The organism is Chromobacterium haemolyticum (assembly GCF_002081825.1).
GTDB lineage: Bacteria > Pseudomonadota > Gammaproteobacteria > Burkholderiales > Chromobacteriaceae > Chromobacterium > Chromobacterium fluminis.
In genome coordinates, this window is record NZ_MUKU01000019.1 from 1 (window position 1) to 57,487 (window position 57,487).

Annotated in this window: 49 protein-coding genes (1 of these 49 cut by a window edge); 14 read left to right on the forward strand and 35 right to left on the reverse strand. The window is 63.9% G+C overall.

Going from position 1 to position 57,487, the window contains the following annotated elements:
- Positions 1-221: 221 nt before the first annotated feature.
- The 6 genes from B0T39_RS14870 to B0T39_RS14895 all read right to left on the reverse strand — a co-directional run bounded on the left by B0T39_RS14870 (position 222) and on the right by B0T39_RS14895 (position 11,479).
- Complete coding sequence (locus B0T39_RS14870; RefSeq protein ID WP_254894565.1) at positions 222-2,792, reverse strand: TonB-dependent receptor; 2,571 nt, start codon at positions 2,790-2,792, stop codon at positions 222-224.
- Between the two features lie 547 nt (positions 2,793-3,339).
- Positions 3,340-5,931 carry a TonB-dependent receptor gene (locus B0T39_RS14875; RefSeq protein WP_081547936.1) on the reverse strand — a complete coding sequence of 864 codons (2,592 nt, stop codon included), beginning with the start codon at positions 5,929-5,931 and terminating at the stop codon, positions 3,340-3,342.
- 400 nt (positions 5,932-6,331) lie between these two features.
- Positions 6,332-8,599: a glycoside hydrolase gene (locus B0T39_RS14880; RefSeq protein WP_081547938.1), complete on the reverse strand. Its 2,268-nt coding sequence runs from the start codon at positions 8,597-8,599 to the stop codon at positions 6,332-6,334.
- A gap of 83 nt (positions 8,600-8,682) precedes the next feature.
- Positions 8,683-9,459: a DUF2861 family protein gene (locus B0T39_RS14885; protein ID WP_081547940.1), complete on the reverse strand. Its 777-nt coding sequence runs from the start codon at positions 9,457-9,459 to the stop codon at positions 8,683-8,685.
- Positions 9,459-10,103 carry a response regulator transcription factor gene (locus tag B0T39_RS14890; protein WP_081547942.1) on the reverse strand — a complete coding sequence of 215 codons (645 nt, stop codon included), beginning with the start codon at positions 10,101-10,103 and terminating at the stop codon, positions 9,459-9,461. The genes B0T39_RS14885 and B0T39_RS14890 overlap by 1 nt, the downstream gene beginning before the upstream one ends.
- On the reverse strand, positions 10,100-11,479 hold the full coding sequence (locus B0T39_RS14895; protein ID WP_081548051.1) for an ATP-binding protein: 1,380 nt from the start codon (positions 11,477-11,479) through the stop codon (positions 10,100-10,102). Before B0T39_RS14895 ends, B0T39_RS14890 begins: the two co-directional genes overlap by 4 nt.
- Positions 11,480-11,578: 99 nt before the next feature.
- Here B0T39_RS14895 and B0T39_RS14900 point away from each other — a divergent pair, with 99 nt between their 5' ends.
- A complete protein-coding gene (locus tag B0T39_RS14900; RefSeq protein WP_081547944.1) occupies positions 11,579-12,886 on the forward strand; it encodes an MFS transporter in 1,308 nt (435 codons plus the stop codon).
- A gap of 440 nt (positions 12,887-13,326) precedes the next feature.
- Here B0T39_RS14900 and B0T39_RS14905 read toward each other — a convergent pair whose 3' ends face one another.
- Positions 13,327-14,721 carry a dihydrolipoyl dehydrogenase gene (locus tag B0T39_RS14905; RefSeq protein ID WP_081547946.1) on the reverse strand — a complete coding sequence of 465 codons (1,395 nt, stop codon included), beginning with the start codon at positions 14,719-14,721 and terminating at the stop codon, positions 13,327-13,329.
- Between the two features lie 148 nt (positions 14,722-14,869).
- Positions 14,870-15,601 carry a glutathione peroxidase gene (locus tag B0T39_RS14910; protein ID WP_081547948.1) on the reverse strand — a complete coding sequence of 244 codons (732 nt, stop codon included), beginning with the start codon at positions 15,599-15,601 and terminating at the stop codon, positions 14,870-14,872.
- Between the two features lie 183 nt (positions 15,602-15,784).
- On the opposite strand from B0T39_RS14910, the gene trkA reads away from it, so the two are divergent.
- The 7 genes from trkA (at position 15,785) to B0T39_RS14945 (ending at position 24,362) form a co-directional block, all read left to right on the forward strand.
- Positions 15,785-17,158 (forward strand): Trk system potassium transporter TrkA, encoded by a 1,374-nt coding sequence (gene trkA, locus B0T39_RS14915; RefSeq protein ID WP_081548053.1) that lies wholly within the window; start codon positions 15,785-15,787, stop codon positions 17,156-17,158.
- 2 nt (positions 17,159-17,160) lie between these two features.
- Positions 17,161-17,553, forward strand: a complete 393-nt coding sequence (gene gloA2, locus B0T39_RS14920) for an SMU1112c/YaeR family gloxylase I-like metalloprotein (protein ID WP_176219565.1) — start codon at positions 17,161-17,163, stop codon at positions 17,551-17,553.
- Positions 17,554-17,556: 3 nt separating this feature from the next.
- Entirely contained in the window at positions 17,557-19,011 is a 1,455-nt protein-coding gene (locus B0T39_RS14925) for a TrkH family potassium uptake protein (protein WP_176219559.1), read from the forward strand.
- A gap of 80 nt (positions 19,012-19,091) precedes the next feature.
- Positions 19,092-20,987, forward strand: coding sequence for a lytic transglycosylase domain-containing protein (locus B0T39_RS14930; RefSeq protein WP_254894566.1), 1,896 nt, complete (start codon positions 19,092-19,094; stop codon positions 20,985-20,987).
- 70 nt (positions 20,988-21,057) lie between these two features.
- Positions 21,058-22,005, forward strand: a complete 948-nt coding sequence (locus tag B0T39_RS14935) for a complex I NDUFA9 subunit family protein (RefSeq protein WP_081547953.1) — start codon at positions 21,058-21,060, stop codon at positions 22,003-22,005.
- Between the two features lie 13 nt (positions 22,006-22,018).
- Positions 22,019-23,242, forward strand: a complete 1,224-nt coding sequence (locus tag B0T39_RS14940; protein WP_081547954.1) for a multifunctional CCA addition/repair protein — start codon at positions 22,019-22,021, stop codon at positions 23,240-23,242.
- 1 nt (position 23,243) lies between these two features.
- Positions 23,244-24,362, forward strand: coding sequence for a 2-methylaconitate cis-trans isomerase PrpF family protein (locus B0T39_RS14945; protein ID WP_081547955.1), 1,119 nt, complete (start codon positions 23,244-23,246; stop codon positions 24,360-24,362).
- A gap of 12 nt (positions 24,363-24,374) precedes the next feature.
- Here B0T39_RS14945 and B0T39_RS14950 read toward each other — a convergent pair whose 3' ends face one another.
- The 12 genes from B0T39_RS14950 to ald all read right to left on the reverse strand — a co-directional run bounded on the left by B0T39_RS14950 (position 24,375) and on the right by ald (position 35,680).
- Positions 24,375-24,683, reverse strand: a complete 309-nt coding sequence (locus tag B0T39_RS14950; protein WP_081547956.1) for a hypothetical protein — start codon at positions 24,681-24,683, stop codon at positions 24,375-24,377.
- A complete protein-coding gene (locus B0T39_RS14955) occupies positions 24,638-25,180 on the reverse strand; it encodes a rhomboid family intramembrane serine protease (protein ID WP_176219560.1) in 543 nt (180 codons plus the stop codon). The genes B0T39_RS14950 and B0T39_RS14955 overlap by 46 nt, the downstream gene beginning before the upstream one ends.
- A gap of 110 nt (positions 25,181-25,290) precedes the next feature.
- Entirely contained in the window at positions 25,291-25,851 is a 561-nt protein-coding gene (locus B0T39_RS14960; protein ID WP_081547958.1) for a DUF2867 domain-containing protein, read from the reverse strand.
- Between the two features lie 36 nt (positions 25,852-25,887).
- Positions 25,888-26,688 (reverse strand): TrmH family RNA methyltransferase, encoded by an 801-nt coding sequence (locus tag B0T39_RS14965; protein ID WP_081547959.1) that lies wholly within the window; start codon positions 26,686-26,688, stop codon positions 25,888-25,890.
- Between the two features lie 5 nt (positions 26,689-26,693).
- The gene (locus B0T39_RS14970) at positions 26,694-28,019 is read right to left on the reverse strand and encodes an HDOD domain-containing protein (RefSeq protein ID WP_043638683.1); all 1,326 of its coding nucleotides are present in this window, start codon (positions 28,017-28,019) and stop codon (positions 26,694-26,696) included.
- The gene (locus B0T39_RS14975) at positions 28,006-28,749 is read right to left on the reverse strand and encodes a class I SAM-dependent methyltransferase (protein ID WP_231138213.1); all 744 of its coding nucleotides are present in this window, start codon (positions 28,747-28,749) and stop codon (positions 28,006-28,008) included. The genes B0T39_RS14970 and B0T39_RS14975 overlap by 14 nt, the downstream gene beginning before the upstream one ends.
- 19 nt (positions 28,750-28,768) lie before the next feature.
- On the reverse strand, positions 28,769-29,698 hold the full coding sequence (gene motB / locus B0T39_RS14980) for a flagellar motor protein MotB (RefSeq protein WP_043593929.1): 930 nt from the start codon (positions 29,696-29,698) through the stop codon (positions 28,769-28,771).
- Between the two features lie 15 nt (positions 29,699-29,713).
- Positions 29,714-30,571, reverse strand: a complete 858-nt coding sequence (motA, locus tag B0T39_RS14985; protein ID WP_039755446.1) for a flagellar motor stator protein MotA — start codon at positions 30,569-30,571, stop codon at positions 29,714-29,716.
- 293 nt (positions 30,572-30,864) lie between these two features.
- On the reverse strand, positions 30,865-32,247 hold the full coding sequence (locus B0T39_RS14990) for an aspartate aminotransferase family protein (RefSeq protein ID WP_019104435.1): 1,383 nt from the start codon (positions 32,245-32,247) through the stop codon (positions 30,865-30,867).
- 138 nt (positions 32,248-32,385) lie between these two features.
- Positions 32,386-33,720 (reverse strand): glutamine synthetase family protein, encoded by a 1,335-nt coding sequence (locus B0T39_RS14995; protein ID WP_081547960.1) that lies wholly within the window; start codon positions 33,718-33,720, stop codon positions 32,386-32,388.
- Between the two features lie 21 nt (positions 33,721-33,741).
- A complete protein-coding gene (locus B0T39_RS15000; protein WP_081547961.1) occupies positions 33,742-34,536 on the reverse strand; it encodes a gamma-glutamyl-gamma-aminobutyrate hydrolase family protein in 795 nt (264 codons plus the stop codon).
- Between the two features lie 19 nt (positions 34,537-34,555).
- Positions 34,556-35,680 carry an alanine dehydrogenase gene (gene ald / locus B0T39_RS15005; RefSeq protein WP_081547962.1) on the reverse strand — a complete coding sequence of 375 codons (1,125 nt, stop codon included), beginning with the start codon at positions 35,678-35,680 and terminating at the stop codon, positions 34,556-34,558.
- A gap of 212 nt (positions 35,681-35,892) precedes the next feature.
- Between ald and B0T39_RS15010 the strand changes: the two genes are divergently transcribed.
- The 5 genes from B0T39_RS15010 (at position 35,893) to B0T39_RS15035 (ending at position 40,666) form a co-directional block, all read left to right on the forward strand.
- Positions 35,893-36,438: a cupin domain-containing protein gene (locus B0T39_RS15010; RefSeq protein WP_081547963.1), complete on the forward strand. Its 546-nt coding sequence runs from the start codon at positions 35,893-35,895 to the stop codon at positions 36,436-36,438.
- A 326-nt stretch (positions 36,439-36,764) separates the two neighbouring features.
- Positions 36,765-38,252, forward strand: coding sequence for an aldehyde dehydrogenase (locus tag B0T39_RS15020; protein WP_081547965.1), 1,488 nt, complete (start codon positions 36,765-36,767; stop codon positions 38,250-38,252).
- Positions 38,253-38,331: 79 nt separating this feature from the next.
- Entirely contained in the window at positions 38,332-39,117 is a 786-nt protein-coding gene (locus B0T39_RS15025) for a substrate-binding periplasmic protein (RefSeq protein ID WP_081547966.1), read from the forward strand.
- A 70-nt stretch (positions 39,118-39,187) separates the two neighbouring features.
- Positions 39,188-39,970 (forward strand): substrate-binding periplasmic protein, encoded by a 783-nt coding sequence (locus B0T39_RS15030; RefSeq protein WP_081547967.1) that lies wholly within the window; start codon positions 39,188-39,190, stop codon positions 39,968-39,970.
- Between the two features lie 72 nt (positions 39,971-40,042).
- Entirely contained in the window at positions 40,043-40,666 is a 624-nt protein-coding gene (locus tag B0T39_RS15035; RefSeq protein ID WP_081547968.1) for a histidine phosphatase family protein, read from the forward strand.
- An 80-nt stretch (positions 40,667-40,746) separates the two neighbouring features.
- Here B0T39_RS15035 and B0T39_RS15040 read toward each other — a convergent pair whose 3' ends face one another.
- Positions 40,747-41,355 carry an FMN-dependent NADH-azoreductase gene (locus B0T39_RS15040; RefSeq protein ID WP_081547969.1) on the reverse strand — a complete coding sequence of 203 codons (609 nt, stop codon included), beginning with the start codon at positions 41,353-41,355 and terminating at the stop codon, positions 40,747-40,749.
- Positions 41,356-41,464: 109 nt separating this feature from the next.
- Between B0T39_RS15040 and B0T39_RS15045 the strand changes: the two genes are divergently transcribed.
- Complete coding sequence (locus tag B0T39_RS15045) at positions 41,465-42,391, forward strand: LysR substrate-binding domain-containing protein (protein WP_081547970.1); 927 nt, start codon at positions 41,465-41,467, stop codon at positions 42,389-42,391.
- A 47-nt stretch (positions 42,392-42,438) separates the two neighbouring features.
- On the opposite strand, the gene B0T39_RS26510 is transcribed toward B0T39_RS15045, so the two are convergent.
- The 14 genes from B0T39_RS26510 to B0T39_RS15110 form a co-directional block, all read right to left on the reverse strand.
- Positions 42,439-42,759, reverse strand: coding sequence for an FmdB family zinc ribbon protein (locus B0T39_RS26510; protein ID WP_081547972.1), 321 nt, complete (start codon positions 42,757-42,759; stop codon positions 42,439-42,441).
- Positions 42,722-43,945: a formamidase gene (gene fmdA, locus B0T39_RS15055; protein WP_081547974.1), complete on the reverse strand. Its 1,224-nt coding sequence runs from the start codon at positions 43,943-43,945 to the stop codon at positions 42,722-42,724. The genes B0T39_RS26510 and fmdA overlap by 38 nt, the downstream gene beginning before the upstream one ends.
- Positions 43,946-44,133: 188 nt before the next feature.
- On the reverse strand, positions 44,134-44,343 hold the full coding sequence (locus B0T39_RS15060) for a formate dehydrogenase subunit delta (protein WP_254894570.1): 210 nt from the start codon (positions 44,341-44,343) through the stop codon (positions 44,134-44,136).
- A 20-nt stretch (positions 44,344-44,363) separates the two neighbouring features.
- Positions 44,364-47,237 (reverse strand): formate dehydrogenase subunit alpha, encoded by a 2,874-nt coding sequence (gene fdhF / locus B0T39_RS15065; protein ID WP_081547978.1) that lies wholly within the window; start codon positions 47,235-47,237, stop codon positions 44,364-44,366.
- Positions 47,234-48,802 (reverse strand): NADH-ubiquinone oxidoreductase-F iron-sulfur binding region domain-containing protein, encoded by a 1,569-nt coding sequence (locus B0T39_RS15070; protein ID WP_081547980.1) that lies wholly within the window; start codon positions 48,800-48,802, stop codon positions 47,234-47,236. Before B0T39_RS15070 ends, fdhF begins: the two co-directional genes overlap by 4 nt.
- Positions 48,796-49,281, reverse strand: a complete 486-nt coding sequence (locus B0T39_RS15075; RefSeq protein WP_081547982.1) for a formate dehydrogenase subunit gamma — start codon at positions 49,279-49,281, stop codon at positions 48,796-48,798. The genes B0T39_RS15070 and B0T39_RS15075 overlap by 7 nt, the downstream gene beginning before the upstream one ends.
- A gap of 64 nt (positions 49,282-49,345) precedes the next feature.
- Positions 49,346-50,050, reverse strand: a complete 705-nt coding sequence (locus B0T39_RS25120) for a hypothetical protein (RefSeq protein ID WP_141111241.1) — start codon at positions 50,048-50,050, stop codon at positions 49,346-49,348.
- A 29-nt stretch (positions 50,051-50,079) separates the two neighbouring features.
- Complete coding sequence (locus B0T39_RS25125) at positions 50,080-50,472, reverse strand: hypothetical protein (protein WP_141111242.1); 393 nt, start codon at positions 50,470-50,472, stop codon at positions 50,080-50,082.
- 130 nt (positions 50,473-50,602) lie between these two features.
- Positions 50,603-51,796, reverse strand: a complete 1,194-nt coding sequence (fdhA, locus tag B0T39_RS15085) for a formaldehyde dehydrogenase, glutathione-independent (protein ID WP_081547986.1) — start codon at positions 51,794-51,796, stop codon at positions 50,603-50,605.
- Between the two features lie 269 nt (positions 51,797-52,065).
- Positions 52,066-53,004: a choline ABC transporter substrate-binding protein gene (locus B0T39_RS15090; RefSeq protein WP_081547988.1), complete on the reverse strand. Its 939-nt coding sequence runs from the start codon at positions 53,002-53,004 to the stop codon at positions 52,066-52,068.
- 134 nt (positions 53,005-53,138) lie between these two features.
- Entirely contained in the window at positions 53,139-54,125 is a 987-nt protein-coding gene (locus B0T39_RS15095; RefSeq protein ID WP_081547990.1) for a GlxA family transcriptional regulator, read from the reverse strand.
- A gap of 118 nt (positions 54,126-54,243) precedes the next feature.
- Positions 54,244-55,107, reverse strand: a complete 864-nt coding sequence (locus B0T39_RS15100; protein ID WP_081547992.1) for an ABC transporter permease — start codon at positions 55,105-55,107, stop codon at positions 54,244-54,246.
- A gap of 80 nt (positions 55,108-55,187) precedes the next feature.
- A complete protein-coding gene (locus B0T39_RS15105) occupies positions 55,188-56,234 on the reverse strand; it encodes a quaternary amine ABC transporter ATP-binding protein (RefSeq protein WP_081547994.1) in 1,047 nt (348 codons plus the stop codon).
- A gap of 444 nt (positions 56,235-56,678) precedes the next feature.
- Positions 56,679-57,487: the 3' portion of an FAD-binding oxidoreductase gene (locus B0T39_RS15110; RefSeq protein WP_081547996.1), read on the reverse strand. 307 nt of this gene lie beyond the right edge of the window; 809 of the gene's 1,116 nt are visible here — the last part of the coding sequence; the start codon falls outside the window, past its right edge — the gene reads right to left on this strand; its stop codon occupies positions 56,679-56,681.

Below are 57,487 nucleotides of genomic sequence, written 5' to 3' on the forward strand. Positions count from 1 at the left end.
CTGGGCCAGGCCCGACACCAGCGCGTAGATCAACAGTGCATGGAAGACGATCACGCCGACCAAGCCCGCGATGCGGCGCTTGGGCGGGGGACCGCCGATTCCTCTGGCTGTGATGCTCGTCATGTTTATATCCACTGTCTTCTGATTCGCCCGGCGGCGGCGCGCCGCCGGGCCCGAGAACGGGACGGACCCCAGTCCGCCCCATCCAGTTTCCCGCCGCCTTAGAGCTTGTAATTAGCCTTGAGGAAGAAGGAACGTCCCATCGGATCGGTAAAGCGCGGATCGTAGTTCTGTTGAGTCGAACGCGTTAACTGATTGGAGTAAGGCGGCTCTTGATCGAACAGATTCTTGATGCCGGCGGTTACCGTCAGCTTTTTGTTCCAGGTATAGGAACCAGACATATTCCAGGTGGAGTAAGGTCTGACGTTGTGATTCTGACCTGCCGGGTTGGCATCGGTGTAACCGGACTTGTAGTTCTGAGCCAGCATCGCGCCCCACGCGCCGTAGGCCCAGCCGAAAGTCAGATTGTGTTGCCAACGGAAAGTCGGCCCGCCATCGATATACGAGCCCAAGCTACTGTAATACGGGCCGTTTTTCTCGTTCTGGTAGGAGTACTTGGACAGATAAGTGCCGTCCAGCGTCGCAGTGAAAGTACCAGCGGCGGTCTTGGGCAATACCCAGTTCAGCTTGAGGTCGACGCCGGCGGCGCTCAGATTGCCCAGGTTGTCGTAGTCGTCGATGATGTAGGACAGGTTGCCGTTGGCATCGCGGACAAAGTTTTTAGAATACTTGACCGGATCCGCGAAGATGGCGGTTTCATCCAGAACGCTGATCTGGCCCTTAATCATGGTCCACCAGAAGTCGGCGCTGGCAGTGAAATCCTTGACCGGTTCGATCACCATGCCAAAGGACAAGGAGGACGACTTTTCCGGTTCCAGCTTCTTGTTGCCGGCAATACGTTTATTGCGCTGCATCTTGGTACAAGCGGTACCGTCTGCGCCCGGTGCCGGATTCACGCCGTCCGGACAAGCGCCGTAATCAACGTAGCTGCTACTGGTCAGCTGCAACTGGTTGGGACGATAGATGTTGTACAGCGACGGCGCGCGGAAGCCGGTACTGGCCGAGCCGCGGAACATGACTTGCGAACTGGGCTGGAACTTGAAGGCGACCTTTGGATTGATAGAGCTGTCGGTATCGCTGTAATGGTCGTAGCGCGCAGCCAGTTGTACGTCCAGGTTCTTCAACACCGGAATGTCCGCTTCGCCGTAGAAAGCGTAGGCGGAACGGCTGCCGCTGGAGTCTTCGGTCTTGTCCTGTCCCGTGCTCAAGGCCTCGCGAGTCACCGCCTTGTTATAGATGGTGCTCAAGGACTCGCGGCGCACTTCCGCGCCCAGTGCGATCGCCATCATGCCGGCCGGCAACTGGAGCACTTCGCGGCTGGCCTTGATGTCCGCCATGTCGATGGTGGACTTGGCTTCTTTGGTCTGGCCGGTCATGCCCACCGAGCGCCAGGCAGCCAGATTGTTGCCGGACAGATCGAACGGATCCAATGCGCCGCTATCGACCGCGGACTGCATCTTGCTCTTGCTGACGTAGCCGGAGGTCAGGTTTTCCTTGATCAGGTTTTCCGAACGGCCAATGCCGGCGCGGTAATCCCAACCGGCGATCAGGCCTTCCATATTCAGCATCAGGCGCTGGGTGACCGAGTTGGCCTCGGTCTCGCGATTGCCCAGCGGAATGGTGCGCACATACAGTTTGTCGCGCTTGCTCGGGTCCACCGCGTTGGCGCGGGTGATGTCGCCGGCGGTAGGCAGCGGCGCGTTCTGCGCAGTGGTGATGGTTTCGGTGCGGGTGTATTGCAGCGACAGCTCGTGGTTGTCGCCAATGCGCTTGGTGGCCTTGATCAGGCCGGAAATCTGCTCCACCTGCGGGATGATGCTGGGGTACAAAGAGAAATACTCAACGCAACGCCCGCCTACGTACTGCGAAAAGGGCGGCGCGCATTTCGGCGCGGAAGGCGTCACCCACTTGTTGGTTCTGCCGTCCAGATAGTTGCCGGGCCATGCATTGGGGCTGGTGCTGGTATAGGGAGTGATTTGCTTGGCGAAATCACGCTGCCCCGCCATCACCATATCCTGCTTCAGATAGTCGATGGCACCGTAAACGTTGAAACCATCCTGGTTCAGATCGCCAATGCCGTAGGAGGCGTTGACGCGCTTTTCATCGCCGCCGCCGTGCTGCGGATTGGCCAGGCTGCCGCCGATGCTGAAGCCCTTCAAGCTCTTCTTGGTGATGAAGTTCATCACGCCGCCGATGGCGTCGGTGCCGTAGATGGCGGAGGCGCCGTCCAGCAACACTTCCACGCGCTCGATGGCGGACAGCGGAATGGCGTTCAGGTCGGCGGAGGTGCCGTCGATCGCCTGATTGGCCATGCGGCGGCCGTCCAGTAGCACCAACGTGTATTGATTGCCCAGGCCGCGCAAGCTGGCGAAAGAGCCGCCGCCGGAGGACGCGCCAACCGAGGCGCTGGCGCCTTGCGACGATTGGTTGGCGGCGATGCTGTTGACCACCTGCTCCACCGTGGTCAGGCCCTGTTTGGCCAGATCTTCAGTCTTTAGAATGGTGACCGGCAGCGCCTTTTCCTGCTTGATGCTGCGCTTGATGTTGGAACCGGTGATCTCCACCCGGTCCAGTTGACCTGAGTTCGCCTCAGCGGCGAATGCGAACGGCGCATGGCTCGCCATGCCGGCCAAGGCCAGGGCAAGCACTAGCTGCTTCTTTTGACTTCTCAACTTGATTTCTCCTTAACTGCACACGGAAACCAGCAGCGCTTCTGTCGAACGTTTGCTGGATACTGCAGGTCGTCGACAATCGAACGTCATGACCGTGTTTCGAGTGTGTTAAGGATTGTTGCTTCTCGTCAATATTTGTTGAGGGACGATCCGTGGTGTCCGGCGGCTCTTTCCAACGCCCCGTTTGACGGAGAAATGCGTAAAAATCATGTTAGCGCTTGAAAATCAATAGACTATGCCCCTGATTTTTGCCAGCAGCTTTTACGAGACCCTGCTAATTCCATGTCATTTTTTATGGTGGACACAACTTGCCATTGTTGCTTTTTTGCATTTTCACGACAAATTTGTACAAGAATTTCAGACTAGGCAAATTTTGCAAAAACTTATGCATTCGTTTTTTTAATGGCTGGTATGAAAAAATTCGCCATCCCATAATCAAAGCCACGCCCGTCTACTCCCTTCCATACAAGCAAAATTATTCCAAAAACATAAAGCCCCGCCGCGCCAAACGGCGCGACGGGGCTTGATCAAACCGCTTTGGTGAGGCTTAGAACTTGTAGTTGGCTTTCAGGAAATAAGCGCGTCCCACCGGATCCGCCACCACCGGGTCAAAGCCGTACTGGAAGGTCTTGGTCTGGTTGCTGAACGGCGGCTCCTGGTCAAACAGGTTGCGAATGCCGGCGGTAATGGTGAGCTTCTTGTCCCACACATAGCTGCCGGACAGGTTCCAGTTGGAGTACGGGCGCACATTATGGCCTTCATCGTTGGGATTCAGGTCGGTGTAGCCGGACGAGTAGTTTTGCACTAACACTCCGCTCCACGGCCCCTGTGCCCAGTTGAACGCCAGGCTGTGCTTCCAGCGCAAGGTCGGCTGCAGAATATTCTGATACCAGCCGCCCAGCGAGCTCAGATACGGACCCTTGGGCTCCATCTGCTGCTGATATTTGGAGGTGTAGGTGCCGTCCAGGTTAACGCTGAAATTGCCCCAGGCCATCTTGGGCAGACGGAAGGCCAGGCTGATGTCCACGCCGGCCGCGCTCAGGGTACCCAGGTTCTGGGTGGTGGTGATCACGTGGTTGAGCGATCCGTCCGCGTTGCGCACGAACTTGTCTGCATACTTGCCCGGATCGGCGAAAATCACGCCCGGATCCAGCGCGCCTATGGTGTCCTTCACCGTGGTCCACCAGAAGTCCGCGCTGGCGGTGATTTCCTTGATCGGCTCGATCACGATGCCGAAGGTCAGCGAACTGGCCTTCTCCGGCGACAAGTTGTTATTGCCGCCCTGCAAGGCTTCGAACTGGGTGTTGCAATCGTCCACCTTGTTGCCGCCGTTGGCCGGCGTGCCGCCCGGGCAGCGCAAGGGGTCGTTGAACTTGTTGGCGGTGTAGGTCTTGCTGTTGGGCGTGAACACGTCGTACAGCGTCGGCGCGCGGAAGCCCTTGCTGGCCGAGGAGCGGAACAAGACCTGCGGGATAGGCTGGTACTTGACGGCGATCTTCGGGTTGAAGGAACTGCCGAAGTCGGTGTAGCGGTCGTAGCGCGCAGCCAATTGGGCGTCGAAGTTTTTGAAAATCGGAATATCCGCTTCGACATAGGCCGCGGTCACGCCGCGGCTGCCGCTGGTGGACTTGGAGTCGGCAATGCCGGAACCCAGCGCGAACTGGGCGATATCCTGGATCTGGCTGTCCAACTTCTCGCGCCGGGTTTCCACGCCGAAAGCCGTCGCCATCATGCCGGCCGGCAGCTGCAACACCTCCTTGCTGACTTTGAAGTCCGCCATCACCGTCTGATACTTGGCGATCCAGCCGTCGCCCTTCAGCTCGGTGCTCTGCCAGGCGCCGGGCGCCGAATCGCCGAAGGGGTTGATGGTGCCGTCCTGGAAGGCGGCGGCGATCTTGTCGCCGTGCACATAGCCGGACTTGTAATTGATGGTGGTCTTGTTCTCGGAGTAGGCCACCCCGCCACGGTAATCCCAGCCCGCCAGCAAGCCTTCGGCGTTGAAGGCCAGCCGCTGCGTGGTGGACAGGCTCTCGGTCACGCGCGGCCCCAACGGCACCGAGCGCGAGTTGATCACCACATCGCTGCCGTCGGTGGGCGTGCCGTCCGGCAAATGGGTCGGGTAATACTTGTCGCCCGCCTTCAGGGTGGCGATCTTGGCCAGCGGCGCCGGCGAGATATGGGTGGTGCTGAGGTTGCGCGCGCCCATGTACTGCAGCGACAGGGTGTGATCCCCAATCTGCTTGGTGCCCTTGACGAAGGCGGTCAGCTGCTCCACCTCCGGCGTCAAGTCCATGTAGAGGTTGGCGTTCTCGCCACAGGAGTTGGCGTCTATCGGCTTGGCGTACGGCGGTTTGCAATTCGGCGCCGCCGGGTTGTAGGCGTTGCCCTTGTAAGTGAAGTTGGACGGGAAGACCCGGCCGCTCAGGTTGTCCGCGGTCAGGTATTTATTGGCGAAGGAACGGTTCAGCGTGGTGATGGCGTCCAGCTTCTGATAACTCAGGGAGCCGTAAACGTTGTAACCGTCCTTGCTCAAATCGCCGATGCCGGCGGTGATGCTGGCGCTGCCGGTATTGCCGCCCTTGTGGTCGGTGGACACCAGTTCGCCCGCCACCGTCACGCCTTGGTAACTCTTCTTGGTGATGAAGTTGATCACGCCGCCGATGGCGTCGGTGCCGTAGATGGCGGAGGCGCCGTCGCGCAGCACCTCGATGCGCTCGATCGCCGACAGCGGGATGGCGTTCAAATCCGTGGCGTAGCCGCCAATCGCCTGGCTGGCGACACGGCGGCCGTCCAGCAGCACCAGCGTGTACTGCGAGCCCAGACCGCGCAGGCTGGCGTAGGAAGCGCCGCCCGACACCGTCTGCACCGACGAAGCGCCCACCATGCTGGACTGGTTGCTGGCCAGCGAATTCACCACCTGCTCCACCGTGGTGAAGCCCTGCTTGCTCATTTCCTCAGTGCGGACCACCGTCACCGGCAGCGCCTTTTCTTGCTTGATGCTGCGTTTGATGTTGGAGCCGGTGATTTCCACCCGATCCAGGGTGCCGCTGCTGGACTCCGCCGCCCAAACGCTGCCGGCTTGGCCGCCCAGGCCTGCCAGGGCCAAGGCTAGCACCAACTTCTTCTTGCTAGTTCTCATGATTTCTCCAGTCATGTGTCTAACCTGCTTAGCGCGCTTCTCTAGACACGCTTTCAGCAGATCATCCAGCCACAGACTATTTGTCATATGGCCTGACACGATGCTTGGAGCATTTATTACAGACGGTCAATCAACATCATGATTTGTCACATACGGCTCTTCCGCTCATGGCGGCTTCCAAAGCGGAAGCGAGGCGCCTACTCCCCACGAAAGGACCGCCGACAAAGGATTCCACTCCATGAGCAAGTACGGACCGTCGCGGTGGCCAGCGCGGCGGCGCGTTGCCTTTTTGCCAATGTGCTGCGCTGCGCAACATTTTCATGACATGTGTAAAAATCAGCAAGACGATTAAATCAATGCGTTTAACTCATGCCTGTGGAGCGCAGGGCCAAGCGCCGGCTCATAACGCAAGACCCTGTCCGCAAGCCTTTAAAGTAACCGTGCGTTCCGGCTGTCCGGCCAACTGCGCCCGCATCGCCTGGCCGGCCAACTCGCGCCCTTCAAGAACGCGCGGCTCCGCGCTGAAATTCACCGTCAGCCGGCTGCCGTCGGCAAAACGGGTTTGTTGAGATAGGCGATCCGGCGTCAGCCAGGCAAAGCCGGTCATGGCCTGGGTCGCCAGTTGCCGGTGCAGCGGTCGGAACACCTGATCGGCGCAACGCATCAGCGGCAGCCGCTTCTCCAGGCTCTCCGCGCTCACATGCCAAAGCGGCGGTGTGTTGTACAACCATTGCGCCAACAGATTATCGGCATAGGCGTTGCTGAACTTCAGGTTGTCGTACAGCCAGTGATTGGTGGTGACGATGGAGTCGTGGAACACCGCTTGGTAGAGCGGCAGCCGGTAACGCGGCTGGTAGTAAATATTCAGATAGGGTTGCTTCAAGGGTACCGAGCGGAAAAACACCTCGGGCTGATCCGCCGGAAACCAGCGACCCAGGAAGTACGGCGACTTGGGGTTTTTCTGCAGATCGGGATCGCCCCAGCCCAGCACCGGCACCTGCATGCCGTGCGCGAAGGCGATTCCTCGCGAGGTGGCCGCGTTGCCGTTCTCCGAACCCACCGGCACGCCGAAACGATCCCGCACCCAAGCCATGCTGCGTTCGTTGCCGGCCGCCACTCCGGCCTGGCTCATGCGCCGGCCCGGCGTGTAATCGTCAAACACCATGCCGGTGGCGTAAGCGTCAAGAAACCAGCTGTTAAAGCCCAACGCCCGATGCAGCGCCTGGCTGCGCTGACGCAACACAGGCCGCACGCACTCCGGATTGGTGTAATAACCGGACTGCTGGAAACCGCTCTTGCGCCGGCCGCTGGCCAAGGTAATGCCGCAGTCTCGATACGCGGCGGTGCCCTGCTGCGCCGTCAGCCAGTCTTCGCGCTTCCCTGGCGGCAAGGCGGTTTCGTAGGAGTCGTAGGACGCCATCAGATAGCCGGCGCGCACGCCTTCCTTCATCGCTTGCGGCTGCCACAAGCCCCCTTCCCAATTGTCCACGCCCAGCCACAGCCGCTCCAGACCGGCCGCGCGCAATGCCCGGAGCGTGCGGAGCGATAAGCCGCCGCCCCAATCATCCGGCTTGGCCAAGGCCGCGCCGAACACCGCTCTCACCTCGCGTCGCAAGCGGCGGTAAGGCGCGGCCAGCTTGCTCCACTCCGGCGCGGCGCTCAGCCAAGCGGCGCGCGCCTCCGCCGTGGCCGCCTGGTTGAAAGCCGCCAACAAGACCCGGCGCTGGTAGGCGTCCGGCTGGGGCGAAGCCGTCCGCAGCGTGGCGGCGGCTTCCGCGTCGAAGCGCCCTCTCAAGCGCCGCGCCAGCGCGCTGTCGCCTCGCAACAGGCTCACCCAGCGCCCCCAGTCGCGTACATCGGCCGCGCCCAGTAAATCATTGCCCCATAGATAGACATGGCTGGCGCCCACCAGCTTGGCGGTTTCCGGCTGCGCGCGCATCTTGTCCACCAGACTTTCGAAACGCCCCTCCCCGATCAACCATTGCCGATAACGTTTGGCTCCTGCCAAGGGGTCGCCGTCCGCCAGATGCAGCAGCAGCGTCATCGGCTCCTGTCGGTTCAAGACGTTGAAATCATGACTCAGCGCCAGCCCCAGACCGGCGCCGTCCCGGCTAACCTTCAAACGATTGTTAAAGGGATTCAACAGCAGCCAATGCAAGCTGCTTGCGCCGTAATCCATGCCCCACAGAGGCAGGCTGAGGTTTTCCGAAGTGTTTAGCCCGTCGCCGGCGAAGCGCGGCAGGAAATCCAGCCACAACGGATCGCCGGCCGGCGCATAGCTGCCTTCGGCCAAGGGCAGCAACAAGCCGCGCCCCATCGCCGCCGCCGGCTGCCTCAGCAGCGGCACGGTTTCCGCTGCGCCGGTCCCGGCTTGAACCGTCAACGTCAGGTCCGGCCCGTCCAAGCGCGCGTTCAAACGATAACGATCGCGCTCCCAGGACCAGACGGCGCCGGCCGCGTCCGCGCTCAGGTTCTCCACCGCCCGCGCAGGGCCGCCCGTTGACACCGCCAGCGGCGGCTGTCCGGCCGGCGTCGCGGTCACTGCCAGGGTGGCCGGGTCCAGCGCCACCCGCCACTGGGCGTTTTCCAAGCGGATCTGCGCCCAAGCGCTCAAGGGCAGGCTCATCGCCGCCAGCGCCAGAACAAGGGAACGAGGGGATATCGGCATCGCGGGCACTCTCCATATTCGAATCAAGATGAAGAGATTAGAAAGGCAAAGGCCCTCGCGATTGTCAGGCCAATGTCAGGATTTCAACGCGGCCCGACCTGACGGTGCGCCACCCTCAGCACCAATTGACCGCGCGCCTCGACGCGTACCAAGGCCACGCTCTGCCATAGCTCGCCCCGGCCGGGCGGCCAGCGCAGCGCCTCGCCCAGTTCGCGCCGCCGCCACCAGACAAAACCGTAATCGCTGCGCCGCAGTAGCGATTGCTCCAGCCACGGCTGCGCGCAGGCCGCGCGCGGCGGCGGCAAACGCGATACCGCCAGCGGGCTGCGCGACAGCCAGTCCAGATTGGCCACCTCCGGCAAAGCCAGCTCGGCCTGCCATTGCCGGCCGCCGGCGCTAAGCTGCAAGCGGTAGGCTCCCGCCGCCAGCGGCCGGCTCAAATCCGCGCTTTCCAATCGAAAACCTTGGCCGTCCTCCCGCTCCAGCAAACCACCGCGCAACAGATCATGCCCGCGCGCGTCCAATAGCCGCGCGTCCTCCAGCGCGCCGCGCCCGCTCAACACTACCCGGTAGGCGCGCGCCAGCGGCATGTCGCGCTGCGCCAGCTCCAGCGTCAAACGCGGCAGCCAAGCCGGCAGCGTCAACGGCGCGTCCTTGCCGCAATGCTCGGCGCTCAGCGCCGCCAAAGCCTGTGTCCAGGCTTGCCGCTGCGCCTGGCTGCGCAGCGCCGGCCAGCTCTCGGACAGCGCGCGCCAGGCGGCGTCATCGTCCGCCCCCAACAAGGCTCGGTTCAAAACCGCCAGCGGATCGGCGCAGGCCGGCGCGGCCAGCGCCAGCCACAAGCACAATGCGCGCCGCATCAGGACTTCTCCAACCGATAGCCGACGCCGCGCACGGTTTCGATGGCGAGGCCGGGCAGTTTCTGCCGCAGTTGCAGGATATGAGTGTCCACGGTGCGAGTGGATGGGAAGTGCTCATAGCCCCAAACCTGGTTCAGCAATTCGTCGCGGCTCATCACCCGCCCGGCCATGCGCGCCAACAGCGCCAGCAGTTCAAACTCGGTGCGCGTCAAGGCCACTTCCCTTCCCTGCCAGTTCGCCGACTGCCGGGCAGGTTGCAAACTCAATGCTCCCAGGCTCAGGCTGCCGTCGCCCAAAGGCCGCAACTGGGCGCGAATCCGCGCCAGCAATTCCGCATGAGCGAAGGGCTTGCTCAGATAGTCCCGCGCCCCCGCCTCCAGCCCGGCCACCCGGTCGCCCACCTCCACCCGCGCCGTCAGGACGATCACAGGCAAGGCTTTCTGCGCCAGCCAGCCGGGCAAATGCCGCAGGCTGTCGCCGTCCGGCAAGCTGCGGTCCAGAATAACCAGATCGGCGCGCAGCCACTGCGCGGCCACCTCTTCCGCCCGCCCCAGCCACAGGCAGCGATAGCCGGCGTCTTCCAAAAAACGGCTCAGGCCATCTCCCAGCGTGGCGTCGTCTTCAATCAGCAGCAAGGTGTTCATAGAGGGAAATCCTGTTGCGACGCCCGTTTGGCGGGCAGTTGCAAGCTAAACCTCGTGGGCGGCCCCGACAGGCGCAGCCGCCCGCCCAACCGCGCCAGCACCCGCCTGACAATGGCCAGACCCAAGCCCATGCCCTCGCCGCCGCTGCCCCGCCGCGTCAGCCGGCGCAGCCGGTAATCCGCCAAACGGCCGCCGTCGCACACCGTCAGCGTCAAGCTGCGGCCGTCCCAATCCGCCAGCAATCGCCAGGGCGGCCGGCCATGCCGACGCGCGTTGACCAACAAATTGTTCAGGCACAAACCCAGCCAATACGCCGGCAGCAGCAGCATCGCGTCCTCGTTCAGGCAAAAAGCGGCCTGATGCCGCTCCGCGATTGCGTCCAGCCATTCCGCCAGCCGCACCGCTTGCCGCCGTTCGTCCAGCCTGTCTGCGGACAGATAATGACGGCTGGCTTCGGCCAACTGGCGCAGGCGGCTGACGCCGCCGGCCAAATGTCCAAAATGGTCTTGAGCGGAATCCGGCAAACGGTCGAAGTCCCGGCGCAGTCCCTCCACCACGCCGGCCAGGCCGGCGATAGGCGTTCGCAGCTCATGGGTCAGCATCTGCAAGGCGAAACGCCGCTCCCGCTCCAGACGCCGCCGCTGCCAAGCCAGCCAGCCGGCGCCGGCCAGCGCCAGCCCGGCCAACCCCGCCCACAAAGCCCGCCAAGGCATGGCCGACGCCGGCGTAGGATTCAGACACAAGCCGTCCAGACGCTCCGCGCAGGCGCCCTCGCCCGCAGACACCCTCACCCCGGCCGCTTCCGCTCGCTCCCGCCAGACAGCGGCCGGGTAAACCCGCCAGTAGCCGTCGCGCAGCCGCCACAAGGCGCCGTCCTGCCACAGCCAACGCGAGCCGGCCAGCAAAGCGTCCAGGTTATCGTCGGACAAAGCGCCCAAGCGCCCCAGCTCGTCGTCGCGCTCGCGCACATGCAGCCAGTCCGCCACCTCCGCCCTCGACCGGCCCTGCCGCCAATGCCCGGCGCTGCTGCCGCCCAAAGGGTGGACCGGATGCAGACGCAGCCAATCATCAGGCAAACGCCCGCCCGTACAGCGTCTGCGTTCAAAATCACGCCATAGCGCCGGCACGGAAGACAAATCCCCCTCGCAACCGCGTTCATGCGCCGCCAACTGCCGCAAGGCGCGCAGGCCGTAGCGGGACCAAGCCGGCTGCAACGACGCCGGATCGATCAGGCCCTCGTCCAGCGACTGGATCCGAGCCAGCGCCAAAGACCGCGCCGGCCCGGACGCCGCCAAGACGGCGTCCAGCCGTGACGACAAGTCCCCGGCCCAAGCCGCGTGGCAGATCAGCAGACAACAACACAGACGTAGCATCATGCGCCGCATTATACGGAAAACCCGCCGCCGCTCGGCTGACAGCTCGCCGCGAATCCGCTAGCATGCGTTTCCGGCTCATGACACAAGATCGGCATCCCCGTGAAAGCAGGCTTTTCCTTCTTCGCCACCCGGCGCTTCTTTCCGCTGTTCGGCACCCAGTTCCTAGGCGCGTTCAACGACAACCTGCTGAAAACCGCCATCGTGGTGCTGATCAGCTTTCACGGCCTCAGCCTGGCCGGCCTGCCGCCGGAACAGCTGGTCAACTTAGCTGCCGGCGTGTTCATCCTGCCCTTCTTCCTGTTTTCCGCCACCGCCGGCAAGTTATCCGAACGCTACGACAAAGCCGTCATCGCCCGTTGGATCAAGCTGGCCGAAATCGCCATCATGCTGTTGGCCGGCGTCGGCTTCTTCCTGCACTCCGCCGGCCTGTTGCTCGGCGCGCTGTTCCTGATGGGCGCCCACTCCGCTTTTTTCGGCCCGCTCAAATATTCGGTGCTGCCGCAATATCTGAAAGAACACGAATTGGTGGGCGGCAACGGCCTGATCGAGATGGGCACTTTTCTCGCCATCCTGATCGGCCAGATCGGCGGCAGCATGCTCACCACCGGCGGACCCTACCTGATCACCGCCACCTTGCTGGCCACCGCCATGCTCGGTTACGGCGCCAGCCGCGCTATGCCGCCGGCCCAGCCCGGCGCGCCGAAGCTTAAGCTTTCCTTCAATTTCCTCAAGGATTCCGTGCTGCTGATGCGCGACGCCTGGCGCATCCGCGACGTGCGCTGCGCCATCCTCGGCATTTCCTGGTTCTGGTTGATGGGCGCGGTCTACACCACCCAGCTGCCCACCTTCACCCGCCTGCATCTGGGCGGGGACGCCGGCGTCTACACGCTGCTGCTGGCGCTGTTCTCCATCGGCATCGGCCTGGGCTCGGTGGTCTGCGCCAAGTTGTCGCAGGGCAAGCTGCAACTGGGCATAGTGCTAGTGGGCAGCGTCGGCATGACACTGTTCGGCGGCGATCTAGCGCTGTCGGCCTTGCCTCACTATCGGGGCGAGCTGATCGGCCTCGCCGATTTCCTGGCTCGCGCCGGCAGTTGGCGCAATATGGTCGACGTGGCGCTGCTGGGCTTCTTCGGCGGTTTCTTCACCGTGCCGCTGTACACCTGGCTGCAAACCGCCAGCCCTGACGATTTCCGCTCTCAGGCCGTGGCCGCCAACAATATCGCCAACGGCTTCTACATGGTGGCCGCCGCCATCGGCAGCGCGCTGGCGCTGAAGCTGTACGACAGCATCGCCATCCTGCTGCTGGCCACCGCCGCGCTCAACATCCTGGCCACGCTGCATCTGCTGAGCGCCGCCCCGGTGATTTGGCGGCAGCGGCTGGACTGGCTGCGGGCGCTGCGCGGCTGATTAGAGAAAACCACGCGCCTCTGCCCCCTCTCGCTCAGCCTCGTTGGTCCCATGAAAAAACCGCCCCGATGCCTCGGGGCGGTTTCACAATACGCTAGGCTTTCATTGCGGCGCACAGTAAGTCGGCTCCGCGGGACAATAAGAGCGAGGAAGACAACGCCCATCCCAGCACCATCAACCCGATTCCCGCCACGCACAGCGCCATACGTTCATGGTTCATGCATTTCTCCAAATAGTCACCGGCGATCTTGCCTGGCTTGGGGAGATGCAGAACAAGCAGAGATAATCCACTGACCGGCTTCGAAGCGCAGCGGACGTTGCCCCACCACTATAACGATGGCCCAATAAAAAACCCGCCATGGCGGGGACCATGAGCGGGCTCGCGATACTGGATGCGGACCAAAGCCGGAGCATCCAGCGCGGCAAGTTTTAAGCGGGCCTCAGTCCCGCGCCAGCTTCGCCGCGGCGTCGCGCAGCGCGGTGCGCAGCCCTTCCTCTATCACCGGGTGGTAGAACGGCATGTCCAGCATCTGAGCGATCGTCAAGCCTTGCTGATGACTCCAGGCCAGCAAATGGGCCAGGTTCTCGGCGCGCGGGCCTATCATTTCCGCCCCCAGGAAGCGGCCGCTGGCGCGATCGGCGTAAACATGCAGCAAGCCTTGGTTAACGCCCATTACCCGGCTGCGGCCCTGATCTTCGAAGCTGACTTCGCCCACCACGAATTCGCCCTCCGGCAAATCGGCGAAGCGGCTGCCCACCATCATCATTTGCGGGTCGGAAAACACCACGGCGATGCTGGAGCGGCGCAGGCCGGGCTGTACCGCCGGATACAGCCCGGCATTGTCGCCGGCAATCTTGCCTTCGTCGGCGGCCTCGTGCAGCAGCGGCAGGATATTGTTGGCGTCGCCGGCGATGAACACCGGCGAGTTCCCGCACTGCAGCGTCCGCGGATCGAACTTGGGCACGCCGCCGGCATCCAGCTCCAGGCCGGCGTTTTCCAAAGCCAGACCGCGCACATTGGGAGCGCGGCCGGTGGCGGCCAGCACATAATCGAAACGCTCGCAGACCTCCTCGCCGTCCAGATTGACATAGCGGATCTGCGCCTTGCCGTCGGCCAAGCCCATTTCCAGCACCTTGGCGTCCGGGTCCAGGTAGAACTCCCGGCCCAGCGCCTGGCTGGCGTAGTTGCGCACCGCCGGATCGGACAGCGGGCCGACGCCGCCGCCGCGGCCGAACACGCGCACTTTGACGCCCAGCCGGGACAGCGCCTGCCCCAGTTCCAGGCCAATGACGCCGGGGCCGAACACCGCCACGCTTTCCGGCAGCGTTTCCCAGTCGAACACATCGTCGTTGATGATCAGCTTGTCGCCAAAGACCTGAAACGGCGGCGGGATCAAGGGTGAAGAACCGGTGGCGATCACCACGCGGCGCGCTTGCACCAGCGTGTGCTCGTCTACCTGCAAAGTGGTGTTGTCGATGAAGCACGCGTAACCGCGCAAGCGGTCTTGCGGCAGAATGCTTTCCACGCCATTGAGCACGAAGCCGACGAAACGGTCGCGCTCCCGCTTGACGCGCTCCATCACCTCGCGGCCGTCGATGCGCACTTCGCCATCGATATGCACGCCGAAGGGCGCGCTGTGGCGCGGCTGGTGCGCGGCCTCGGCGGCGGCGATCAGCAGCTTGGACGGCATGCAGCCGACGCGGGCGCAAGTGGTGCCGTAAGGACCGCCTTCAATCACCACGGCGCTGGCGCCGCGAGCCTTGGCGGCGCGGTAGGCTGCGAGGCCGGCGGTGCCGGCGCCGATCACGGCGACATCGATGTTCAAGGTATGCATTTCATTCCTTTCGGTATCGGGATACGGCACGGCACGCTGCGCATGCCGTCTCGTATCCCGGTAAAAAAAGGGCCGGACGGAGCATCCGGCCCGCAACAACTCCGGTGGCGTCAGGGCCCGAGCCACCGGGGACGAACACGGTTGAGGCTTACTTGGAGAAGTACTTTTCCACTTCGTCGGCGGAGCCGATCAGTTGGCCGTTGATGAACACCTGCGGCGCGGTCATCTTGCCGGCCACGGCGCCCAGCACCTTGCCGCGCACCTTGTTGTCCAGCGGCACTTCGACGAAGTCGTAGCCGTTTTCGCTCAGCACCGCCTTGGCGCGCGCGCAGTGCGGGCAACCCGTCTTGGAGAACACCACCACTTGGTCCGGCTTCTTGGCGCTGGGATTGACGTAGCCCAGCAGGGTGTCGGCGTCGGACACCTTGAACGGATCGCCCGGCTCTTGCGGCTCGATGAACATTTTGTCCACCACGCCGTCCTTCACCAACATGGAGTAGCGCCAGCTGCGCTTGCCAAAACCCAGGTCCTGCTTGTCCACCAGCATGCCCATGCCCGCGGTGAAATCGCCGTTGCCGTCCGGGATCATCACTAGGTTCTGTGCTTCCTGATCCTTGGCCCATTCGTTCATCACGAAGGTGTCGTTGACCGATACGCAGAGGATGGCGTCCACGCCGTTGGCGAAGAAGGCCGGCGCCAGCTCGTTGAAGCGCGGCAGGTGGGTGGAAGAACATGTGGGGGTGAACGCGCCCGGCAGCGAGAACACCGCTACGGTTTTGCCATCGAACAGTTCGGCGGTGCTGACATCTTTCCACTCGTTATTGTCACGAACACGGAAAGTGACATTCGGTACGCGTTGGCCTTCACGGTTTTGCAACATGGCGAGACTCCTTGTTTGGATTGGCTGACAGGTTTAATAAATCGATGGGTGCATTTTGATAGCTGAGAGCAAATTCGTCTAATTGATTGTGGCAAGGCTGATGATTTGCTTTTTTAATCGACAAGCAAGCGGCCGCACTAACCGTTAAAATTGCATAAACAAACCAACAATCAGGCCAACGCGGTGAAGATTCTGATTCTCGGCGGCGGACAGGTCGGCGCCAATGTGGCGGAGAACCTGCTTTCGGAAAACAACGACATCACGGTAGTGGATCAAAATGCCGCGCGGCTCAAACAGCTGCAGGACAGGCTGGACATCCGCACCGTGACCGGCAACGCCGCACACCCTCAGGTGCTGGCCGAGGCCGGCGCGGCGGACAGCGACATGGTGCTGGCGCTGACCCGCGACGACGAAACCAATCTGGTGGCCTGCAAAATGGCCGAGGCCTGTTTCAACATCCCCACCCGCATCGCCCGCATCCGCTCCAGCGACTATCTGGCGTCCAAGCACGGCGATCCGCTCGCCCACTTCGGCATCGAATCCGCCATCTGTCCGGAACAGATCGTCACCGACCACATCTATCAGCTGTTCGCCTACCCCGGCGCGCTGCAAGTATTGGACTTCGCCGACGGCAAACTACAGCTGGTGGTGTCCCGCGCCCATTCCGGCGGCCAGCTGCTGGGCATGCCGCTGCGCCATATCCGCGAGCACATGCCGGACGCGGATTGCCGCGTTTGCGCCGTCCACCGCCGGGACAAGCTGCTGGTACCGGACGGCGACACCGTGCTGGAGGAAGGCGACGAGGTCTTCTTCGTCGCCGCGCGCGAGCACGTGCAAGCCATGCTGAAGGAACTGCGCTTCAGCGAGCGACCCTTGCGACGCATCATGATCGCCGGCGGCGGCAACATCGGCTACCGGCTGGCCAAGCTGCTGGAGAACGATTTCAGCGTCAAAGTGATAGAAGCGCGGCCGGAACGCGCGCAATGGCTGGCGGAACGGCTGGAACACGCGCTGGTGCTGCGCGGCGAGGCCACCGACGAAGAGCTGCTGGACGCCGAGAACGTGGACGAGATGGACGTGTTCTGCGCGCTGACCAACGACGACGAAGACAACATCATGTCCACCCTGCTGGCCAAGCGCATGGGCGCGCGCCGGGTGGTGGCCCTGGTCAACCGCACCAGCTATGTGGACCTGCTGGAAGGCCACCGCATCGACATCGTGATTTCGCCCCACCTGTCCACCATAGGCTCCATCCTGGCCCATATCCGCCAGGGCGACGTGGAGGCGGTGCACCCGCTGCGCCGCGGCGCGTCCGAGGCGATGGAGGTCATCATCCACGGCGACGCGCAACAATCAAGGCTGACCGGCCGCCGCATCGATCAAATCGACATGCCCCACGGCAGCCACATCGTCGCGGCCATCCGCGGCGAACAGGTGCTGATGGCGCATCACGATATGACGGTGGAAAACGGCGACCATCTGATCATCTTCCTGTCGCGCCGCCGGGTGATCCGCCAGGTGGAAAAACTCATTCAGGTCAAACTGGGCTTTCTGTGACCATGCACCTCACCGGCTTGCACCACGTGGCGATCATCGCCTCAGACTACGCCCGCTCGCGCGACTTCTACCACCGCATCCTGGGCCTGCCGGTGCTGGCCGAGCACTGGCGCGCGGAGCGCCAATCCTGGAAGCTGGACCTGGCGATCCCGGGCGGCGGCCAGCTGGAGCTTTTCAGCTTTCCGTCTCCGCCGCCGCGCCCCACGCGGCCCGAAGCCTGCGGCCTGCGCCACCTGGCCTTCGCCTGCTCCGACATCGCCTCCTGCCGCCAAAATCTCTTGGCCGAAGGGGTGGCGGTGGAGGACATCCGCGTGGACGAATACACCGGCGCTCGCTTTTTCTTCTGCGCCGATCCGGACGGCTTGCCGCTCGAGTTTTACCAGCCGCGGAACTGAGACATGCGCAAGATACTCGCCATCCTCTACGTGCTGTCCAAGCTGATCATGCTGTTTTCCTGCACCTTCCTCGCGCCGGCGCTAGTCTCCATCCTGTACCGCGACGGCGCGCTGGACACCTTCGTCACCGCGGCCATCGCCGGGCTGGCCATCGGCCTCTCGCTGTGGTCCGCCACCCGGCGCTACCAGCGCGAACTGAAGCCGCGTGACGGCTTCATCCTGGTCACCACTCTGTGGGTGGGCTTCGCCATCACCGCCTCCTTCCCCTTCATGCTGGCGCGGCCGGACATGCCCTTCAGCCACGCCTTCTTCGAGGCGATGTCCGGCCTCACCACCACCGGCTCCACGGTAATCAGCGGACTGGACACCCTGCCGGCCTCGCTCAACTTCTGGCGCCATTTCCTCAACTGGATGGGCGGCATGGGCATCATCGTGCTGGCGGTGGCGATACTGCCCATCCTCGGCATCGGCGGCATGCAGTTGTACAAGGCGGAAACGCCGGGGCCGATGAAGGACAGCAAGCTGGCGCCGCGCATCACCGAAACTGCCAAGAACCTGTGGCTGGTCTACAGCGGCTGGACGCTGGCGGTGGCGCTGGCGCTGAAGGCCGCCGGCCTGAGTTGGCTGGACGCGGTGTGCCACGCCTTCGCCGCGCTGTCCTTGGGCGGCTTTTCCACCCACGACAACAGCGTGGGCGCCTTCGATTCGCTGCCGGTGGAACTGATCCTGAGCTTCGGCATGATCGTCGGCGCGATGAACTTCGCCACCCACTTCCTGGCGCTGCGCCAGCGCTCGCTGCGCGCCTATCTGCGCGACCCGGAAGCTAAGGCCATGTTGTGGCTGCTGCTGGGCAGCATTCTGGCGATGAGCGCCTATCTGTGGGCCCACCACGTCTACGACTTCCCCACCGCGCTGCGCCACGTCAGCTTCAATCTGATCTCCATCGCCACTGATAGCGGCTTCGCCAGCGTGGACTACGCGCGCTGGCCCATCTTCGTACCCTTGTGGATGCTGTTCCTGTCTAGCATCACCGCCTGCTCCGGCTCCACCGGGGGCGGCATCAAGATGGTGCGCACCCTGATGCTGAGCAAGCAGAGCGTCAACGAGATGACGCGGCTACTGCACCCGGCGGCGGTGCGACCGGTGAAAATCGGCGGCAAAGTGGTGCCGCAAGACGTCATGCTGTCGGTAATGGGCTTCATATTTGTCTACTGCATGTGCATAGTGATATTAAGCTTCGCGCTGATCGCCAGCGGCCTGGATTTTCTCAGCGCCTTCACCGCGGTGATCGCCTCGATCAACAACGCCGGCCCCGGGCTCGGCGTGGTCGGCCCGGCGTCGAACTATGCGTCGCTGTCCGACTTTCAAATATGGATTTGCAGCCTGGCCATGCTCTTGGGCCGGCTGGAAGTATTTACCCTGCTGATCCTGTTCACGCCGGCCTTCTGGCGCAAATAGGACGCGAAGAATTTACCCGCCGCGCGCGGGTCTGAACCAAAGCGGCGCCCAGCGCCGGATAATAAAGACGAAACCGGATCATGAACCCTATGACATTCACCGCCCCAAGCCGCATGCTCGCCCTCAGCCTGGCGCTGACGGCCGCCCTGCCCGCCTTCGCCGGCGCAGACGATGAACTGATCGCCGCCCGCGACGCCTTTCGCGGCAACAAGCTGGGACAGCTGGCCAGCCTGGCGGGCGGCATGCCGTCCAACTACCCGCTGAAGGACTACCCGGCCTACTGGCTGGCGCTCAAGGCGCTGGACGGCGACGACGACGGCCCGGCCCAAAACTTTCTGGCCCGCGTGGACGAAGGCCTGATGCCAGAGCGCGTGCGCAACGAATGGCTGAAAAAACTGGCGGCACGCGAAAGCTGGAGCCGCTTCGCCGCGGAATGGAAAAAACTGCCGCCAGAAGGCCGCGACGAAGAATCCAGCTGTTACGGCCAGCTCAACGAACTCAATCAGGGCAAGGCGCCCGCCGATCTGGACCGCTTCCTGGAAAGCCGGCCGCTGCCGGAGGGCTGCAACCGCTTGATCGCCGAGGCCGCGCGGCGCGGCGTCCTGAAACACAACTGGCTGTGGCAACGCGCCCGCCTGCTCCTGGCCGGCAACTACCTGAGCCAGGCGCGCCAACTGGCCGCCAACACCGGCCTGCCGCTGGACAACGCCGCGCTCAGCAAGCCGGCCAACGCCGATCTGTCCACCCCGGGCGGCCAGGAAGCGGCCGTCTACGACATCGTGATCAAGGGCAAGACCAATATCAGCAACGGCCTGGGCAAGCTGCTCGAACACGAAAAAACCTTAAGCAAGGAGCGCGCCGGCTTCGCCTGGGGCCAGTTGGCGCTGCTGTCCGCACGCAAACAGCAGGCGACGCAAGCGCTGCAGTGGTTCGACAAGGCCGACGCCGACCAGCTGACCGCCGAGCAATGGGAATGGTGGGCGCGCTCGGCGCTGCGCCTGGAGCAATGGACCCAGCTGGAGAAAATCATCCGCACCATGCCTGTCACCGTCAGCGCCAAACCGGCCTGGCGCTACTGGCGCGGCCGCTCGCTGCAACAGCTGGGCCGGCAGAACGAGGCGACGCCGCTGTTCAGCCAGGCCAGCATCGGCCACAACTACTACGCGCTGTTGTCGCTGGAAGAACTGGGCAACAGCCTGTCCACCCCGGCCAGCAAGAGCGGCCCCAGCAAGGACGACATCAAACAGATGAGCGAGGAGCCGGCGGTCAAACGCGCGCTGGCGCTGCTGGAGCTGGCCGAACGCCACGTCAAGCCCGAGTTCCGCGCCGACGCGCAGCGCGAATGGCGCTGGGCGATGCGCAACCGCAGCGACATCGAACTGCTGGCCGCCGCCGAAGTGGGCCGCCGCGCCAGCTTCTACGACATGGCCATCTACAGCGCCGAACGCACCAAGGAAGAACACGATTACTCCTTGCGCTACCTGACGCCCTACCGCGACGTCACCCAGCGCTACGCCAAGCAACTGGACATCGACGACGCCTGGGTCTACGGCCTGATCCGCCAGGAAAGCCGCTTCATCACCATGGCGCGCTCCGGCGTCGGCGCTTCCGGCCTGATGCAGCTGATGCCGGCCACCGCCAAATGGGTGGCCAAGAAAATCGGCCTGGGCCAGTACGCCGTCAACGACATCGAGACCAATGTGCAGCTGGGCACCTGGTATCTGCGCTATGTGCTGGACAGCCTGTCCAGCAACGAAGTGATGGCCACCGCCGCCTACAACGCCGGCCCCGGCCGCGCGCGCACCTGGCAAGCCGACCGCACGCTGGACGGCACCATCTACGCGGAAACCATCCCCTTCACCGAGACCCGCGACTACGTGCAGAAAGTGATGGCCAACGCCGCTTACTACTCCAGCACCTTCGGCCACGCCAACATCTCCTTGAAGAACCGCATGGGCGTGGTGCCGGCGCGCTGAACCTCCGCTTGGTCCCCCTACGGCGGACCAAGCCCTCTCCCACAAGTACCATAAGAAAGGGACCTCACTCATGACTTATCAACGCATCTGCGTCATCGGCGGCAGCGGTTTCATCGGCAGCTACATCGCGGAACGCCTGACCGAACAAGGCTGCCAACTGACTATCGCCACCCGACGGCGCGAACGCGCCAAGGCCTCGCTGCTGGTGCTGCCCGGCGCGCAGCTGGTGGAAGCGGACATTCACCGCCCGGAGGCGCTGAAACAATTGATTTCCGGCCACGACGCGGTAATCAATATGGTGGGCATCCTGCACGGCAACGCCGCGCAGTTCGACAAGGCCCACGTGCAGTTGAGCGAAAAAGTCATCGCGGCCTGCCAAAGCCTGGGCGTGCGCCGGCTGATCCACATCAGCGCGCTGGGCGCCGACGAACGCGGCCCCAGCCTGTACCAGCAAAGCAAGGGCCGCGCCGAAGCGCGCGTGCGCGAGAGCGGCCTGGAATGGACCATACTGCGGCCGTCGGTGGTATTCGGCCACGGCGACAGCTTCCTCAATATGTTCGCCAGCCTGCTGCGCAAAGCCCCCTTGCTGCCGCTGGCCGGCGCGCATACGCGCTTCGCGCCGATCTGGGCCGGCGACGTGGCCCGCGCGGTGGCGGCCAGCCTGTCGCGCCGCGCCGCCATTGGCCAGAGCCTGGACTTGGCCGGCCCCGGCGTCTACACGCTGGCCGAACTGGTGAGCCTGGTGGGCCGCCGCATCGGCAAGCCGCGGCCGGTGATCGCGCTGCCGCAAAGCCTGGCCATGCTGCAGGCCGCGTTAATGGAATGCCTGCCCGGACCTACGCTGATCAGCCGCGACAATGTGCGTTCGCTAAGCGTGGACAACATCAGCGACCAACCCTTCCCCTCCGCGTTGCTGGGCTTCAGCCCCACCGCGCTGGAAGCTTTGGCGCCGGGCTTGCTGGGCAGCGACGAATTCAATCTGCAGATGTCCGCCTACCGCCGCCAGATTGCGCGCTGAACGGAAAGAATCGATGCAATGCTATATCGTCGGCGGCGCCGTGCGCGACCGCCTGCTGAAACTGCCGGTAAAAGACCGCGATTGGGTGGTGGTGGGCGCCAGTCCGCAAGAGATGCTGGCGCAGGGCTACAAACCGGTGGGCAAGGACTTCCCGGTGTTTCTGCACCCGGACACCCATGAGGAATACGCGTTGGCGCGCACCGAGCGCAAAACCGGCAAGGGCTACCACGGCTTCGCCGTCTACGCCGCGCCGGACGTGACGCTGGAGCAGGACCTGGCGCGGCGCGACCTGACCATCAACGCCATCGCCGAGGCGGCTGACGGCAGCCTGATCGACCCCTACCACGGCCGGCGCGACCTCGAGGCCGGCGTCCTGCGCCATGTCAGCCCCGCCTTCGCCGAAGACCCGGTGCGCATTTTACGGCTGGCGCGCTTCGCCGCCCGTTTCGGCTTCGCCGTGGCCGACGACACCATGGCGCTGATGCGGCAAATGGTAGCGGACGGCGAAGCCGATGCGCTGGTGGCGGAGCGGGTATGGCAGGAATTGGCTAAGGGTTTGATGGAGGAGCGGCCGTCGCGCATGTTCCTGACCCTGCGCGCCTGCGGCGCCCTCGCCCGCGTGCTGCCGGAGCTGGACGCGCTGTTCGGCGTGCCGCAGCGCGCCGACCATCACCCGGAAATCGACACCGGCGACCACGTGATGCGGGTGCTGGACTACGCCTCCGCCGAGGGCCTGCCGCTGGCGGCGCGCTTCGCGGCACTAACCCACGACCTGGGCAAGGCGCTGACGCCGACGGAGGTGCTGCCGCGCCACATCGGCCATGAAACCGCCGGCGAAGCGCCGCTGCTGGCCTTATGCCAGCGCTTGCGCGTACCGGCGGACTGCCGCGACCTGGCGCGCATCACGCTATTGAGCCATACCAAAGTACACTGTGCTTTCGAATTAAAGCCAAGCACAATATTGCGATTGTTCAAGCAAACCGACGCCTTGCGGCGGCCGGAGCGCTTCTTGCTGATGCTGGACGCCTGCCGCGCGGATGCGCGCGGTCGCTTGGGTTTTCACGACCGGCCCTATCCGCAGGCGGACTACCTGTCCGCGCTGCTGGACGCGGCGCTGGCGGTGGACGCCGGCGGCATTGCCAGCCAGTGGGAAGACAAGCGCACCCTTCCGGAAGCGATAGACCGCGCCCGGACCCGCGCCATCGCCGTCCGCAAGGAGCAACTGGAGACGCACTGACATGGCTGCGATCTATCGCCTGCCGTCCACGCTGATGCGCGGCGGCACCAGCAAGGGTCTGTTCATCCGCGCCGACGCGCTGCCCGAGGACACCTCCTCTTGGGAACGCATGTTGTTGCGCGCCATCGGCAGCCCGGACCCGCACGGCAAGCAGATAGACGGCCTGGGCACCGGACGGGCCAGCACCAGCAAGGTGATGATCCTCAGCCCGTCGCGGCGCGAAGACTGCGACGTCGATTGCCTGTTCGGCCATGTGTCGATAGAGCACGCCTTGATAGACTGGTCCGGCAACTGCGGCAACCTCAGCGCCGCGGTGCCGCTGTTCGCGGTGATGGAAAAACTGGTGGAGCCGCGCGACGGCGTGGCCTCCATCGGCATCTGGCAGGCCAATGTCGGCAAGCGCATCATCGCGGAACTGGAAATCATGCATGGTCAGCCCGTCTGGCAGGGCGACTACCGCATCGACGGCGTCGCCTTTCCCGGCGCGCCGATCCGGCTGCGCTTCCTGGACCCGGCCGGCGGCAGTTCCGGCGAACTCTACCCCACCGGCAAGCTGGTGGACGAACTGGCGCTGCCGGACGGCAGCCGAGTGGAAGCCACCCTGGTGGACGCCGGCAACCCCACAGTATTCGTCCGGGCCCGGGATTTCGGTCTCAAGGGCGACGAGGAAATGGCGGCCCTGCAGGAAACCGCGCGCCACCGGCTGGAATGGGCGCGGGAAATCGCCGCCGTGGTCATGGGCTTGGCGCCCGACATCTTCGCCGCCCGACGCGAACGGCCGGGCTCGCCCCGAATCAGCCTGCTGTCGGAAAGCCGGGACGAGGATTGCCAGATCAACGCCCGCATCCTGACCTCCGGCCGCTCGCTGCACCACGCCTTCACCGGCACCGGCGCCATCGCGCTGGCTTGCGCCTGCGCCACCGAGGGCACGCTGCCGCAGCAAGTGGCCGGCGCGCCGGTGCGCGGCATGCCGCTGACCTTCAGCCACGCCAGCGGCAAGCAAACCGTGGAAGCGGTGCTGGGCCATTCCGCCGAATACGGTTGGACCATCAGCGAAGTGGTGATGACCCGCACCGCCAGGCCGCTGATGCGCGGCGAAGTTTACATCCCAATAGACTAGCGGCTTGCGGCGTCAAGGCAACGTGGGCTGCGCGGCCTGCTGTTGACGCAACTGCGCCGCCAGCTCGTTCAAATCTTCGGAACCCAGCGCCTGGCTCGCCTGATGCACGCCCAGGGCCGCCGCGCCCGCCAGAGCGACGAACACCAACAACCGTTGCAGCGGACGCCGCTTCAAGCGCTCCGACCAGCCCAGCGCGCCCAGCGGCAGACCGGCCAGGAGGCCACCGACATGGCAAGCCTGGTCAACGCCGGACACCATGAAGCCCATGCCCAGGTTCAACAACACCACTTGCGCCAGGGCCTTGCCCTGCGAACCGCCCATGTCGGCGTCGCTGAGGCCGGCCACGCACAGCGCTCCGGCCCGGACGCGCCCACGCTGGCCACCAGGCGGATGCTGCTCTGCATCAGCAGATTGGTCACCGGATGCGTGCCGTACCACCAAGCGCTGACCAGGCCCGCCACCAGGCCGGCGGAGAGATAAATGGCCAGGAAACCGACGCCGCCAAAGCGCTTTTGCGCCAAGGGTCCGATCAGCAGCAACATATACATATTGAGCAGCAAATGCATGGCGCCGCCATGCACGAACATGCTGCTCAACAGCCGCCAGCTGTCGCCGCCCAGGGTGAACGGCGCCAGATTGGCGCCCCAACTCACCAGCTGCTCGGGATCGGGCTCGGTCCAAGAAACGCCCGAGGCGCCCATCCAGACATAAACAATCAGATTGGCGAGCACCAGACCGATGGTGGCCCACTGCTGCCACAGAAAAGAAGAAAGCCCGCCGAAGCGGGAGGAGGGAGAGTCGAGCGCGGCTTCATTCATATGGTCTGGCTTCCTTTGCTTCAATTTGCCGTCTAAATATCTCCGGCGCATGATAAAGCAAACCAGCCAAAATAAAAACCAATCGCTACTCAATATTCATACTCAAAGACTCAAGCCATTGCCTCGCCGCGCAGCAACTCCCGCTCTACCTGCCGCAGCATGCGTCGGCGGATCAGGCCGCTGACCGGACGAATCAGATACCAGTACGGGGCGAAACGCCAACGGGTTGCCGCATCGGGACAATGCACGCGGGTCTGAGTCGATAGGCGAACGCCCTCGGCGACGGTTTCGCAATGGAAACTCAACAGCAGCCGGGCCACGCCCGGCTCATGCAAAGCCATGAAATCCTCAAGGCCGCCGATCTCGCGCAGGCCGAAGTCCGCGCGCCAGAAAGCGCCCGCCAGGCCCAAGGTCAATTCGCTATCGCCGTCGCGCGCCAGCGGCGTGAAACTGTGCATGCCGAACGGCGGGCGATTGCCGGGCAAAGCGCCGCTCAGACGGCCGGGCAGTTCACGCAGCGCCATGAAACGCCGCGCCCAGGGATCGTCCGCCGGCGCGATGCGCTGCACCGCGTCCAGCGCCGAGGCCGCATCCGCGGCCAGAATGCGGGAATGCGTCTCGACAAACTGATAGCTGGGCAGAATACGTTCCGCCAACGCAAAGCGCTCCATTCGTTCCTCTCCGTCTCTGGCGGCGGGCGGCGCGACTCAACCGGCCGCCGCCTCCAGCTGCCTCACCCGCTCGAACAAACACACCGTCGCCGCCATCGCCACATTCAGCGATTCCGCATGGCCCGGCATCGGAATCCTCACCCGCGCATCGGCCAGGGCCAGCGCCTCGGCGCTGACGCCGGCGCCCTCGTTGCCAAACACGAAAGCCACCGGCCCGCGCAAATCCTGCGCGTACAGCGAGGTGGAGCCCTCCAGATGAGTCACTAGCTTGCGGCCGTCGTAGCTCGCCAGCTCCGCGCACAAATCGACTTGTTCATGGATGTTCAACACGAAGTGCGCGCCCATGCCGGCGCGAAGCACCTTGGGCGAATACACATCGACGCAGCCCTTGGAGAGCGCCACATCGCGGACCCCCGCCGCGGCCGCGCAGCGCAAGATGGTGCCCAGATTGCCCGGATCCTGTATATCCTCCAGCATCACCCGGGACGCGCCCGCCGGGCTGGGGCGCGGCTGCGGCCGTGGGCACAAGGCCAGCAATTCCCCGGCGCTAGCCAGTGCCGTGGCCTTGGCGAGCACGGTTTCCGGCACCGTGATCACGACAGTCGGCGCGCTCAGGCGCCGCAACAAGGCTTGCACCTCCGGATGCGCTGCCGCCGCCTCGTTGAGATACACCCGCTCGGGCACGATGCCGGCGTCCAGACAGGACTCGGTCAGATGAATGCCCTCCAGCAACATCGCTTGTTGCTTGCGGCGTTCGCGCGGGCTCTGCGCCAAGCGCGCCAATTGCTTGATTTCGTCGTTATGGGCGGAGGTGATGGTTTTGCTGATGTACGACATGTGTCCTATTGCGGCAGCAGGGTCAGGCGCGCCACTAAATCCTTGAATCGGTGATAACTGTCCTCGTCGATCGCTTGGCCGCTATGGCCGTTGTCGACATAGAACACGCCGGACAGCGCGTGCCCGACAAACAGGGTGATCAGGGCGAATTCATTGTCCCCGACATGCTCGAAAAACAGATCTTCGTAGCGCCGCTCCAACTGCTGGCGTACCGAGGCCGGCGCGTGAAAACTTTGCGGCTTGCTGGTCAACACCGCGAAGAAGGAGCCCGGCTCCAGCCCCAAGGACAGCTTGCGCAACGGGTGGCTATCGCCCAAGCCCAACTGATAACGCAGTTTCAACGCATGCGCGTCCTGATCATAGCGGTAATACAGTACCCGCTCGAACTTGAGGTCGTTGGCCAGGTGGCGGATGGATTCGCGTATCGCCTTCTCCATCTGCTCGACATCGCTCAAAGCGGCGGTTTTCTGCAAACTCGGGCGCTTATACTCGCCTTCCAGCATCAACAGGCTGCGCACCGGGTACGTATAACCCACCGCCCTGGGGTGGCGCGCCACCGACAAAGCCGCGTGCACCACCGCCTGATGCGCCAGATACGGCGCGCAGCCTATCAGCTTGGCCGCGGCCTCCACCCCCACCTGCCAGGTGCTGCGCCAAGTGCCCTGCTCCAAAGAGTTGGCGGTGGCCATCGCCAGGCGCAGCAACTGGCGGCGCTTGGTCGGGCTGCCCGGCCCCAGCAAGGCGTTCAGGCCGGTCGGCAAAGGCATCAGCTTGATGAATTGCTCCAGCACCTGAGCGTAATCGCAATCGAAGGCGTTGGACATTTCCTGCAGCAGCGGGCGGTCCGGCAACTGATTGCGCTGCATCATGAACAAGCAGGCGGGCAGATTGTACAGCAAGGCGGCCACGAAACAGTCCTCCACCTTGTGATCGCCCTGCAAAGAGAGCCACTCCTTGATCAGCAAGGCCGCCACCCGGGAGCGGCCCAGCCAATCCTCCACGGCCTCCAACACCTCCACGTCCAGCTTGTCCGGCACCGCTTCCAGCGCCGCGACACGGCCAAAGCGGTTGGTGACCGCCTCCAGCCCCATCAGCAGCAGCGTCTGCTCCACCGAGGGGATGCTCTCATTGCGTTGCAAGGCGCGCGAACCGCCCACCACCCGAACCAAGTCCAACAGCAGGAAGGGATCGGACAAACAGAGATTGGCGAGGTCGGTGAAATTGATCAGATCGCTGTGGCGAGCGCAGATGTCCTTCAGCTCGCCCAGCGTATTGGGCAGAATCGGCCAGCGCCGTTCGGCGATGGACTTGATCCAGTTAGCAAGCTCCATGAGGGTGGCGCCAGATCAGTAGTTCGGTTTGCAAAGCGCCTCCCAGCGGGATGCGTTCATCGGGTTCGACATCGGGAACGGCGAAAGTATTGCTGACCAGCAGGCTGCCGGGCCGTCCCTCAGCCACAAACTTGCGCCAGACGCGCGCCATCGGCTCCGGGGACAGAAACACATAGACCGCATCGTACTCTCCCCACGGCTCCCGCCAAAAACTGCGGCAGGAGAACTCCAACCGCCGCGGCCGCCGGGCCAACCACCAGCGCGCGCGGGCCAACAGCCAACTGCCCCAGGCGCTTTCCAGCGCCCTCACCCGGAGATCCGGCCGCAACCGGCACAGCCAGACCGCCAGCCTGCCATCGCCGCAGCCGGCTTCCAGCAAGGCGGCCCGCCCCGGCAGGAGCTCGGCCAGGCGCTCCGCCGCCTGGGCCGAGGAGCGATACAAGGGCACACGCTCCAGCACGGCGTTGCGGCCCAGCGCGAAAGTCAGCGCCAACCCCAGCAAATACACCCAGGACGGCAAGGCCGCCTGATGCATCAAGGCCAGCGCGGGCACAAACAAGCCGTGCAGCAAGCGCTGCCAGCCGGGCAAACGCATGAAAATGGCCAAGGCCGCCGCGCACAGGCCTTGCAGGATCGCCCAACCCAGGGGCTGGGCGGCGGGCGCGACAAAAAACATCGCCGCCAACGCAGCCAGCAGTTGCAGGCCAAGATGACGCAAGCGGCTCAACAAGGCAACGCTCGCATCAGGATTATTTGGCCGGCGTTTCCGCCGGCGCGGCGGCTGGCTCGGCCCCGCTTTCCGCGGGCCCGCCGATCACTTCCTGGTTCATCTGCGGCTTGTAGCCGTCGTTGAGGATATTGCTCTCCGCTTCCTTGTTCAGCACCACAATGGCGATGCGCCGGTTTTCCGGGCTGAACACATTGGTCTTGACCAGCGGGTTGGCCGAAGACAGGCCCACCACGCGCAACACTTTGTTGTCCTGCAGGCCGCCGGCCACCAGTTCGCGCCGCGCCGCGTTGGCCCGGTCCGCGGACAGCTCCCAGTTGCTGTAACCGCCCTGGCCGCTGCCAAAGGGCTTGGCGTCGGTATGGCCGGAGATGCTGATCTTGTTCGGCATCATGTTCAACTCTTTAGCCAGTTGCTGCAGCAACACGCGAGTATGCGGCAGCATGCGCGAGCTGCCAGAGTCGAACATCGAGCGGTTCTGCTCATCGACGATCTGGATCTTCAACCCGTCCGGTGTGATCTCCAGCTTGAGTTGATTCTTGTACTCCTTGAGCAGTTCGCTGTGATCCACCGTGCTCTGGATCTTGTTCTGCAACTGCTCCATCGCCACTTTTTCCTGCTGCTTGCGCATGATCTCGTCCTGCGGCGAGCCCGACTTGTTGACCTGGCCGGTCTGCTTGGTCAAATCGTTGCCGCCGCCCTTGATCACGGAGGTGGCGTCGCCGGCGCCTGCGCCGCCGGACAGCGCCACTTTCAGCGGCGTCTTGAAGTATTCGGCGATGCCGTTCAGCGTGCCCTGCGAGGCAGAACCCAGCAGCCACATCAGCAGGAAGAAGGCCATCATCGCGGTCACGAAGTCGGCGTAGGCAATCTTCCAGGCCCCGCCATGGTGGCCGTGGCCGCCCTTCTTGATGCGTTTGACGATAATGGGCCGTTGCGATTCGTCAGCCATGATCGCTCCCCCCGCTTATTTCTTCGCCTGTTTCACGTGATCTTCCAGTTCCTTGAAGGACGGACGATCATGCGAAGCCAAGACTTTGCGGCCAAACTCCACCGCCACTTGCGGCGCATAGCCGTTGAGGCTGGCCAGAATGGTGACCTTGATGGTCTGGTACACCCGGGTGCCGTCACCCAGCTTGTGCTCCAGAATGGTGGCCAGCGGGCCGACAAAGCCGTAAGCCAGCAAGATACCGAGGAAGGTGCCCACCAGCGCGTGGGCGATCAGCATCCCCAGTTCGGACGGCGGCGCGCCCACAGACTCCATAGTGTGCACCACCCCCATGACCGCCGCCACGATACCAAAGGCCGGCAGGCCGTCGGCCAGGCCTTTAACCGCGTTGACGGGCACTTCGCCTTCGTGATGGTGGGTTTCGATCTCCACATCCATCAGGTTCTCGATTTCGAAGGCGTTGAGGTTGCCGCCCACCATCAGGCGCAGGTAATCGCAGATGAACTCCACGACATGGTGGTCGTGCAGAACAGTGGTGTATTTGGAAAAGACAGGACTAGCTTCCGGATTCTCGACGTCGGCCTCGATGGACATCAGGCCTTCCTTGCGCACCTTGGTCAGAATCTCGAACAGCAGCGAGAACAGTTCCATGTAGAAGGCCTTGCCATAAGGCGTGCCCTTGAACACGGTGGGGAAGGCCTTCATCGTCGCCTTCAGCGGCGCGCCGCCGTTGGCCACCACGAAAGCGCCGAGCGCGGCGCCCGCGATCATCACCACCTCCAGCGGCTGCATCAACGCGGCGAGATGGCCCCCCGCAGCGACGAATCCCCCCAGCACGGAGCCAAGAATTATGAGGTACCCGATTCCGACGAACATGCGTCAAGTCCTGTCTTTGTGATTTTTCGGATCGCTGCGATTTCCATTACAGCACGACTTTTATTCTATTCATAATAGAAAAAGCGGATTGAATTGTATCAACCCGCTTTCCCAGCTGCAAAAAACATGGAAGGTGATATTCACTAGCGCTGAAAAATGACGAAACCAAGTCGAGACACCGCCTTTAAACCACTAAGACAAAGTCATTTTCAGGCAAGCGCCCGCCAAGCGCCGCAAGAAAAAAGCCGGAGCTTACCGCTCCGGCTTGATCCCAGCGCATGCGCGACCCCGGCTCAGACAAGGCCGCTGTCCTTCAATTTGCGCTCGAACGTCTCCATGCAACGCGCGGCCACGCCCAGCATTTCATCGATTTCAGCCTTGCTGATCACCAGCGGCGGCGCGGACACGATGTGGTCGCCGCAGGCGCGCATGATCAGGTTGTTGCTGAAGAAGATGTCGCGGCACATCAGGCCGACGTCGCCGAACTCCGGGAACAGCTCGCGCTTGCTCTTGTCCTTGACCAGGGTGAACGCCTGGATCAGGCCGACGCCGCGCACATCGTCCACGTGCTCGAACTGGCTGAAGGTCTCGCGCCAGCGCTTCTGCATATAGGGACCGGTTTCGTTCTTGACGCGGTCGATGATGCCTTCGTCGCGCAGGAGTTCGATATTGACGCGCGCCACCGCGCTGGCCACCGGGTGGCCGGAGTAGGTGAAGCCGTGGTTGAAATCGCCGCCGGCGATCAGGCCCTGGGCCACGCGTTCGCCCACAAAGACCGCGCCGATGGGCAGATAGCCGGAGGACAGGCCTTTGGCGGTGGTGAAGATGTCCGGACGGAAGCCGAAGTGCTCGAAGCCGAACCACTCGCCGGTGCGGCCAAAGCCGCAGATCACTTCATCGGCCACCAGCAGCACATCGTATTTGCGGCAGATGCGTTCCACTTCCGGCCAGTAAGTGGCCGGCGGGATAATCACGCCGCCGGCGCCCTGGATGGGTTCGCCCACGAAGGCCGCCACTTTTTCCGGGCCGATTTCCAGGATTTTCTCTTCCACCCAGCGCGCGGCCACCACGCCGAACTCGTCCGGGCTCAGATCCTTGCCGTATTTGTACCACCACGGCTGCTCAACGTGGGCCATGCCCGGAATCGGCAAGTCGCCCTGCTCGTGCATATACTTCATGCCGCCCAGGCTGGAGCCGCCGATGGTGGAGCCGTGATAGCCGTTCCAGCGGCCGATCAGGGTCTTCTTGTCCTTCTTGCCTTGCACGTCCCAGTAATGACGCACCATGCGTATCATGGTATCCACCGCCTCGGAGCCGGAGTTGGTGTAGAACACATGCTCGTAGCCGGCCGGCGTCACTTGCGCCAGCAGGTGGGACAGCTCCACCACGGCCGGGTGGGTGGTCTTGAAGAAGGTGTTGTAGAAGGGCAGTTCGTCCATCTGGCTCTTGGCCACGTCGGACAGTTCCTTGCGGCCGTAGCCGATATTGACGCACCACAGGCCGGCCATGCCGTCGATGATCTTATTGCCCTCGGAATCCCACAGGTAAATCCCCTCGCTGCGAGTCATCACCCGCGCGCCCTGCTGGTTCAACGATTGGGTATCGGTAAACGGATGCAGATGATGCGCGGCATCCAGTTGGCGCCATTGTTCGGTCGTGCGTTGTTGATTCTGCATAGGACTTCCTTCCAGTATTCTCCAACGGGGCGTAGATGTTCTCTGCCGCCCCTCCTTCGCCATTGGCGTATTTTCAGTGCTTATCCTGGCTGTCCGGGCTGATTCTAACGGACAAATCAGCCCAATGTCATAGCTAAATCACACGTGCAGCAGCAGGAACTTGCGCTCCCACGGGCTGATCACGCGGAAGTATTCGGAGAACTCCTTCTCCTTCATTCCCACGTACATGCTGACGAAGCGTTCGCCCAGCACCTCGGCCATTTCCTTGCAGGAAGCCAGTTGCTCCAGGGACTCCTCCGAGGAGTTGGGGAACTGGTAAGGCAGCTCATACGCGTCCGTCTGGCGCGGCTCGCTGGGTTGCAGCTTGTTGATGATGCCCAGGTAGCCGCAGGCCAGCGTCGCGGCCATGGCGATATAAGGGTTGACGTCCACGCCGGGCACGCGGTTTTCAATGCGGCGCGCCGCCGGCGAGGAGTGCGGCACGCGCAGCCCCACGGTACGGTTGTCGTAACCCCATTCGACGTTGGTCGGCGCCGCGGTATAGCGAGACAAACGGCGGAATGAGTTCACATACGGCGCAAACAACGGCATGGACTGGGGCACGTATTTCTGCAGGCCGGCGATGTAGTGGAAGAACAAATCGGACGGGCTGCCGTCTTCATTGGTGAACACATTGCGGCCGGTGTTCTTGTCCACCAAGCTCTGGTGCATGTGCATGGCGGAGCCCGGCTCGTTTTCCATCGGCTTGGCCATGAAGGTGGCGTACATATTGTGGCGGAACGCCGCCTCGCGCACGGTGCGCTTGAACAGGAACACCTGGTCCGCCAGTTCCAGCGGGTTGCCGTGCAGGAAGTTGATTTCCATCTGCGCGGTGCCCACTTCGTGAATCAGGGTGTCCACTTCCAGGTTCTGCGCGTGGCAATAATCGTAGATGTCCTCGAACAACGGATCGAACTCGTTGACCGCGTCGATGGAATAAGAGCGGCGGCCGAACTCGGCGCGGCCGGTTCTCCCCACCGGCGCGGACAGCGGAATGTCCGGGTCCGGGTTGGGGGACAGCAGGTAGAACTCCATTTCCGGAGCCAGCACCGGCTCCAGCCCCATCTCGTCAAACAGGCCGATCACGCGTTTGAGCACATTGCGCGGCGCCACGTCCACCGGGCTGCCATCGGCGCGCAGACAGTCATAGATCAATTGCGCGGTGGGATCGACGGCCCAGGGCACGAAGCGCAGGGTGTTCGGGTCCGGGGCCAGCACCATGTCCGGGTCGGTCAGGTCCAGCATGCTGTCGTCGGGGTAGTCCCCGGTCACGGTCTGGATCAGCACGACTTCGGGCAGGCGCATTTCCGGGTCGGACACGAACTTGTCCTTGGGCACGATCTTGCCGCGCGCCACGCCGGTCATGTCGGGGACGATACACTCGACTTCAGTGATCCGGTGCTCTCGCAGCCATTCATTGATCTGATGGGTCATGATGTTCTTCCTCTGTGTGTGTTATTCCGAGTGGTGACACAAGGTCTCGGTTAATTGCGGCCCGCGTTGCCGCTGGTTGCGGCGTTGGCGGCAGGCGTCGCCAAATGCTTTGAAGATGGCCATGGACAGCGGGTTCTCCCAATACTTCCATTCCGGATGCCATTGCGCGGCGAAGGCGAAGCCCTTGGCGTCGCGCACGCGGTAGGCCTCCACCAGGCCGTCGTCGGCCACCGCCTCGCAGATCAAACGATCGGACAGCCGCTTGATGCCCTGCTGGTGCAGGGAATTGACCATGGCGGAGTCTTGGCCGGTCCATTGCCGCAGCAGGCTGTCTTCGGCGAAACGCACCGAGTGGGACAAGGCGTACATCGCGTCCACGTCCGGCGTGTCCGGCTCGCGGTGGTCCCGCTTGCCCTCTTCTTCCTGCACGTGCTGGTACAGTTCCCCGCCCATCGCCACGTTGATTTCCTGAAAGCCGCGGCAGATGCCCAGCAGGGGGATGCCCTGCTCCAGCACTTGCTGGATCAACGGCAAGGTGGTGGCGTCGCGCATCGGGTCGTGCATGGTGCCGGGCCGGCTGGGCGCGCCGCCGTAGCGGTGCGGCTCGACATTGGACAGCGAGCCTGGCAGCAACACACCGTCCACCAGTTCCAGCACGTCCTTCAGCGCGGTCTTGTCGCCCAACGCCGGCAGCAGCACCGGCACGCCGCCGGCGCCGCCGGCCGCCGCGGCGATGTATTTTTCACCTGCGGCGTGGAACGGCAACGGGCCTACCATCTTGATGTCACAGGGTATGCCGATGATAGCTTGCAACATTTCGAATCCTTGATACGGGTTAGGAAGCCGCCTTGATGGCTTCTATCGGGTCGATGAACGGGTGACTCAGCGCCTGAGCCACCGCCTGATAAGTGAGCCGGCCGCGGCAGACGTTGAGGCCGTTGCGCAAATGAGCGTTATCCAGTAAAGCTTGGCGCCAGCCCTTATTGGCCAGCTCCAGCGTGTACGGCAGCGTGGCGTTGGTCAGCGCCTGGGTGGAGGTGCGCGCCACGCCGCCGGGCATATTGGCCACGCAGTAATGGACGATGCCGTCCACCACGTAAATAGGGTCTTGGTGCGTGGTGGGCCGGCTGGTCTCGAAGCAACCGCCCTGATCTATCGCCACGTCCACCAGCACCGCGCCGGGCTTCATGATTTTCAGCATCGGCCGCGTCACCAGCTTGGGTGCCGCAGCTCCCGGAATCAGCACCGCGCCGATCACCAGGTCGGCCTCGCGCAGACAGTCTTCGATGTTGGCGGAGTTGGACACCAGCGTCTTGATGCGGCCGCCGAACACCATGTCGATTTCTTTCAAGCGCGGCAGCGACTTATCCAGGATGGTGACCTCGGCGCCGGCACCCATGGCCATGCGCGCGGCGTTCAGCCCCACCACGCCGCCGCCTATCACCACCACTCGCGCCGGGGCCACGCCCGGCACGCCGCCCAGCAGCACGCCGCGGCCGCCCTGGGCTTTTTCCAGCGCGTGCGCGCCGGCCTGTATCGCCATGCGTCCTGCCACTTCCGACATCGGCGCCAGCAGCGGCAGGCCGCCTCGCTCATCGGTGACGGTTTCGTAAGCAATGGCAATCGCATCCGATTCCAGCAATAATTTGGTCTGTTCCGGATCCGGCGCCAAATGCAGATAGGTGAACAGGATCTGATCCCGGCGCAGCATCCGGCACTCCACCGGCTGCGGCTCTTTCACCTTGACGATCATGTCGCTGCGTTCGAAGGTTTCTTCGGCGCTGGAAGCAATGGAAGCGCCGGCCTGGATATACTGTTCATCGGTGAATCCGATGGCGAGGCCAGCCTGGGTCTGGACCAAAACCTTGTGACCGTTGGCGACTAACTCCCGGACTCCAGACGGGGTTAGGCCAACACGGTACTCGTGGTTCTTGATCTCCTTGGGAACACCGATCAGCATGTCGCTCTCCTCACTTAGATTTGTTGCGGAAGTGCCGCGCAAGCGTTTAAGAAAATTCACAACACGCTTGCCCCTTGTTTCTGATTCTGACTATAAACCCCCAACGATGCAAAGATATTCGATTTTGCGTCGCAGCAAGTAGTGCAGAGTCCGTACAAAATAATTATCATAAAGCGTCTAAAATTATTAACATACTGACGGAGCAGGAATCCATGGACGTTGGCGCGAGATTACGCATGGTCAGGGATCGTTTCGGGCTGTCTCAGCGGGAGCTGGCCAAGCGAGCCGGAGTCACCAACGGCACCATTTCGCTGATAGAGCAGAATCGGGTCAGCCCTTCGATCAGCTCGCTGAAAAAAGTGCTGGAAGGCCTGCCGATGACGCTGGCGGACTTTTTCACCTTCGATTCCGACCCGGAACAAGCCAGAGTGTTCTACCAGGCCCACGAATTACCCAACCTGGGCAATGAGCAGATCCAACTGCTGCTGGTGGGCACCGCCCACGACAAACGCGACATCGCCATCCTGCGCGAAGTCTACGAAACCGGCGCAGACACCGGGCCGGACATGTTGACGCACGACGGCCAAGAGGGCGGCGTCATCATTAAAGGCAGTATAGAAGTGACCGTGAACAACGAGAGCCGCGTCCTGGGGCCGGGGGACGCGTATTACTTCGACAGCCGGCTGCCGCATCGCTTTCGCAATGCCGGGACTGAAACCTGCGAAGTGGTGAGCGCCAGTTCGCCGCCCACATTCTGAGAACCTGTTTACGATCTACTGCGCGTCGGCGATACGGCGTTGAAACCAACTTCGAAATGCTCATGTACCGTATGTACACTCCGCTTTCTCAGCTGTTTTCGCCTTGTCTCACCTTAGCTAGAGAGATCGTAGTTCTGAGAACCATTGAGAACAAGAAGCGCCGGCAAGACCGTATCCGGCGACCAGCAGGCCATAAGGCCAGGCCGGGGAGCTTTGCCCGCCGCGCCGGCTCCAAGCCCACGACAGACAACAAAGCAGTCAAACCCGCGTCAAGCGATACCGGCGCCGCCAACGAACGGCGCAGGATCAATCAAAGGAGAGAGTAAATGGCTAGAACGCATGCCGAATGGAAGCAATTCGCCGCTCAACTGAAGATCGAAGGGCGCGCCTTCATCGCCGGCGAGTACTGCGCGGCGCAAGACGGCAAAAGCTTTGCCTGCAACAACCCCGCCAACGGCGAGAAGCTGGCCGACGTGGCCTGGTGCGGCGAGGCCGACGTGGAGCGCGCGGTACGCGCCGCGCGTCAAGCCTTCGACTCCGGCGCCTGGTCCGGCCTGCCGCCGCGCGAGCGCGGCCGCATCCTCAAGCGCTTCGCCGCGCTGATCTACGAGCACGGCGATGAGTTGGCGCTGCTGGAAACCCTGGACGTGGGCAAACCCATCAGCGACACCCTCAGCGTGGACCTGCCCGGCAGCGCCTACTGCGTGGAATGGTTCGCCGAAGCCATCGACAAGATAGGCGGCGAAGTAGCGCCGGTGGATCCCAAGGTAGTGGGCCTGGTCACCCGCGAAGCCATCGGCGTGGTGGCCGCCATCGTGCCGTGGAACTACCCCATCATGATGGCCAGCTGGAAATTTGGCCCGGCGCTGGCCGCCGGCAACCCGGTGATCATCAAGCCCTCGGAAAAATCCCCGCTCACCGCCATCCGCCTGGCGGCGCTGGCTAAAGAAGCCGGCATCCCCAACGGCGTGTTCCAAGTCCTGCCCGGCGCAGGCGACGTGGGCAAGCTGCTGGCGCTGCACATGGACGTGGACTGCGTCGCCTTCACCGGCTCCACCGGCGTGGGCAAGCTGATCGCCGGCTACGCCGCGCAATCCAACCTCAAGCGCGTCTGGCTGGAACTGGGCGGCAAATCGCCCAACATCATTCTGCCGGACTGCCCGGACGTCGCCCAGGCGGCGCGCGCCGCCGCCGGCGGCATCTTCTACAATATGGGCGAAGTCTGCACCGCCGGTTCCCGCGTGCTGGTTCACCGCGACATCAAGGCGCGCTTCCTGCAGGAGCTGGAAGCGGCCGCGGCCCGCTACTACCCGCAAGACCCGCTGGACCCGGCCACCAATATGGGCGCCATCGTGGACCGCATCCAGTACGACAAGGTGCTGTCCTATATCGGCAAGGGCGACAGCGAAGGCGCCAAGAAGCTGTTCGGCGGCAAACCGGCCCACGCGGATACCGGCCTGTTCATCGAACCGACGGCGTTTGACTGCCCCAGCGCCGACCTGACCATCTGCCGCGAGGAAATCTTCGGCCCGGTGCTGTCCGTCATTACCTTCGACGACGTGGAAGACGCCATTCGCATCGCCAACGACACAGAATACGGCCTGGCGGCCGCAGTGTGGACCTCCAACGTCAGCACCGCGCACCAGGTGGCGCGCCGCCTGCGCGCCGGCACGGTGTGGGTGAATTGCTATGATGAAGGCGGGGACATGAACTTCCCCTTCGGCGGCTTCAAGCAATCCGGCAACGGCCGCGACAAGTCGCTGCACGCGCTGGAAAAATACACTGAGCTGAAGAGCACGCTGATCAAGCTGTAAACCGCGTTTACAGCGCCACCGACAGGCTGCCCTCCGGCAGCCTGTCTTGTTTTCATCCACCCTCGGCAAAGGATGCGCCATGATCAAGTGCCTGACCGCCCTCCTCTGCCTTTACGCCGCCATGGCGGAGGCCGGTTCCGCAGCGCCCGCCTGCCCGGCGGAAGGACTGAAGATTGGGTACTACCCAACGACCACCGCCTATGAAGGCGGCAAGGGCTACGACGTGGACCTGGTCCACGAACTGGCGCGCCGGCTGGGCTGCAACATCCGCGAAGAGCGCGAATACCCGCGCTTGCGTGTGCTGCTGCTGGTGCAGCACGGCAAGCTCAACCTGGCCACCTCCACCATCCCGTTGCAAAAGCGGCTGCGCTACGCCTGGGTGCTTCCCTATACCCGCGACCGCAACATGACCCTGCTTAACCCGGCGGTGCAAGGCAAGACGCCGGAACAATGGCTGAACGACCCCAAGCTAAAATGGGGCGCCGTCATCGGCTACCGCAACAGCCCGCTGCAGGACTATTTCCTGCAGCAGATGGCCAAGCGAGACAAGCTGATCTGCGCCGCCAACGAAGAAGACCTGCTGGATATGCTGCGCAGCGGCGCCATCTCCGCCGCCTTCTCCCAACCCCAGATTTACGATCACTGGATCAACGGCCAGCCACGCGGACGGCTGCAAGTCAAAGTCATGGACCCCTTCCGCGACAGCAGTCTGGAAAACGGCCTGGTGCTGTCCCACCGCAGCTTCAGCGAGCCCCAGATGCGGCTCTGGCGGACGGAACTGGACAAAATGCGCGCGGACGGCAGCCTGCAGCGCATTCTGCGCAAATACCTGAGCGAAGACAGCGTACGCGGCATGCTGGAGTAACAATCGCTCGCATGCGGCAAGACCCATCGAATCCGGCTATAGCTAAACGGAACGCGTACGGGAGAACGGCATGAAGGCATACTGGATGGCGCTGCTTTGCGGCGCGCTGGCATCAACGGCGGCGCTGGGCGATTCGCCCTGCCCTGCCGAGGGCCTGAAAGTGGGTTACTACCTGATGGGCGGAGCTTATGAAGAAGGGCGCGGCTACGATGTCGACCTGGTACACGAACTGGCCCGCCGGCTGGGCTGCAAGATCGCCCAGGAAGAAGCCTACCCGCGCATCCGCGTACTGAAAATGCTGGAGCACGGCCAATTGAACCTGGGCACTTCCACCATCCCCACCGCCGACCGCCAGAAATACGCCTGGATCTACCCCTACTTTTACAGCAAGAACATGATTCTGCTGTCCAGCCGTGTCGCCGCGCGCACGCTGGACCAGTTGCTGGCCGATCCCGCCGTCAAATGGGGCACCATCCGCGGCTACCGCCACAGCCCGGAACAGGACGCCTTCATCGAACAGCTGGCCAAGCGCGGCAAGGTGGTGATGGCCAACGACGAACACGACCTCTACGTCATGCTGTCCCAGCACATCATCACCGCCGCCTTCGCCCATCCGCACAGCTACGACCGCTGGCTCAACTCCCCGGCCCTGTCCGGACAGGTGGAGGTGCTGGACCTGTTTCCCGCCTCGGAACGCGTGGCGGGCGGGCTAGTGCTGGCCCGCAGCGACTTCAACCCGCAGCAGGCAGAGCAATGGCAGGCCCAGTTGCAGCAAATGATCAAGGACGGCAGCCTGCGCAAAATCCTTGGCAAATACCTCAGCCCCGACAGCGTGGCCCGCATGCAGCCCTGACCCTAGGTCCAGCTTGCCGCCGGACGCAAACGCGCGCGACACTGCGCTGTCTTCACTTCCCGGAGTTGACCGATGAAAACCCTGAGCCGCCTCGCCCTGCTGCTGCCCTTGCTGGCCGCCTTCCCCGCCCATGCCGCCGACAACGCCGACACCCTGCAAACCCTGGTCATGATGCGCCACGGCGAAAAACCGGAAGGCGGCTACGGCCAGCTCGACTGCAAGGGCTTCAACCGTTCGCTGGCGCTGGCCAAGGTGCTGCCGCAGCGCTTCGGCAAGCCGGACCAGATCTACGCGCCGTCCACCGCCAGCCAGGCCAGCGACCCGGCCGGCACCTTCAACTACATCCGGCCGCTGGCCACCATCGAGCCCACCGCCATCTCCCAGGGCCTGCCGGTCAACACCAATTTCGAAACCGCGGCCATAGACGGCCTGCAGCAGCAATTGATAGATCCGCTGCACCACGGCAAGCTGGTCTTCATCGCCTGGGAACACAAGCTGCTGCAAGTGCTGACCAGCAATATCATGCGCCAGTACGGCGGCAAGAACGGCGCGGACCAGGTGCCCAAGTGGGACAAGAACGACTTCGATGGTCTCTTCATCGTCACCCTAGACTACAGCCACACCCCGCCCAAGGCGAAGTTCCGCCGTGAGCAGCAAGGACTGGATCAATTGTCGTCCACCTGCTGGCTGCCCTAATCGCGCCCCATACTCCGCCCACCCATGCAAAACAGCCGGCCCCACAGGGAGCCGGCTGTCGCCATTGATGCTGCGGAGGATTACAGCGCCAGCTTGGCGATGGCGTCCTTGGCCGCGTGGATGGCGGTGGCGCGCTTGTCTTCGCCCATATTCACCGCTTCGGCGCGGATAAAGGCCACGTCGTTCACGCCCAGGAACCCCACCACCGTCTTCAGGTAGTCTTCCTGGAAGTCCATCAGCTGGCCTTGCTCGGTGCTGTAGACGCCACCGCGCGAGGACACCACGATCACCTTCTTGCCGCCGGCCAGCCCCACCGGGCCGTTTTCGGTGTATTTGAACGTGCGGCCGGACGCGGCCACGCGGTCCACCCAGGCTTTCAGCTGCGACGGAATCGAGAAGTTGTACATCGGCGCGCCGATCACCACCACGTCCGCGGCCAGGAATTCTTCAATCAACTCATTGCTCAGCGCGGCTTCGCTGCGCTGGGTGGCGGTCCAGTCCGCCTCTGCAGTGAAATTAGCGCCGATGATTTCGCCGGACAGGTGGGCGATGGGCTGGCTGGCCAGATCGCGGTAGGAGGTTTCCACATTGGCGTGGCGCTGGCGCAGGGTGTCGGCGACAACGGCGGTCAGTTGGCGGGAAACCGAGTTGGCGGCGAGGATGCTGGAGTCGAGATGCAACAGTTTCATGGTCGGGTCCTTCGTGTCTTGGTAGAGAAAGTGATTGCATGATAGTTTTCCGCACCAATCCGCACTAGACTGCAAAAATCGGAAACATTGTTCCATCAGTGAGGCAATCATGCAGGACCTGAACGATCTGCTCTACTTCGCCAAAGTGGTTGAGCACGGCGGCTTCATGGCCGCCGGCCGCGTGCTAGGCATCCCCAAGTCCCGGCTTTCCCGCCGCGTGGCGGAACTGGAACAGCGGCTGGGAGTGCGTCTACTGCAAAGGACCACCCGCCGCCTTTCCTTGACCGAAATCGGCCAACAGTACTACCAACACTGCCGGGCGATGCTGGAAGAAGCCGAAGCCGCCGACGAGGCCATCGCCCGCAGCAGCGCCGAGCCGCGCGGCCTGATCAAGGTCAGTTGCCCGGAACTGCTGTCCAAGACGCTGCTGGCCCCGGCGCTGCCCCGCTTCATGGCCCGTCACCCGCTGCTGCGGGTGCAACTGGACTCCAGCAACCGGCGCGTGGACCTGATAGAAGAAGGCGTGGACGTCGCCATCCGCGTGCGCAACTTGATAGAAGACAGCGCCAACCTGGTGGTGCGCCGGCTGGCCACCGCCCTGACATCCCTGGTGGCCAGCCCGGCCTTGCTGGCCGAACGCCCCGCCCCCAAGCATCCGGCCGACATGGCCGGCTGGCCGGCCTTGACCATGAGCCGGCCCGACGGCCGCGGCCAATGGGCCTTGCTGGACCAGGCCGGCCACGCCTACACCGTACAGATAGACAGCCCGAGGCTGATGACCGACGACCTGATCGTCCTGCGCGACGCCGCCATTGCCGGCCTGGGCGTGGCCGCGCTGCCGGAACTGGTCTGCCACGAGGCGCTGCAGACAGGCCAACTGGTGCGGCTGCTGCCTGACTACGACATCCCTTGGGGCATCCTGCACGCCGCCTTCCCCACCCGCCGCGGCCTGTTGCCGGCGGTGCGCGTCTTCATCGACTTCCTCGCCACCGAACTGATTCCGCCGGATCACCCGGTTTATCAGCTGGCGCCTTAAGGTCTGCTCAAAGTCTCGCGAGCTAGAGCGAGATCGTGAACAGGCTCTTAGCCCAACATCCACGGCCGCCGCCCCGCGACCCGCCTCTCCGGCGCGGGTGCCGCGACGGACCTAGCGCACACGGGTTGGTGACAAGCGCTCTCATTGTGCGCCGCGGCTTGACTTGCCGCGCTCGGCAAGCACAGCGCCGGAGCCGACAGCAAGCGCTCCCGGCTGAGCTGGCCGCAACCGGGACAGGCGGCCGGCTCGGCACGCGCCGCCAGCGCGCGCAGCAGGGAGAACGGGCCGCAAGAGGAACAGCGATACTCATAAACTGGCATCATGGCATCCTCATTCCAGATCGTAGGATAGCGGCAAGGGCACGCCATCCAGCGGCTGCCGCATCGGCCCGCCGGCCTGTGGCCGGATATCGAAATCGAAGATGTCCGTCGGCAGCCACAGCGTGGCGCAGGCATTGGGCACGTCCACCACCCCGCTGATATGCCCCTGCACCGGCGCGCAGCCAAGAATGCTATAGGCCTGGGCGCGCGAATAGCCGAACTTGCCCAGGTACTCGATAGCGTTCAGGCAGGCCTGGCGATAAGCCACTTGCACATCCAGATAGTGTTGGCCGCCGTGCTCGTCCACCGAGACGCCCTCGAAAATCAGGTAGTCGCCGTGCCTCGGCGCCAATGGGCTGGGCTGGAACACCGGATTGCGGATACCGTAGGCCGCCATGCCGCCCTTGATCAGGCCCACCTTCAGATGGGCCCAGCCCGCCATTTCAATAGCGCCGCAGAAGGTGATTTCCCCATCCCCCTGGCTGAAATGCAAATCGCCAACCGACAGGCCGGCACCGTCGATATAAACCGGCAGGAACACGCGGGCGCCCCGCGACAGGTCCTTGATGTCGCAATTGCCGCCATGCTCACGCGGCGGCACCGTGCGCGCCGCCTCTTCCGCCGCGCGCCACGCCGTCTCCCCGCCCAACTGCCCCATATGGGCGCTGGGAGCGAAAGGCAAGTGCGCCACCGCGCGCGGATTGTCCCGCAACAACTCGGCCTCGCGCCGGTTCCACTCCTCCAGCAACGGCCGACTGGGCAGACAACCTATCAGGCCGGGATGGATCAGCCCGGCGAAACGTACGCCGGGAATGTGACGGCTGCGGGCGTAAAGCCCCTGGAAATCCCACACCGTCTTTTGCGCATGCTGAAAATGCTCGCTGAGAAAGCCGCCGCCATTGCTGCGCGAGAAAATGCCGTTAAAGCCCCATTGGCGCTCCGGCAAAGCGCCAATGTCCAGCAGATCCACCACAAGTAGATCGCCGGGCCGTGCGCCGGCCACCCCCACCGGGCCGGACAAGAAGTGCACAATACTCAAGTCCAGATCGCGGATGTCGTCGGCGCAATCGTCGTTGCGCACACAGCCGCCAGTCCAGTCGTAACATTCCAGCACGAAGTCGTCGCCGGGCCGCACCCAGCAGGCCATTGGAATGTCCGGATGCCAGCGGTTGTGGATCTGCGGATTGTCATACGGGGATTGATCGAGGTCGATCTTGATCAGGGTGGTCGCCATGGCTTGTGCTCCAGCACGATCGGGACCACGCGGGTCCCGCTTGCGAAAGTCCGCAACCGGCTGCCGCCGACTGTGGCCCATCCCCGCGCCGGCGGCGCTGACGCCGCGGCGATGCGCGGCCTGCGCCGCGTTGTTTTCTTTGTCGTTGCGCAGCCCAGTAGGCCGTGCAAACCATCGTGAACAGGTTCTTAGCGCACCTTGCCGGGCATGTTCTCCAGACACGCCAAAGCCCGAGCAGCCAGCGGGGTCAGTCCGCTTGCCGCGCCGGCCGCGCGCCAATGCGTCAGCAGGCCTTCCCGCATGGCCGGCGTCCAGAAACGCCGCAGATGCTGAGCAATCTCGAACTCTGCGTCGCCACCCTGGGCGTCCTCGAAAAAACGCGCAATCTCATTAAGCATCTTCACCAGCGGTTCCGGCCTCATTCCGTCGGGCTCCCCGTCCGCCGCCCGGCGGCCAACAGTCTTTGCTGCTCGTCGCCGAAGCCCTGGAAACGGCGCTGCCAGTCCGATGGCCTAGCGGTCTTCCTCACCTCCACCGCAGTCACCTTGTACTCCGGACAGTTGGTGGCCCAATCCGAATTGTCGGTGGTCACCACATTAGCGCCGGACTCCGGGTGGTGGAAGGTGGTGTACACCACGCCCGGCGCTACCCGCTCCGTCACCTTGGCGCGCAAGGCGGTGTCGCCGGCGCGGCTGCGCACCGCCACCCAGTCGCCATCGACGATGCCTCGCGCTTCGGCGTCGGTCGGATGGATTTCCAGCCTGTCCTCGGCGTGCCAAACCCGATTCTCGGTGCGTCGCGTCTGCGCGCCGACATTGTACTGGCTGAGAATACGCCCAGTGGTCAGCAGCAGCGGGAAGCGCTTGCCCGCCCGCTCCGAGGTGGCCACATAGCGGGTAACGATGAAGCGTCCCAAGCCGCGGGAGAAGGCGTCGACATGCATCACCGGCGTACCCTCGGGCGCCGCCTCGTTGCACGGCCATTGCAGGCCGCCCAGCCGGTCCAGCTTGGCGTAGCTGACCCCGGCGAAGCTGGGCGTCAGTCGCGCGATCTCGTCCATGATCTCCGACGGGTGCTTGTAAGCCATCGGGTAGCCCAGGGCCGCCGCCAGCGCCGCGGTCACCTCCCAGTCCGCCATGCCGGCCAGCGGACGCATCGCCCGGCGCACCCTCGAGATGCGCCGCTCGGCATTGGTGAAGGTGCCGTCCTTTTCCAGGAAGGAGCTGCCGGGCAGGAAGACATGGGCGTATTTGGCGGTTTCGTTCAGGAACAGGTCCTGCACCACCACGCACTCCATCGCCAGCAGCGCGGCGGCCACGTGCTGGGTATTGGGGTCGCTCTGCACAATATCCTCGCCCTGGCAGTACAGGCCCTTGAAACCGCCGTCCAGCGCCGCGTCCAGCATATTGGGAATCCGCAATCCTGGTTCCGGCTGCAGAATGACGCCCCAGTCCGCCTCGAAGCTCGCGCGCACCGCGTCGTCGGACACATGGCGGTAGCCGGGCAGCTCGTGCGGGAAAGAGCCCATGTCGCAAGAGCCCTGCACATTGTTCTGACCGCGCAAGGGGTTGACGCCGACGCCGGCGCGGCCAAGATTGCCGGTGGCCATGGCCAGGTTGGCGATGGCCATCACCGCGGTGCTGCCCTGGCTGTGTTCAGTGACACCCAGGCCGTAGTAGATGGCGGCGTTGCCGCCGCTCGCGTACAGCCGCGCCGCCTCGCGGATCAGCGCCGCCGGCACGCCGCAGACCTCGGCGACGCGCTCCGGCGCATTGTCCGGCTCGGCGGCGAAATCGCGCCAGCGCCGGAAGGCTTCATCCTCACAGCGCTGGGCGATGAAATCTTGATCCAGCAGGTTTTCGCTCACCAGCACATGGGCCAGCGCGTTGAGCACGGCCACGTTGCTGCCGGGCCGCAAGGCCAGATGCAGCGCCGGCGCCGCGTGCGGCGAATCGGCCAGGTCGATGCGGCGCGGGTCGATGACGATCAGCCGCGCGCCCTCGCGCAGCCTCCGCCGCAGCAAGGAGCCGAACACCGGGTGGGCGTCGCTGGGATTGGCGCCCATCACCAGAATCACGTCGGCGCTCAGCACCGAATCGAAATCCTGGGTGCCGGCGGACTCGCCCAGCGTCTGCTTGAGGCCGTAGCCGGTGGGCGAGTGGCAGACGCGGGCGCAGGTGTCGATATTGTTGTTGCCGAAGGCGGCGCGCACCAGCTTCTGCACCAGATAGGTTTCCTCATTGGTGCAGCGGCTGGAGCTGATGCCGCCGACGGCGTCGCGGCCGTAGCGTGTCTGCAGGCGGCGGAACTCGCCGGCCACATGTCCCAGCGCCTGTTCCCAACTCACCTCCCGCCAAGCTTCGTGGATGCCGGCGCGCAACATGGGTTTGACGATGCGGTCCGGATGGGTGGCGTAGCCCCAGGCGAAGCGGCCCTTGACGCAGGAATGGCCGTGATTGGCGCGGCCGTCCCGGTCCGGCGTCATTCTCACCACCCGCTCGCCCTTGAGTTCGGCGCGGAAGCCGCAACCCACGCCGCAATAGGCGCAGGTGGTCGTCACGCTGCGCTCCGGCTGCCCCAGCTCAACCACGCTTTTCTCCACCAGCGTGGCGGTGGGACAGGCTTGCACGCAAGCGCCGCAGGACACGCATTCCGAGCCGAGGAAGTCCTCGCCGCCTGCGGCGCGGACGCGGGAATCGAACCCCCGGCCGACGATGCTCAGCGCGAACGTCCCCTGGGTTTCCTCGCAGGCGCGCACGCAGCGGTTGCAGACGATGCATTTGGCCGGGTCGTAATCGAAATAAGGGTTGGACTCATCCTTGGCATCAGCCAGATGACTGGCGCCGGCCAGGCCGTAACGCACCTCGCGCAGTCCCACCTGGCCGGCAACGGTCTGCAATTCGCAAGCGCCGTTAGACGCGCAAGTCAGGCAATCCAGCGGGTGGTCGGACACATACAGTTCCATCACCCCGCGCCGCAGCCTGGCCAGCGTCTCGCTCTGGGTGCGCACCGCCATGCCCGCGCTCACCGGCGTGGTGCAGGCGGCCGGGTAGCCGCGATGACCATCGATCTCCACCATGCACATACGACAGGAGCCAAACGGCTCCAGGCTGTCGGTGGCGCACAGCCGGGGCAGGCGCACGCCCTGCAGCGCGGCCGCGCGCAACACCGAGGTGCCGGCCGGCACGGTGATCTCGACGCCGTCTATGCTCAGACTCACCGGCGCACCGGTACGCATTGGCGTGCCCAGGTCCACCGTGGGGGCAAGCTTGGGGTCAAACTGGCAGCTCATGGCGTATCCTCCTCGACGATGGCCGGGTCCAGGCCGAAATCCGCGGGAAAACCCCGCGCCGCGCTCAGCACCGGCGAGGGTGTCAAACCGCCCAGCGCGCACAGCGAACCGTGCCGCATGGTCTCGCACAAATCCCGCAGCAGGGTCCAATGCCGGCGCCGCTCCGCCGCGTCGCCGGCCGCCAGCAGCCGGTCTATCACCTCGACCCCGCGGGTGGAGCCGATGCGACAGGGCGTGCACTTCCCGCAGGATTCGGCGGCGCAGAACTGCATGGCGAAACGCGCCATGCGCGCCATATCGGTACTATCGTCGCACACCACCACCCCGCCGTGGCCCAACATGGCGCCGACGGCGGCGAAAGCTTCGTAGTCCAAGACGGTGTCGAACTGTTCCGGCCTCAGCCAGGCGCCCAGCGGCCCGCCCACCTGCGCGGCCTTCACCGGCCGGCCGCTGGCGCAGCCGCCGCCGTAGTCCTCGATCAACTCGCGCAGGCTCAAGCCAAATCCGCGCTCCACCAGGCCGCCGCGCCGCACATTGCCGGCTAGCTGAAACGCCATGGTGCCGCGCGAGCGGCCAACCCCGAAATCGCGGTAATACGGCGCGCCGCGGGCCAGGATGGTGGGCACCGACGCCAGCGTCAGCACGTTGTGCACCAAGGTGGGACGCCCAAACAAGCCGCTGATCGCGGGCAAGGGCGGCTTGGCCCTGACCTCTCCACGCCGGCCCTCCAGCGACTCCAGCATGGACGTTTCCTCGCCGCAGATATACGCGCCCGCGCCCAGGCGGAGCTCCAACTCCAGTTCAAGGCCGCTGCCTTGCAGATTGGGGCCCAGGTAACCCCGCTGACGGGCGATCTCCAACGCCCGCCGCAGCGTCTCCGCCGCCGCCGCGTATTCGGAGCGGACATAGAGGTAACCGCGATTCGCCCCCACCGCCAGCGCCGCGATGCTCATGCCCTCAATCAACAAAAAGGGATCGCCCTCCATCAGCATGCGGTCGGCGAAGCTACCTGAATCGCCCTCGTCTGCGTTGCACACCACGTATTTGCCATCCGCCGCCGTCTCGCGGACCGTGCGCCATTTGACGCCGGCGGGAAAGGCCGCGCCGCCTCGGCCGCGCAGGCCGGACTCCAGCACGCAGTCCAGCGTGCCCTGGCCGCCCAGTTCCAGCGCGTGGGTCAGGCCGCGATAGCCGCCGTGGGCCAAGTAATCGTCCAGCGACAAGGGCCGGGTCAGCCCGGCGCGCGCGAACAACAGCCGCTGCTGGCCGGCCAGATAGGGCAGCCGTTCCAGCGGGCCCAACGCCAGCGGATGCTTGCCGTCCGCCTCCAGCACGGCGCTCAGCACGCTGTCCGCCTGCTCCGCCGGTAATGGTCCAAAACCAGAGCGGCCTTGCGGCGTATCCATTTCCAACAAGGGCTCCAGCCAGTACAGCCCGCGCGAGCTATTGCGCCGGATTTCCACTTCTAGGCCGCGTCGCGCCGCCGCCTCGGCCAACGCCCGTGCGGTCTGGTCAGTTCCCAGCGCCCGCGCCGCGGAATCACAGGATAGATGGAAGGTCAGCATGCGCCGCCCTCCTCCAGACAGCCGGCCAGCAAGGCGTCCAACGCGGCGGCGTCGACGCGCGCGTGCAATTCGCCGTCCAGCAGCAGAGCCGGCGCGCAGGCGCAAGCGCCCAGACAGTACACCGGCCGCAATTCCAAGCCGCCGTCGGCGCTGCGGCCGGCGTCGTCCAGGCCGGTGCGCGCGCGCAGCCTTTGCGCCAGCGCCTCCGACCCCATGCTCTGACAGGCTTCCGCTCGGCATAGCCGCAGTTGGTGGCGCGCAGGCGGCTCACTGCGGAAATCGTGGTAGAAGCTGAGCACGCCGCGCACCTCGGCCTGGCTCAGACGAAAAGCGCGGGCGATGTCCGGCGTCGCCGCGTCCGGCACATAGCCCAGCTCATCCTGCAAGGCGCGCAACAAGGGCAGCAAACCGCCCGGCTGCGCTTGGTGGCTGGCAATCAGCGCGGCGATACGTATCTGTTGTTCTGCAGTCAAGGGCATGGCGACTCCTCAATCGACGTACTCCGTGTCAATCGGCAAATCTGGCTCCCTCATCCGAGGGGTCTTATTTGATCGGTTCGGCCAAGGCCATCAGCCACGCTAAATTGTAGGCCTGTTGTGGACTGCTGCCGATCTCATCCCACACTGCAATGGTGTAATATTTTTTGGAGCTGACCCAAGTCAATTCCGATACTTTTTTACCTGATGGCGACTTTTTAACAACAAACCGAGCAGGCAGCCCCTGAATTTTAAGGTTCATGAGCTCCTTAACCGCCATCACTCCACCTCCATCCGCAACGAAATCCCATTCGTGCAAAATGATCAAGACGCCATCGGGACGCCGGAATATCCGGTCAAAACTGCTCCATGGTCCACGTAGACTAGGCCCTTGCGGCACGACTCCCTCAAAACGATAAGTATTTAGCTTACTAGCACCAATATCAGCAAGTTTGGATTTGGCATTGACAGATACATCCTGCAAAGTCCTCAATCTATTTTGATAAGTTGTGGCGTACAGAACAGCTTCATCCGAAATCCTCTCATAATCCACCCTTCCATCAACCACCGATTTGTTTCTAACATCTCGCTTTAGATCCTCCTCTGAAGTTTGCTTGAGCGCCGCTGGTAATTTATCAATGGATATGACCTTTAGCTTCCCTGGCTCCATGCCTGAGACCGGGCTAAAGGCAGTACTATCATTAGCACTAATTAAAGAAGCACACCCAAATAGCACCAGCCCAGTCAGAACAGCCTTAAAATTAATTAACATGTCAATTTTCTCTTAAAAATTAAGCCAACTCATTCCGTTCCCCACTGTGAAAGGTTACAATCCACAGCAGAACTATTTCCCAAAAATGAAATATAACTGCTTTGATTACGATAATGATGACCAACAACACTACCATACCAGAACTCAGAGCCAAAGTGCCCAGCATATGACCGCCAAGTATCCTGCCAACCATCCCCACCGTACACCCGCGTATTAGTATTATGAATCCATGTTCCATTTCTATAGTGAGAGGACGCCGTCCATAAACTATATGATCTACCACTCCAGTCGACACTAATACTCTCTTGTGCACCAAACGGTGCGCAAGATCTACTAACAATTCCAAGAGCCTCCACATTAATACTAAACACCAACAAAAAGACCCCACAAACCAGACTGCCATTCCAACTTTTCAGTTCCATATCAATCTCCTTCAAAATTCAATTCCCAAACTTCTTCCCATATATCAGTGTACGAAATGCACTAACACTTCCCACGCTACCACCTCCCTATCTATCCAAACCACACCCAATTCAAAAGCAAGAATGATGGCTAATGCAACTGCCCATGCGGATCGATGACGAATTTCTTCGGCGCGCCGCCGTCGAACTCGGCGTAGCCCCTGGGCGCGTTGTCCAGGCTGATGATCTCCACGCCCACCACTTCGGCGATGGGGATGCGGTCCCACAGAATCGCCTGCATCAGCGCGCGGTTGTATTTCATCACCGGAGTCTGGCCGGTGAAGAAGCTGTGCGACTTGGCCCAGCCCAGGCCAAAGCGCACCGACAGGCTGCCCTGCTTGGCCGCCGCGTCCACCGCGCCGGGGTCGTCGGTCACGTAGAGCCCGGGAATGCCGATGCGCCCGGCCTCGCGCGTCACTTCCATCAAGGCGTTGAGCACGGTGGCCGGGGCCTCCTGCCGCGAGGCGGCGTGGCCGTGGCCGCGCGCCTCGAAACCAACGGCGTCGATCGCGCAATCCACCTCCGGCCCCCCCAGGATGGCGGCGATCTGTTCGCCCAGCGTCGCGTCCTGCAATAGATCCGCGGTTTCAAAGCCGACGGCGCGGGCATGGGCCAGCCGCGCCGGATTGACGTCGCCGACGATGACCACCGCCGCGCCCAGCAGGCGCGCGGAAGCCGCCGCCGCCAAGCCCACCGGGCCCGCGCCGGCCACATAGACCGTGCTACCCGGCCCCACGCCGGCCGATACCGCGCCGTGATAGCCGGTGGGCAGGATGTCGGACAAGCAGGTCAGGTCTCGAATCTTGGCCAGCGCCTGATCCCGGTCCGGAAACTTCAGCAGGTTGAAATCGGCGTAAGGCACCATCACGTATTCCGCCTGGCCGCCCACCCAGCCTCCCATGTCGACGTAGCCGTAAGCGCCGCCGGCCCGCGCCGGGTTCACCGACAGGCATACTCCGGTATCCTGCTCCTTGCAGCAGCGACAGCGACCGCAAGCCACGTTGAACGGCACCGACACCAGATCGCCGATGCGCAGCGTTTCCACATCGCCGCCCGTCTCTATCACCTCGCCGGTGATTTCATGCCCCAGCACCAAACCGGCAGGCGCCGTGGTGCGGCCGCGCACCATATGCTGGTCCGAGCCGCAGATATTGGTGCTCAGCACCTTGAGAATGACGCCATGGCCGAGCTTACGCCCGGCCGGGGACGCCAGTTCCGGAAAAGGGATGGGCCGCACTTCCACCTGGCCCGGCGCCAAGTACACCACTCCGCGATTGCCTGTCATCATCGTCTCCTCGCAGCCACGCCGGCGGGTTATCCGGCGGCATCTGCTCCCGATGCTAGGAAAGAAAGCGACGCCGGCCTTGAGTCAAAGCGACCCCTTTGCGATCAAATGCGCCATGCCGGCTAGGAAGCTGTACCAAGTCTCGCGAGCAAGAGCGAGACAAGGCGAAAACCGCTGAGAAAGCGGAATGGTCAAGCGGTACATAAGCATTTCGAAGCGGTACTCACCGTGCCGCGTCTCACGACGCGCAGTCGATCGTAAACAGGTTCTCAGCGCGCCAGCGCCTGGCCGACGACGCTCAGCCCCGGCCGGCCGTCGAAGGTATTCACCCCCTCCAGCCAGCTCGTCAGCACCGCCGGGCTCTGTTTCAGATATTCCCGCGCCGCGGTCTCCGGCCTGACCTTGTCCATGATCGGCCCCATCACCCGATTTTCCATATCGGTGCTGAAGCGCAGATTGCGCAACAGCCGGCCAACATTGGGACAGCGGGCCTCATAATCCGGCGGCAGCGCGGTGAATACCCTGGCCGCACCGAAATTGGGGCCGAACACCGCGTCGCCGCCGGACAGATAACGCAGCTTGTGCCTGACATTCATCGGGTGCGGCTCCCAGGCCAGGAACACCATCCATTTCTTCCGCCGCTCCGCGCGTTCCAGTTCGGCCAGCATGCCGGCCTCGCTGGATTCCACCAGTTTGAAGCCGCCCAGCCCGTACTGTTGCTTGCGGATCATGCCGTCGATCAGCCGGTTGCCGTCGTTGCCGGCTTCGATGCCGTAGATCTTGCCGTCCAGCTGCGCCTTGAAGCGGGCGATGTCCTTGAAATCGCGCAGGCCGGCGGTGGCCACGTAGTCCGGCACCGCCAGCGTGTACTTGGCGCCGCTCAGATTGGGCTCGGCCAGCACCTTGATCTGGCCCGCTTTCAAATAGGGCGCTATCAGCGGCGTCATCGACGGGCTCCAATATCCGAGGAACACGTCGATCTGCCGACTCTTGAGCCCGGAGAAGGCGATGGGCACCGAGGCCATGGTCACGCTGGGGCGGTAGCCCAGGGCCTCCAACACCACGCTGGCCATGCCGGTGGTGGCCGCGATGTCCGTCCAGCCGACATCGGCGAAACGCACATTTCGGCAGGCGGCCGGCTCCCCTGCCGCCGCGCTGCCGGCGATGGCCAGCAGCAGCGCCGCGGATATGGCTTTGAATCGATTCATCCCTTCCTCCCGGGCAGCGATGATGGCGAGAGTCCGCCCGGCGGCCGCTGCCGCGCCGCCAATAGGTTTCCAGCACCGGTTCAAAGTCTCGCGAGCTGGAACGAGACAAGGCGCGGCAGACCTTGAACAGGCTTTCAGGCGATGGCCCCGGCCGCCACCAGGTATTGCTGCCGCTCGCGGCTGGGCGGATAGCCGAACAGCCCGCGGTAGGACTTGGAAAAATGCGAGGAAGACAGGAAGCCGCAGGCCACGGTGACCTCCATCACGCTCATATTGGTTTGCAGCAGCAGTTCGCGCGCCCGGCGCAGTCGGAGGTCCAGATAGTATTGCGCCGGCGTGGTGCTCAGATAACGCTTGAACAAGCGCTCCAGATGGCGCAGCGACACGCCCAGCTCCGCCGCCAGATGTTCCAGCGAGCGCGGGTTCTCGATATTGCTCTCCATCGACAAGGCGGCGTCGAGCAAGGCCTCGTGCCCGGTGCCGATGCGCGCCAGCAGCGGGATGTGCTGACGGTCGCCGTCGTCGCGCAGCCGGTCCACGATGAATTGCACCGAGACATCGGCCGCCAGGCTCTTGCCGCCTTTGTGGCGGATCAGATGACACATGAAATCCAGCGGCGCGGTGCCGCCGCTACAGGTGAAGCGGTCCCGGTCCAACGCAAACAGGTCCGAGGTGAACTGGGTGCGGGGGAATTCCTCGCTGATGGACAACAGGTTTTCCCAGTGGATGGCGCAGCGGTAGCCGTTCAGCACCCCGGCCCTGGCCAGCGCGAAGGTGCCGGTGCAAATCGACCCCAGCGGCACGCCCTGGGCGGCGAAGCGGCGGATCAACGCCTGCACCTTGTCGGTGGCCGCCTCACGCACCTGGCAGCCGCCGCAGACGATGAGCATGTCGTACTGCTGCGGAGGGCCCGGCGCGGAGATCGGCGACAAGCTCAGGCCATTGCTGGCGCTAACCGGCTCGCCGTCCGCCGACAGCAGGCTCCAGCGGTACAGCTTCTTGCGCGACAGGTAGTTGGCCATGCGCAACGGCTCCACCGCATTGGAAAACGCGATCATGGAGAACTGATCCAGCAGCAAAAAGGCGATATGCGACAACGAGGCTATCTGTTGCGGTCCCATCACGACCTCCAATGTGTGCGTTGCGAGGATTGTTGCTCTACTCCGAAGCGGTTCGCAGCCCGCTTTGAAAACCGTTGCGTATGCGTTGTTTTGTCCGTTGTTTCCGCCGGGCCCGCCCTCAGCCGTCGGCCGCGGCGCCCGCCTCCGGCCCACGGCCGAAGCTTTCGGTGATCCGGTCCAGGATGATGGCCAGCAGCACCACCGCCAGCCCGCTCTCGAAACCAAGGCCGACATCCAGCCGCTGGATGCTGGCCAGGACATCGTTGCCCAGGCCGCCGGCCCCCACCATGGAGGCGATGATCACCATGGACAGCGCCATCATGATGGTCTGATTGACCCCGGCCATGATGGACGGCAACGCGATGGGCAGCTGCACCTTGAACAGCAATTGCCACGAGGTGCAGCCGAAGGCGTTGCCGGCCTCCACCTGCTCTCGGTTCACCTGACGGATGCCCAGACTAGTCAGGCGCACCGCGGGCGGCACCGCGAACACCACCGTGGCCAGGATGCCCGGCACCCGTCCCAGTCCGAAGAACATTGCCGCGGGAATCAGATAAACGAAAGCCGGCATGGTCTGCATGAAATCCAGCGCCGGTCGCACCAGGGCGTTGACCAGCCGCCAGCGCGCGCAGCAGATGCCCAGCGGCACGCCCAACAACAGGCTGACGCAGGTGGCGGACAAGGTCAGCGCCAGCGTGGCGACGGTCTGGCTCCAGAAGCCGATGGCCCAGATCAGGCCCAGCGCCGCGCAGACGAAGACGGCGAACTTCCAGCCCAGCCGCCACAGGCCGACGCCGGCGAACAAACCGGCCAGCGCCCATGGCGGCACGCCCTGCAACAAGGCCTCCACCTGGGTGGCGAACCAGTCGATGCCGCCGCTGACGGCGTCGAAGGCGCCGGCGTTGTTTTCCAGCAGAAAATGGATGATCTGATTGACCCAGCTGCCTATCGGCAGCGGGGACTGGGGACTGATGTCGGCCATGCGGCGTGCTCCTCGTCTCGCCGGGCGCGCTCAGGACGGCAAGAGCCACACGCCCCCGCGCCGGCGACGCCCGTTGGGGTTCAGTGGTGGGCGGCCGCGCTCGGGCGGTGCTGGGACAACTTGTTGAGCACGCTGCTGGGGGTGATCACGCCCAGGCAGCGGCCGTCGTCGTCGCGGACCTGCAACGGCTCGGCCAGCCCCTGAAGCCGCAACAGCACATCGGACAGGCTACAGGACGGCTCAACGTGAGGAGCGGCCGCCGCGCGCGGCGGCGGCGCGGCCTCGATCAGATCCTTTGCCTGCAGATAACGCGAGGTGTCCACGCTCTTGAAGAAGTTGCGCACATAGTCGTCGGCCGGGCATTCGATGATTTCGCGCGGGCTGCCCACCTGCACCAGCCGGCCGCCCTCCATGATGGCGATGCGGCTGCCGATGCGCAGCGCCTCTTCCAGATCATGGGAGACGAAGACGATGGTGCGACGTTGCTCGCGCTGCAATTGCAGCAGCAGCTCCTGCAACTCGGCGCGCTTGAGCGGGTCCAGCGCCGAGAAGGCCTCGTCCATCAGCATCAGCGAGGGATTGACCGCCAGCGCGCGCACCAGGCCCACCCGCTGCTGCATGCCGCCGGAGAGTTGATGCGGGTATTTGCCGGCGAAGGCGGCCAGCCCCACTTGCTCCAGCATTTCCCGCGCCCGCGCCTCGCGGGCCTTGCGCCCGAGGCCGGCCACTTCCAGGCCGAAGGCGGCGTTGTCCAGCACTGTCCGGTGCGGCATCAGCGCGAAGCTCTGGAACACCATGCTCATGTCGCGGCGGCGCAAGGCCACCAATTGCCCGGGCGACAGCCGGGTCAGGTCCTGGCCGTCCAGCAGGATCTGGCCGGCGCTGGGCTCCAGCAAGCGGTTGATCAGGCGGATCAGCGTGGATTTGCCGGAGCCGGACAGGCCCATCAGCACGAAGATTTCGCCGGCGCGCACCGAGAACGACACGTCGTTGACGCCCACCACCGCCCCGGTGCGCCGAAACACGTCGTCCTTGCTCTCGCCGGCCCGCAGCAAGGACATCACTTCCGCCGGCTTGCCGCCGAACGCCTTGTAGAGGTTTCTGACCTCGATCTTGATCGTTTGCATCCCGGCTCCCTTTGGCGCGGCCGCTGGCAATTCGAAGAATGTTTAATGTAAATCAAGGTTCAAGATAGAAAGGAAGGGCTGCGCCAAGTAACGGTATTCCGACACCAAGCCGCCCAAATCCGACATCCGCGCGCAAAACCGGCCGGCATAGGCCTGGCCGCCGAATCTAGCGCCGGCTTTCGTCTCTGGCCCGGCCGGCCGGTGTCGTAAAAAAACCGCAATCCGCCGCCGGCGGCAAAAACAAAAACGCCGGCCACGGCCGGGCAGGCGTGAAGGACGGGGAGGCGACGGACGCGCGCGCGGAAGCTGTCAAAGACGGCTGCGCTTCGTGAAGCGTTGTATGGTGAGTACCCGCTCAAAACGCGCAATGCCGCTTGTACATGCCGCTTTTTCGCTCGTTTTCGCCTTGTTTCGCCCTGGCTCGCGAGACTTTGCGACTGGCGCTCAGCGATCCACCACCAGATCGCTCAAGGGCAGGCTGCAGCAAGGCAGGAAATAACCCTGCTCCACTTCGCGCGGCCGGATGCCGCCCTGGTGCCGCATGTCCACCCGGCCTTCCAGCAGACGGCTCTTGCAACTGCCGCACACGCCGCGGGTGCAGGAGGCAGGCAGGCGCATACCCTTGGCCAGCGCCGCCGCCAGCACCGTCTGCCCCGGCGCCACCGATAAATCGTCCCCCGTTTTGGCGAAGCGCACATTGAAGCCGCGACCCTCGACGCCGGGCTGCGGCGTCCGCACCGCCTCGTCCGGCGGCGCCGCGCTGAGTTCGGCGAAATTGAAGCTTTCCTCGTGATAACGACTCATGTCGAAACCGCACTGGCGCAGCAGCTCGCGCACCGCGGCCATATAAGGCGCGGGGCCGCAGCAGAACACCTGGCGCGCGTGCAGGTCCGGCGCCATGCGCTCGATCAGCGTCCGGTCCAGCCGGCCGATCAAGCCGGCCCAATCCGGCTCTCCCGCCCGGTGTTCGCAAATCACCGCCTGGCTGAAAGTGGGGTGGATGCTGGCCAGCAGGCTCAATTCCTTGCGAAACACGATGTCGCGCGGCGAGCGCGCGCTGTGGACGAACAGGATGTCGGCGCCGGAGGCCAGATCGGTCAGCGCCCGGGTCATCGACATCAGCGGAGTGATGCCGCTGCCGGCGGACAGAAAGAGATAGGGCGAAGCGGCGTGGCGCGCATAGCTGAACTCGCCGGCCGGCCCCAGGACCCGCAGCGCCATTTCCGGGCGCAGATGCTCGTACAGCCAAGAGG

Excerpts from the sequence above, each read along its gene's own strand:
- B0T39_RS15090 (WP_081547988.1), bottom strand. The coding sequence starts at position 53,004 with ATGAATCGATTCAAAGCCATATCCGCGGCGCTGCTGCTGGCCATCGCC.
- B0T39_RS14995 (WP_081547960.1), bottom strand. The coding sequence starts at position 33,720 with ATGACCCATCAGATCAATGAATGGCTGCGAGAGCACCGGATCACTGAA.
- gloA2 (WP_176219565.1), top strand. The coding sequence starts at position 17,161 with ATGCACCTCACCGGCTTGCACCACGTGGCGATCATCGCCTCAGACTAC.
- B0T39_RS14875 (WP_081547936.1), bottom strand. The coding sequence starts at position 5,931 with ATGAGAACTAGCAAGAAGAAGTTGGTGCTAGCCTTGGCCCTGGCAGGC.
- B0T39_RS15100 (WP_081547992.1), bottom strand. The coding sequence starts at position 55,107 with ATGGCCGACATCAGTCCCCAGTCCCCGCTGCCGATAGGCAGCTGGGTC.
- B0T39_RS25120 (WP_141111241.1), bottom strand. The coding sequence starts at position 50,050 with ATGTTAATTAATTTTAAGGCTGTTCTGACTGGGCTGGTGCTATTTGGG.
- B0T39_RS14955 (WP_176219560.1), bottom strand. The coding sequence starts at position 25,180 with ATGAATGAAGCCGCGCTCGACTCTCCCTCCTCCCGCTTCGGCGGGCTT.
- B0T39_RS14970 (WP_043638683.1), bottom strand. The coding sequence starts at position 28,019 with ATGGAGCTTGCTAACTGGATCAAGTCCATCGCCGAACGGCGCTGGCCG.
- ald (WP_081547962.1), bottom strand. The coding sequence starts at position 35,680 with ATGCTGATCGGTGTTCCCAAGGAGATCAAGAACCACGAGTACCGTGTT.
- B0T39_RS15030 (WP_081547967.1), top strand. The coding sequence starts at position 39,188 with ATGAAGGCATACTGGATGGCGCTGCTTTGCGGCGCGCTGGCATCAACG.
- fdhF (WP_081547978.1), bottom strand. The coding sequence starts at position 47,237 with ATGAGCTGCCAGTTTGACCCCAAGCTTGCCCCCACGGTGGACCTGGGC.
- B0T39_RS14925 (WP_176219559.1), top strand. The coding sequence starts at position 17,557 with ATGCGCAAGATACTCGCCATCCTCTACGTGCTGTCCAAGCTGATCATG.
- B0T39_RS25125 (WP_141111242.1), bottom strand. The coding sequence starts at position 50,472 with ATGGAACTGAAAAGTTGGAATGGCAGTCTGGTTTGTGGGGTCTTTTTG.
- B0T39_RS15045 (WP_081547970.1), top strand. The coding sequence starts at position 41,465 with ATGCAGGACCTGAACGATCTGCTCTACTTCGCCAAAGTGGTTGAGCAC.
- fdhA (WP_081547986.1), bottom strand. The coding sequence starts at position 51,796 with ATGACAGGCAATCGCGGAGTGGTGTACTTGGCGCCGGGCCAGGTGGAA.
- B0T39_RS14890 (WP_081547942.1), bottom strand. The coding sequence starts at position 10,103 with ATGAACACCTTGCTGCTGATTGAAGACGACGCCACGCTGGGAGATGGC.
- fmdA (WP_081547974.1), bottom strand. The coding sequence starts at position 43,945 with ATGGCGACCACCCTGATCAAGATCGACCTCGATCAATCCCCGTATGAC.
- B0T39_RS15035 (WP_081547968.1), top strand. The coding sequence starts at position 40,043 with ATGAAAACCCTGAGCCGCCTCGCCCTGCTGCTGCCCTTGCTGGCCGCC.
- B0T39_RS14940 (WP_081547954.1), top strand. The coding sequence starts at position 22,019 with ATGCAATGCTATATCGTCGGCGGCGCCGTGCGCGACCGCCTGCTGAAA.
- motB (WP_043593929.1), bottom strand. The coding sequence starts at position 29,698 with ATGGCTGACGAATCGCAACGGCCCATTATCGTCAAACGCATCAAGAAG.
- B0T39_RS14905 (WP_081547946.1), bottom strand. The coding sequence starts at position 14,721 with ATGCATACCTTGAACATCGATGTCGCCGTGATCGGCGCCGGCACCGCC.
- B0T39_RS14885 (WP_081547940.1), bottom strand. The coding sequence starts at position 9,459 with ATGCGGCGCGCATTGTGCTTGTGGCTGGCGCTGGCCGCGCCGGCCTGC.
- B0T39_RS15010 (WP_081547963.1), top strand. The coding sequence starts at position 35,893 with ATGGACGTTGGCGCGAGATTACGCATGGTCAGGGATCGTTTCGGGCTG.
- B0T39_RS14930 (WP_254894566.1), top strand. The coding sequence starts at position 19,092 with ATGAACCCTATGACATTCACCGCCCCAAGCCGCATGCTCGCCCTCAGC.
- B0T39_RS26510 (WP_081547972.1), bottom strand. The coding sequence starts at position 42,759 with ATGGCGTGCCCTTGCCGCTATCCTACGATCTGGAATGAGGATGCCATG.
- B0T39_RS15075 (WP_081547982.1), bottom strand. The coding sequence starts at position 49,281 with ATGCCCTTGACTGCAGAACAACAGATACGTATCGCCGCGCTGATTGCC.
- motA (WP_039755446.1), bottom strand. The coding sequence starts at position 30,571 with ATGTTCGTCGGAATCGGGTACCTCATAATTCTTGGCTCCGTGCTGGGG.
- B0T39_RS14935 (WP_081547953.1), top strand. The coding sequence starts at position 21,058 with ATGACTTATCAACGCATCTGCGTCATCGGCGGCAGCGGTTTCATCGGC.
- B0T39_RS15070 (WP_081547980.1), bottom strand. The coding sequence starts at position 48,802 with ATGCTGACCTTCCATCTATCCTGTGATTCCGCGGCGCGGGCGCTGGGA.
- B0T39_RS14960 (WP_081547958.1), bottom strand. The coding sequence starts at position 25,851 with ATGGAGCGCTTTGCGTTGGCGGAACGTATTCTGCCCAGCTATCAGTTT.
- B0T39_RS14910 (WP_081547948.1), bottom strand. The coding sequence starts at position 15,601 with ATGTTGCAAAACCGTGAAGGCCAACGCGTACCGAATGTCACTTTCCGT.
- B0T39_RS15025 (WP_081547966.1), top strand. The coding sequence starts at position 38,332 with ATGATCAAGTGCCTGACCGCCCTCCTCTGCCTTTACGCCGCCATGGCG.
- B0T39_RS14990 (WP_019104435.1), bottom strand. The coding sequence starts at position 32,247 with ATGCAGAATCAACAACGCACGACCGAACAATGGCGCCAACTGGATGCC.
- B0T39_RS15060 (WP_254894570.1), bottom strand. The coding sequence starts at position 44,343 with ATGCTTAATGAGATTGCGCGTTTTTTCGAGGACGCCCAGGGTGGCGAC.
- B0T39_RS14880 (WP_081547938.1), bottom strand. The coding sequence starts at position 8,599 with ATGCCGATATCCCCTCGTTCCCTTGTTCTGGCGCTGGCGGCGATGAGC.
- B0T39_RS14965 (WP_081547959.1), bottom strand. The coding sequence starts at position 26,688 with ATGTCGTACATCAGCAAAACCATCACCTCCGCCCATAACGACGAAATC.
- B0T39_RS15040 (WP_081547969.1), bottom strand. The coding sequence starts at position 41,355 with ATGAAACTGTTGCATCTCGACTCCAGCATCCTCGCCGCCAACTCGGTT.
- B0T39_RS15020 (WP_081547965.1), top strand. The coding sequence starts at position 36,765 with ATGGCTAGAACGCATGCCGAATGGAAGCAATTCGCCGCTCAACTGAAG.
- B0T39_RS14895 (WP_081548051.1), bottom strand. The coding sequence starts at position 11,479 with ATGATGCTACGTCTGTGTTGTTGTCTGCTGATCTGCCACGCGGCTTGG.
- B0T39_RS14950 (WP_081547956.1), bottom strand. The coding sequence starts at position 24,683 with ATGGGCGGTTCGCAGGGCAAGGCCCTGGCGCAAGTGGTGTTGTTGAAC.
- B0T39_RS14945 (WP_081547955.1), top strand. The coding sequence starts at position 23,244 with ATGGCTGCGATCTATCGCCTGCCGTCCACGCTGATGCGCGGCGGCACC.
- B0T39_RS15000 (WP_081547961.1), bottom strand. The coding sequence starts at position 34,536 with ATGTTGCAAGCTATCATCGGCATACCCTGTGACATCAAGATGGTAGGC.
- B0T39_RS15095 (WP_081547990.1), bottom strand. The coding sequence starts at position 54,125 with ATGGGACCGCAACAGATAGCCTCGTTGTCGCATATCGCCTTTTTGCTG.
- B0T39_RS15105 (WP_081547994.1), bottom strand. The coding sequence starts at position 56,234 with ATGCAAACGATCAAGATCGAGGTCAGAAACCTCTACAAGGCGTTCGGC.